The sequence below is a fragment of the Alicyclobacillus sendaiensis NBRC 100866 genome, from assembly GCF_001552675.1.
Lineage (GTDB): Bacteria > Bacillota > Bacilli > Alicyclobacillales > Alicyclobacillaceae > Alicyclobacillus > Alicyclobacillus sendaiensis.
In genome coordinates this window covers 1-50,776 of record NZ_BCRQ01000012.1, presented here as the reverse complement: position 1 = coordinate 50,776, position 50,776 = coordinate 1, and the positions used below count along the sequence as shown (strand labels likewise).

Here is a 50,776-nt window from a genome sequence, read left to right as displayed (position 1 = left end):
GACACGGACCCGCGGGAGCGCATCCCTGGCGCGGGCATCTACGCGTATGGTATCATATCCAACTGTTATTGAAGGCGCGGACAACGTGACGAAATTGGGTGAGAAGCTTGGCCTGGCTCTCTCGGCTCATGCCGGACGAGTACGTGGCGTCCATCTACGAGATTGATCTCGACGCCCTGTGGCGGCGCGGGATCCGACTCATCCTGACCGATCTCGACAACACGCTGGTGCCGTGGAACCATCCCGACGTGCCGGCCGAGCTTACCGCATGGCTGCGCGGCGTGCACGAGCGCGGCTTTCACGTGTGCATCCTCTCGAACAACGGCGAGGAGCGCGTCGGATCGTTCGCTAAGCTGTGCGGCGTGCCGGCCGTCTCGGCGGCAGGAAAGCCGAAGTCGCGCGGATTTATGGAGGCGCTTCATCGCTTCCAGATGCCGCCCGAGGCCACGGCCATGGTGGGCGATCAGCTGTTCACGGACATCCAGGGCGCGAAGCGGCTGGGGCTCTATGCCATTCTGGTGCTCCCCCAGAACCCCGTCGAGTGGTGGGGCACGAAGATCTCGCGCATGGCCGAGCGCTTCGTCTTAAAGCGCCTCGAAGCCCGAGGCCTCAGGCGCCCCAAGCGTGTTGCGGACAGGAGGCGTATCGATGACTGAAACTCGAGTGTGCGTGGGATGTGGGGCACCGCTCCAGTCGACCGACGAGCGCATGCCCGGCTACGTGCCGGCGAGCCACCTGGAGCGGGAAGATGTGCTCTGTCGGCGGTGTTTTCGCATTCGCCATTACGGCGATTTCACGCCCGTCGTCGTAGACGAGCAGACGTACCAGCGCGAGGTCGCGACCATCTTCGATCGCCCCGGGCTCGTGCTGTACGTCGTCGACGTGTTCGATCTCGCCGGCAGCCTCATCCCAAGCGCCAGGCGGTTCGTGGCGTCGAGCGACGTTCTGGTGGTGGTCAACAAGGTGGATCTCCTGCCGGCCGACGTGGGCTATGAGGCGCTCGCGGATTGGATCCGGGGCGAGGTGCGCGCCACGGGCTTCGAGCCGCTCGACGTGGTGTTCATCAGCGCCGAGCGGCGGCACGGCATCGACAAGCTCGTGGATCGGGTGGCGCGGGAGACGAACCGGCCGGTCTACGTCATGGGCATGGCGAACGTGGGCAAGTCGACGCTTCTCAACGCGATGGTGGAACGGCTGTCCGAGCGGAAGCAGCCGTTCACCGTGTCGCGCAGGCCGGGCACGACGCTCGCCATGTCGCGGTTCGAGATCGACGGCCCGTACGGCCGCGTGGAGTTGTTTGACACGCCGGGGCTCATGTACACGTCGCGCGTCATCGAGCGGCTGTGCGGCGACTGTCTCAAGTGGGTGGTGCCCAGGACGAGGGTGCGCCCGCGCGTGTACCAGCTGAATCCGGGGCAGGCGTTGTTTCTCGGCGGCCTGGTGCGCCTGGAGACGTTGGGTGGGGAACGCCAGGGCGTCGTGCTTTACGTCTCGAATGATCTCCCGGTTCACCGAACCAAGCGGGAGCGCGCGGATTCGTTTTTTGCCGATCACCGCTTCGACATCCTGAAGGTTCCGTGCGAGCGCTGCGCGGAATCATTCGACGACCGGCGCTCGTGGCTCGTGGCCGCGCCGCCGCGGCGCGACGCGGACTTCTCCTTGGGCAAGCGGGGCGGCGACATCGTCCTGCCTGGGCTCGGCTGGATTGCGTGGACGGGCCAGCGGACGCTGGCGCGGATTGAGGCGCCGACGTGGCTCGCCCTCTCCATGCGGCCGCGGCTCGTCGGCGTGCTCGCGCATCGCGTGCAACACCCGCGGAGCGGAGGGGATGCGCGGTGAAACTGTTTGGCGTGATCGGCAAACCTGTCATGCACTCCTTGTCACCTGTCATGATGAACGCCGCGTTCCGGGCGCAGGGCGTGGACGCGGTGTACCTGCCATTTCAGGTGGAGCCGGGCGATCTCGTCGATGCGCTCCAAGGGCTTCGCGCCATCGGCGCGGTCGGGATCAACGTCACCATTCCCCATAAGCTCGGCGTCTACCAGTGGGTGAGCGCGCGCACGGAGGAGGCTCGGCGGGCCGGAGCGGTCAACGTCGTGCGCTTCACGCCGACGGGCGCGGTGGGACACAACACAGATGTCGGGGGATGGTGGGCGTCTGTCGCGCCGTTTTTGGGCGAGGGCTCGCTGAGGGCGGCGATTCTTGGCGCGGGCGGCAGCGTGCAGGCCATCTTGACCGCGCTCGCAGGGGAGCGGCCGGGCAGCGAAGTGTTGGTCTGCTGCCGCAGGCCCGAACAGGCGGAGGCGCTCGCGGCGCGGTACGGCGAGTGGCTTTCCGTTCGTCACGTGCACTGGCCTGATCGGCACGAGGCCATCGCGCGGGCGGATCTGGTGGTCCAGTGCACGCCCATCGGCATGTGGCCGCACGGCGACGAGTCGCCCGTCGAGGCGCCGGACTGTTTTCAGGCGCATCAGGTGGTGCAGGACATCGTCTACCGGCCGCTTCACACGGTCTTCCTTCGTCAGGCCGAGGCGCGCGGGGCGAAGGTGGTGGATGGCGCCTCGATGCTCATCTGGCAGGGCGTGAAGGCCTACGAGTGGTGGCTCGAGCGGGAAGCACCCGTCGAGGTCATGCAGCGCGCGGTCTACGAGGCTCTCGAGCGGGAAGAGGCGAGCGGCCATGCGTGACGAGGCCGTGTGGTATACTGAAGCAAACGACGAACGGACATCCGAAGCGGCGCCGAGGCGGATTCTGTTGTTTGGCGGCACGTTCGATCCCCCGCATGTCGGCCACCTGACGATGGCTCAGATTGCTTACGAGCAGGTGGGCGCCGACGAGGTTTGGTGGATGCCGGCCGCGAAGCCGCCGCACAAGGCCGAGATCGACACAGACACGTTCGCGTGGCGGTTTCGAATGGTGGAGGCGCTCATTGGCTCGAGGCGCCACATGCGCGTCACCGACGTGGAGAACCGCCTGCCGAAGCCGTCGTACACCGTCGACACCCTGCGCGCGCTCATCGCCCGGTATCCGTGCGTTGAGTTTCTCTTCTTGCTCGGCGCCGACAGCCTGCAGCACCTCCCGGAGTGGCACGGCGCGGAGGAGTTGTGCGAGATGGTGCGCTTTGTGGTGGCGCGTCGACCTGGCTACGACTTCGACACGGCCGCGGCCCGCGCCCGCGCGCGGCTTCCGCACATCCGAATGGACGTGATCGACATGCCCATGCTCGACGTGTCGTCCACGTGGGTGCGGGATCGGCTGGATCGACAGCTCGACGTATGTGGCCTGGTGCCGGACCCGGTGCTGGCCATCTGGCGCCAAGGCCCGGAAGGAGGGCGAGGATGGAGCGGGGGAACGTCATCCATGATCTTCGGCAGCGCCTCGCCAAGTCATTGACCCCGATGCGCTACCAGCATGTGCTCGGCGTGGTGGAGACGGCCGTGGCGCTGGCGCGCCGGTTCGGGGCGCCCGTGCTCGGCGCGGAGCTCGCCGCGTGGCTGCACGATCTCGCGCGGGAATGGCCGCGTGATCGGCTTCTCGCGTACGTGCGCGATCGCGGGCTTGACGTGCCTGCGGCGTGGCTCCAGACCCCCATCTTGTTGCACGGGCCGGTTGCCGCGGACGTCGCGCGCGTAGAATACGGTGTGGAGGATGCCGACGTGCTGAACGCGGTGTACTACCATACCACCGGCAGGCCGGGCATGTGCGCGCTCGAGATGGTGCTGTTTGTGGCGGATGCCATCGAACCGTCGCGGGACTACCCCGGCGTGGAGGACATCCGCTCGCTGGCCGAAACGGACCTTGCGGCGGCCGCCTTGGCGAGTCTCGAATCCACGCTCCGCTATGCGCTCGATGCCGGCTTCGCCATCGATCTCACGACGGTGAACGCGAGAAACGAGCTCTTGAATCACGTGCGCCAAAAGGTGTGACATTCGCTTGATGCGAGGGAGGCATGTGCATGAATCCAAACGTCGAGCACATCGCTCGCCGAGCTGCGACGGCCTGCTTGGACAAGAAGGCCACTGACGTCGTGGTGATGAACGTCCAGGAACTGACGCCCGTGGCGGATTACTTCGTGATTTGTTCCGCGAGCTCGCGCCCGCAGGTGGAGGCCGTGGCCCGCGCGGTGCGGGACGATCTCGCCGAACTCGGTGTCACCTGCCGCGGCATCGAGGGGCTGGACGAGGCGCGCTGGGTCTTGCTCGACTTTGGCGACGTCGTGGTGCACGTGTTTCGTCCGGAAGAACGGGAATTTTATCACCTCGAGCGCCTGTGGGGCGACGCCAAGTGGGTTCCCATCGAGGTCAACTGACGATGGCGTACGAGGAGCTCGCTCCGTTTTACGACGAGCTGATGGGCGATGCGCTGTACGGCGCCTGGCAACAGGCGCTCGCGCCTCACCTGTCCGGCGTGCGCGTCGCGGTCGATCTCGGCTGCGGCACGGGCAGGATGGCTGCGTGGCTCGCGGAGCGCGTCGACCGCGTGTACGCCGTGGATCAATCGCCCGAGATGTTGGCGGTCGCGTACGACCGCTTTGGCCACCTGCCGAACGTGCGGTGGCTGGAGTCGGATCTGCGCCATCTCGCCCTCCCTGAGCCCGCCGACTTGGCGCTCGCGTCGACGGACGTGTTGAACTACATCCTGACGCGCGCTGCGATGGAGCGCGTGCTCCAGCGCGTCCTGGCGTCGGTGCGCCCGGGAGGAAAGTGGGTGCTCGACACACTCGGCCCGCGCCGCTACAAAGAGCTTCGCGAGGGCGCGTGGCACGACGTGCGCGATCATCTCGTCATCGTGCACCACACGGAGGTGCAAGGCGAGACCATCGTCCACCGCGTGTGCGGATTTGTCGCGATTGAAGAAAATGGGGAGATCTATCGCCGCTTTGACGAGGAGCACGTGCAGCGGTACTGGGATCCCGCCGCGCTCGCCGATCTCTTCGACCGGACAGGGTGGGCCGTCGTCGAGGTTCAGGGCGACTTCGGGAAGTGTCCGGTGGACCAGGCGGACCGCATCGTGTGGGTGCTCGAGAAACGGTGATAGGCCGCCATCACCCGCACGCTCAGGGCGACGGCTGCTCGCTCGGCCGCTCTCGGTAAGCGAGAAAGGACGACAACACATCGGGGTGGGACTGCAGAAACAGGACGAGCGACTGCAGCGCCTCGAGCGTGGCGGGGCTCACGTGGTGCTCAATCCCTTCCACGTCCTTCTGCAGAGTGTCTTCCTGGACGCCGAGCATGCGGAGAAAGTCCGCCAACATGGCGTGCCGCTCTTTCATCAGCCGCCCCATCTTGTGCCCTCGCGCGGTGAGCACGATGCCGCGGTACTTTTCATAACTCACGTACTCATTTTCGTCGAGCTTCTGGAGCATCTTCGTGACAGAGCTTGGCTGCACGGCCAGGGAGTTGGCGATGTCCGAAACGCGCGCATACCCCTTCTCATGAATGAGTTCGTAGATCTTCTCCAGATAGTCTTCCATGCTGGGTGTCAGCAACGCGTTCAACCTCCCCATACCGATGCCTCGATTGTACACGACCTCAGAAAGGCTCGGCAACGCCCCTTCTCAGGCAACATATTCATCGTTCGCCGCAAATTCCACTGTCCTCTCCAAAATCGAAAGGAACTGATTGCTCTGCAAACAGGTGTTCGCCATAGGTGCATCGAATCTCAGGAGCATGGTTGTCCGTGGAGGTGGATGCACGGTGGTGAATTCTTTGCGCGGAGCGGGAGGCGCACAAGGCGTTGAAGATCGCGTACAACCGGGGCCAAAGGTGCTTGCATCCGACGAGGACGCGGAATGGGACGAGGTTGCATGGGCAGAAGGGCCGCCCGGGTCGTCGGGCGGACAGCTGGATGCCGAGCCCATGGGACATGGCGAGGGGCACAAGCGGTTCGTCGGCCGGCTCCGCGCCTGGGCGAGGTACCTCCGCATCGCGTTGCTGATTGGCGTGGCCGCGGGGGCGGCGTGGTTCGCATCTCGGCAGGTGGCGACGAGTTCCGAAGCGCATTCCACCTCGGCCGCTTCGGGCACGGCGCGCTCTGCGGTGCAGACGACGGACGTGAGCGGCGCAGACGCCACCACGTTGCAGGTGGACGTGCACGGCGACGTGCGTCACCCGGGCCTTGTCACCCTCCAGGAGGGCGCGCGGGTCCGCGACGCCATACGCGCCGCCGGTGGCTTTTTGCATGACGCGGACGCCGCGAACGTGAATCAGGCGGCGCTCGTCTGGGACGGCGAGGAGATTGACGTTCCCGGGCCCAGCGCCGAGGCGCTGTCTCAGGCACAGCCAGGGGTCGAGGATGCGGGCCAGGCCCCCGCGGCGAGCTCTGCTGCGCACGGGGAGGGCGGAGCGGCCCAAGGCGGTGCGGGAGATCGCGCGCGCAAGCACGCGCTCGCGGCGGGCGAGAAGATCAACATCAATACCGCCGACCTGGAGACGCTCGAGACGCTGCCCGGCGTGGGACCCAAGCGCGCAGCGGCCATCCTCGCGTATCGCCAAGCGCATGGACCTTTCCCTGATTTGGAGAGCCTGCGGCACGTGAAGGGGATCGGCGAGAAAACCCTGGCCAAGTGGAAGGACCTCATCACATTTGGGGCACCTGGTGGCTCATCGGGCGCGGGCCGTCCATCGCCGTGACCCGCGTTCGCCTGCACGCGCTCGCCATCGTCTCGTTTCTGGCCGGCGAGTGGTCTCGGTACGTCTGGGGGTGGCGCGCAGCGGGCCTCGTTGCGGCGTCGTTGGCTGTGCCTGTGCTCGCGTGGTCTGCGTGGCGCCGCGCGCTGCGCCCGATGTTCGTGATGGCCGCGAGCCTTGCCTCGGGGATCCTCGTAGGGGCCGCCTGGGCAGCGTGGCAGCCCGCGCGCCCATCTGCGCCGCCCGGTGCGCGCGACGTGATCGCGGGGCAAGTCCAGAGCGTCAAGGTGATCCATCGCCGAAGCGAGATCGTCCTTGCCGTGCGCCGCGAGGGAGAAGACGCGCATCCGTGTCACTACCAGGCGCTCGTCTTCGTCGAGCGCGGCGCGCGGATCGATGCGGGTGAATGGGTCGAAGCGGACGGCACGTTCGTCGCGTCGGATCGTGCGCCGACCGCTATGGATATCCTGTCGCCGTTGTACCTCTTCGATGGGCGCGTGCGGGTACTGGATCGTCCGCAAAGATTTGGTCAACGCGTCACCGCCTACATGGCAGCGCGCATGGAGGATGTCGCGCCTGCCGGGGAGCGCGAGGCCATTCTTGTCGCGCTGTCCATGGTCTTTGGCAATACGCCGGGCAGCCTGCCGCAGGGCGTGTCCTCCGACTTCCTGGCAGCCGGCGTGACGCATTTGCTCGTCGCGAGCGGATCCAACGTCGGCTTCGCGCTCGATCTCGCCGCCATTCCTTGGCAGACCCTGTTTGGACGGGCGTGCACCCGCAGACGGCGCCTCGTCTACGGCGTCTATGCCCTCTGCGCGGTATGGGGGTTTGCGCTCTTGTGCGGCTTTCAACTCGCGATCTTTCGCGCCGCGTGCGGAGCCACATACTCCATCGCGGCAGGGATGTGCGGCAGGCGGGTGCACGGTTACACGGTGTTGTGGTCGTCCGCGTGGATGGCAGGCGTGCTCGATCCGGCAGATCTTTTGGCGCCGAGCATGCTCATGTCCTTGTATGCGTCCTTCGCAGTGTGTGAAGCGCACGCACTGTGGCATCGAATCGGCTTCGGGCGTTGGGTGGGGCGCGAGAAGGCGCGCACCTCCCCATTCGAGCGTGCGCGGCGAATGGCGGCTTCCCTCGCACGCGCGTTCATCGCCGCGGCCATCATCGACGCCTACATGGTGCCCGTCCTATGGTGGCTGTTTCGACAATGGACTCCGTACGGTGCCTTGTCCACCGCCGTCCTCGAGCCGGCCGTCGAGGTGCTGATGCCGCTCATCGTGCTGTGGAGCTTCATGGCGAGTCTCGTCCACGCCTGGCCGTGGCCCCCCATCGCGTGGTGCGCTGAAGCGATGAGCCGAGTGGGCGGCGCGGCAATGTCTGCCGTTTTGGATTTTGTTCACTTTGTCGCATCCTGGCATGGCAGCTTGCGATCGCTTGCGCCTTTGTCGTTTGCGGGCGCGTGCGCGCTTGTGCTCGTCCTCGTCGCTGTTGCACACGTCCGCGTCCCGCAGAGGCGCGGATGAGTGGACTTCGACCATGGTTGTGCTATGATTGTGCGATGGAAGTGTTCGGTCCGGCATGGCGCGATCGGACATGAAAAGAAAGACGACGCAAACTGGGAACTGGAGAGGACGCACATGAGCAAAATTGTGATTGCTGGCGCGGGCTATGCAGGCATGATGGCGGCGGCGTATCTGGACAGGCAGGGGATCCCGTTCACGCTCGTCAACAACCACGATTACCATTATCTAACCATTCTGTTGCACGAGGTGGCCGGCGGGCGGGACGTCGGTGACAAATACAAGATCCCCATCAAGGAAGTGCTGAGAAACGACTCGTCCGAGCTCGTGGTGGCGACCGTCACCGGGATTGACCGGGAACGGCGCGTCCTGAAGACGAGCGAGGGGGAAATTGGCTACGACTACCTCATCTACGCGCTGGGGTGGGTCTCGGAGTACTTTGGGATCAAGGGGCTGAAGGAGTACAGCCTGAGCATCACCAACCTCGATTCGGCAGTGGAGATCCGTCGCCACATCGACGAGCAGTTCCGCCTATACAAGCAGGATGGCGACGAGCGGCATTTGCGGATTGCGCTCGGCGGCGCAGGGCTGACGGGCATCGAGCTGATGGGTGAGCTGTTGGAGTATCTCCCGAAGCTGTGCAGGGAATTGGATATCCCCTGGGAGAAGGTCGATGTTCAGTGCATTGAGGCGATGCCGACCATCCTCCCGATGGTCGCGGAGCACCTGCGGCCGTATGTCGTCGAGACCATCACGAAGCGCGGGGGCAAGCTCCGCACGAACGCCAAGATCAACGAGGTCACGGAGGGCGTCATCCACCTCGACGGCGGCGAAAAGGTCGAAGCTGGGACAATTGTCTGGACCGGCGGCGTGCGCGCGAATCCCATTCTGAGCGAGGCCGGGTTCACGGTGGACCGCCGCGGCCGCGCCAAGGTCAACGCGTACCTGCAGTCGGTGGATGACGAGCAGATCTTCGTTGCAGGGGACAGCGCTTGGGCGGAAGATGAAAACGGCAGACCTTATCCGCCGACCGCGCAGAACGCGGAGCAGATGGGGCCGCTCGCGGCGAAGAACATCCTGTTGAGGGAGCGGCGCCGCGAGATGCAGCCCTTCAAACCGCGGGATTGGGGCACGTTGTGCTCGCTCGGGTCGGAGGTGGGTGTCGGCAGCTTCCTCGGCGTGCCCATCAAGGGCGTCATGGGTGCGCTGGCGAAGGAAGGGAGCAAGGCCAAATACCTTTGGGAGCTCGGCGGCCTGCGCCTTGCCGGCAATCACGCGAAGGAAGTCGTGCGCATCTGAATTCCGGTGCCCTGTCGCGCCTCCCGGATCGGGTATACTCAATCCGGGAGGCGCATTTCGTTTGGACATCTTTGATGCGGTGGATCACGCGACGCGGACAGGCCCGGCGTCGGTATACCTTTTGCACGGGAGCGAAATCGGACTGTTTGATTGGTTTTGCGATGAGTTGGTCCGAAACCATCGGGCTTCCTCCGTTCTCCGCTTCGACTACCAGGAGGACGGCTTTGAGCCTGCCGAGCTGGAGCTTTGCTCCTATTCGCTGTTTGGGGAAAGGCCTCTCGTGTACGTGCGCAACGTCGCTGCGTTTGTGCCCGAGGGCCGGTCCGGCCCGGACGCGGACCGCTTGGCCGCCTATCTGGAGCGGCCCGTTCCCGAGCGAACCCTTGTGCTCTCGGTCCCATCCGATAAGCTGGACGAGCGGCGCCGCGTGACCAAACTCGCGAAGCGCCACGCGGTCGTGGCGTGCCCCGTTCCCACTCGCGATCGCGACGCGATGGCGAAGCTCGAGCGCCTGGCGAGATCGAAGTCGGTCGCAATTGATCCGGAGGCCTTGGCAGAACTGTGGCGCCGCACGGGGTCGCTGACGCTCGCCATGAACGAGTTCGACAAGCTGTGCGCGTACGCCGACGGACACCCCATTGCGCGCGATCACGTCCGAGAACTGGTGCCGATGCAGGCCGAGGACAGCGTGTTCACGTGGATCGACGAGGTCGTTCAGGGGAAGGTTGCGGCCGTGTTTGAGGCGTTGGACGGCCTTTTCCGCCAGGGATATGACGCGTTCTCGCTCATCGCGCTCTTGGCTCGTCAGATTCGGCTGATGGCCTTCGCCAAAGGCGCCGCGGACCTGGAGCGGCGAGCGAAGGAACTCGGCGTGCATCCGTACGCTCTGCGGACGGCCGCTCGGCATGCCGCTCGCTTTCCGGAGCGGCAGCTGGAGAGGCTCGTGCGCGTGCTGGCGGACGCCGAGTGGGACGTGAAGCGCGGGCGCTTGGCACCCGAGGTGGCCTTACATCTGGCGCTGATGGAGCTCGCGCACGCGAGTACATTGGAGCGGAAGCGGGCACAGTAGCGGAAAAGGGCCTAAATGAGGCCAGGGAGGCGAGCCCGTTGGACGACCGACGTGTGCTCACGGTCAACGTCATCGGCGCGGATGGAAAGCTCCGTCAGGTGCCCTGGACCGCGCCTGAAAAGCCATCCGCCGCCAAGCTCGTGGCGGATCGGCTCGGGGTGGCCTACACCGACGGAGGGCAAAACGGCGCCATCACGGCGAAGGAGGCCGGGGAAATCGGAGGCCATCTCGGCGGTCCCATGGTGGCCAAACTCGTGGCGCTGGCGAAGCGCGATCTCGCGCACGGCCACGTGGAGCGGTTGATGCAAAAACAAAAAGCGACTCCCGAGAGTCGCCTTTGAGGTTGGCGCGCAGTTACGCCTGCTGCGCCTGCTTTTCGTTCAGCAGCGCGTTGAATCGCTTCGCGAGGCGGGACTTTTTGCGCGCCGCGGTGTTGCGGTGGATCACGCCCTTGGTCACCGCTTTGTCCAGAGCGCGGAGCGCGGTGCGAAGCCGGGCCTGTGCTTCTTCCACGTCTTGAGCCGCAAACGCCGCTTCGAACTTGCGGATGTGCGTGCGCAACGCCGACTTGATGGAGCGGTTGCGCAACGTGTTGCGCTTCGTGATCAACACCCGCTTCTTCGCGGACTTAATATTGGCCATGATGTCACCTCGCTTCTCACAACTCGCCGACGCATCGGCATGGAAACCGGGCCGGGCGGCAATCTACAGACGACAGAGAGTGTAACACACCCTGGGGGACGACCGCAACACATGGGGAGGGCGACCAATGGTCATTTCATGGAACGCGGCGCGGAGAGTGCGCCTCAAGCCGTGCCACTTGCCGGTATCGAGATCTTCCCCTCGCACGGATCTCGCCGTGGAAGCGCGAGAACTCGCGCTTCGAGAAGGCCGCATTCGGGGCGTGGACGAGGAGCGGGAAGAACACGAGGGCGTCGTGATTAGGCGGGTGCGCGTCTCGACGCAGGTCGCCGCGAGGCGCCTCGGCAAGCGAAAAGGCACGTACATCACCATCGAGGCGCCTGGCTTGCGCCGCCGCGACTTCGACTTGGAGGACAGGCTGACCCGCATCGTGGCGGAGGAACTGAAGCGGCTCCTGCCGGAGCGGGCGGAGACGGCGCTCGTCATCGGCCTCGGGAACGAACACGTGACGGCCGACGCCCTCGGCCCGATGGTCGTGAACCGGCTGTTTGTCACGCGCCACCTGTTCAGTTACATGCCCGAGGTGCTCGGCGGCGGTGAAGGCTACCGATCCATCGCGGCGCTTGCGCCGGGCGTGCTCGGGCTGACCGGCATTGAGACGAGCGAGATCGTCCTCGGCGTGGTGGAACGCCTGAAGCCCGACGTGGTGCTGGCCGTGGACGCCCTCGCGGCGAGATCGCTCGAGCGCCTGCACAGGACCATCCAGCTCTCCGATGCGGGGATTCAACCGGGCGCTGGCGTGGGCAACCATCGAAAGGCCATCGACCAAGAGACGCTGGGCGTGCCTGTCCTGGCCATCGGTGTGCCGACGGTCGTGGACGCCGCCACCATCGCGAGCGACGCCATCGAACTGGTGTTTCGCGAGCTCGGGCGTCAAGTGCCGGGCAATGCGGCGAATCGCCTGTTGGATCAGTTGACAAGCCAAGAGAAATGGCAGTTGGTGCGAGAGGTTTTGGAACCCATCGATCAGAACCTCGTCGTCGCGCCCAAGGAGGTCGACGAGTTCATGGAGAACGTCGCGTATCTCCTCGCCAAGAGCATGAATGTCGCGCTTCATCCCGCGATGACGTTCGAAGACGCCGACCTGGTGACGCACTGACGCGCTCACAGGCCGGCACGCGCGAGAACGTTGCGGACGTAGGCCTCGGTCTCGGGATACGGAGGCACGCCGCCGTATGCGTCCACCACGCCCGGTCCCGCGTTGTACGCGGCGAGGGCCAGCGCGACGTTCCCGCCATACCGCGCCAAGAGGTCGGCGAGGTAATGGGCACCCGCGTCAACATTCTCGCGGGGATCATAGGGCTCCGTGGCTCCGTACGCCGCCGCTGTGGCGGGCATCAGTTGCATCAGCCCCATGGCGCCCGCGGGCGACGTGGCGTTCGGGTTGCCCCCCGACTCCTGCTCGATCACGGCCTGGAGCAACGCCGCCGGCAAGCCGTACCGATTGGCCGCTTGCCGGATGAGCGCCTCGAGCGAGGCGTTTTTCGCGGGTTCGGCGGGCGCTGGCGAAAGGGTCATCGCAAAGCTCGGCCACGCCTCGCCGCCCGGTGCCGCGTTGGTCGCGGCGGGCGCCGCTGGCCGAGCAGCCTGCGCGGTCACCCCGTTCGGCGATCCGGCCTCGAGCGCCTCGGCGGAGAGCGCCAGGGCCTCGGCAAACGATTGCTCCGCATCGGGTGGGCTGCTTGGCCCCGGACTGGGCGTGGACGCGAAGGCGACGCCGCTTGCGGACATGGGCCAAACGACCAAATCTCCGCTCAAGGACAACCGCCCCTCCTCATCCTCATGTCGTGCATCGGGCATGTGCGCTCCATGTCGCACGCACCAAACGATTCGCGATGCGAGCCGCTCGTTCCTGCCTCTCCCGTCTCTACCGGAGTCATAAGTTTAGCCAAATGGGCGTAGGCTGTTAGAGGACAGAAACCTACGCGAAGGAAGGAAGCGCAGATGAAGACCACATGGCAGCACGCGCGTCGGCGGCTCAAGCAGGGACTGGCCGTCGCCATCTTCCTGACCCTACTTCTGGGTGCAAGTGGCACCGTATTTAGCGTCGTGTCCTCGCTCATGAGCCATCTCAATGCGGGTGCGGGCTCAGCCGTCCAGGCGCCGGGCGGATTGGCGGCATCGGCCGGAACGGCCGGGATGGGCACGGCGTTCGACTCGGGCGCGTCGGCACCGCTATTCGCGGGTTCGTCCGAGGCCCCCGTGCTTGAGTACTCGAATCCCGTTCCTGCTTCTGTGGCTTCGGGCAACGGCCCGTCGCCCGATCCGGAAGACGCCGCGAACAGCGCGCTTGCAGCCGCCATGGACACGGGCGGCGTGTACGTCGGAGAAAAGGTCAGCCACGTGTTCGGCGCGGTGCTGAAGAGCGTGCTCAATGCCCTGTTTCTCAATACGAATTGACCGGAGGTCGCGATGCAATCTCTGCGCGAAAAGCGCCTGCGCGGCGCGTTCGAACTGGAGCTCTTCTCCGTGGGCTGGATTACGTGCGAAGCCGTGTTTTCCGCCGTCGCGGCCTACCGCGCGGGCAGCTTGGCCTTGTCCGCGTTCAGTGTCGACAGCGCCATCGAATTGGTGAGCTCCATGCTGCTCGTGGTCCGGCTGTACGTGGAGATCCACACGGGCGCGAGTGTGGATCGGCGGCACCCGGTGGAGCGGTGGACAAGCGGGTTTGTCGCGATGTGCCTGTTCGCGCTCGCGGCGTATGTGGCCGTGAAATCGGGCCAGGCCATTCGCTTGCAGGAAGGCCCTTCGGTGACCTGGCTTGGGCTTGCGGTGGCCCTCGCCTCGAGCGTCATCACGCCCTGGCTCGCGGTCGAGAAACTCCGCTACGGCCAGTTGCTCGACAGCCCGGCGCTCTGCGGCGACGCGATGTGCTCGTTCACCTGCGGCTACATGTCGTGGACCTTGCTGGCCGGGGTCGTGATGAACGACCTCTTTCACTGGTGGTGGGTCGATCCGCTGGCGGCCTGTGGCATTCTGTATTTCGTCGTCAAGGAAGGATGGGAGTCCGTCGGCGCATTTGTCGCCGGCGATGGACACACGCACTCGCACTCGCATTGAGCCTTTTGCGACAGGGACGGGCGTGGCGACTCGGCGCAGCCCGTGATATACTGATCCATATGACATCGGCAGGCCGCGCAACGGGCGCGGTTTCTTTTGTGCACGGCGGCCTGCATCGTGCGGACGGGCGCGCGGTGCACCGAGGAGGATGAACGTGGCAAAGGGCGAACGCCAAGAGCATATTCGGAACTTTTCTATCATCGCGCATATCGATCACGGCAAATCCACGCTGGCGGATCGCATTCTGGAGTTCACGGGCGCGGTGAGCCCGCGCGAGATGCAGGATCAGCTGCTCGACCAACTGGATCTCGAGCGCGAGCGGGGCATTACCATCAAGCTCCAGGCCGTGAGGCTCAACTATCGGGCGAAGGACGGGCAGGACTACATCCTGAACCTGATCGACACGCCGGGCCACGTCGACTTCACGTACGAGGTCTCTCGCTCGCTCGCGGCATGCGAGGGGGCGTTGCTCGTCGTGGACGCGTCCCAGGGCGTGGAGGCGCAGACGCTCGCGAACGTGTACCTCGCCATTGATAACAACCTGGAGATCATACCGGTCATCAACAAGATCGATTTGCCGAGCGCGGATCCGGAGCGGGTGAAGCAGCAGATCGAGGAGGTCATCGGCCTCGACGCATCGGACGCGGTCTTGGCTTCGGCAAAGGCGGGCATCGGGATCGAAGAGGTGCTCGAGCGAGTCGTCGCTCGCATCCCACCCCCTTCGGGCGATCCCGACGCGCCGCTGAAGGCGCTCATCTTCGACTCCCATTACGACTCGTACCGCGGCGTGATCGTGTATATCCGGGTGTTCGACGGCGTCATCCAGAAGGGCATGCGGATTAAGATGATGTCGACGGACAAGGAGTTCGGGGTCGACGAGGTGGGCGTGTTCCGCCCGAAGATGACGCCCGTCGAACGGCTTGAGGCGGGAGAGGTCGGGTACTTTGCCGCGAGCATCAAGAACGTGCGCGACACGCGCGTCGGCGACACGGTCACCGATGCCCTTCGCCCGGCGGCCGAACCGCTGCCCGGCTACCGAAAAGTGAACCCGATGGTGTTCTGTGGCCTGTATCCCGTGGATTCGGCGGATTACGAGGATCTGCGCGAAGCGCTCGAGAAGCTCGAGCTGAACGATGCGGCGCTGACGTACGAGCCGGAGACGTCGAGCGCGCTTGGCTTCGGTTTCCGCTGTGGTTTTCTCGGGATGTTGCACATGGAGATTGTGCAGGAGCGCCTGGAGCGAGAGTACGGGCTCACGCTCATCACGACGGCGCCGAGCGTGGTGTATCGAGTGTATCGGACGGACGGGACCATGGAAGAGATCGATAATCCGAGCAAGATGCCAAGCCCGGATCGAATCGACCGCATCGAGGAGCCGTTCGTGCGCGCCACCATCTTCGCGCCGAAGGAATACGTCGGCAACATCATGGAACTGTGCCAGGAGAAGCGCGGCCAGTTCCAGGACATGCAGTACCTCGACGACACGCGCACGACCATCGTGTACGATTTGCCGCTCGCCGAGATTGTGTACGACTTTTTCGATCGGCTGAAATCGTCCACAAAGGGGTATGCGTCGCTCGATTACGAGTTCATTGGGTACCGGCCGTCCAATCTGGTGAAGCTCGACATTTTGTTGAACGGGGAAGTGGTCGACGCCCTGTCGTTCATCGTGCACAAGGACAAGGCGTACGAGCGCGGCCGGTTGGTCTGCGAGAAACTGAAGGAAATCATTCCGCGCCAACTGTTTGAGGTGCCCATTCAGGCGGCCATCGGGAGCCGCGTCATTGCGCGCGAAACCATCCGCGCCATGCGGAAGAACGTGCTCGCCAAGTGTTACGGCGGCGACATCACGCGTAAGAGAAAGCTTTTGGAAAAGCAGAAAGAGGGTAAGAAACGGATGAAGCAGGTCGGGCGCGTTGAGGTGCCTCAGGAGGCGTTCATGGCCGTGCTGAAGATGGAGTGATGGATGTGGAGGACAGAGAGGAACATCGCGCGCCTGAATCCCTGTATGTGCACATTCCCTTTTGTAAGAGCCGGTGTTTCTACTGCGACTTCACGACCTTCGTGAAGTCGCCCGCCGCGATGGAGGCTTACGTCGATGCGCTTGTGGCGGAATGGGACATGATGGAGCCCCTGGAGGCCCCGCTCGCAACAGCCTACTTTGGCGGCGGCACCCCGACCTTGCTCTCCGCTTCCCTCCTCGATCGGCTGTTGGGCGCCATGCGCGAGCGCTTCGCGTTTCGCAGAGACGCCGAGATCACGTTTGAATCCAATCCGGACTCCATCACCCGGGAAAAGCTCCGCGTGCTTCGCCATCACGGCGTCAATCGCATCTCGTTTGGCGCGCAGGCCTTCCAGGACCACCTGCTGCAGGCCATCGGCCGCGCGCATCTGCGCGACGCGATCGAACAAGCCGTGTGGGCCGCGCGCGATCTCGGCTTTGCCCACGTGAATGTCGATCTGATGTTTGGGCTGCCGGATCAGACGCTGCGGGACGTGGAAGAAAGTGTGGCCGCGGTCCTTCGCCTTCCGGTCGATCACGTCTCCGCGTACTGGCTCAAGATCGAGCCCGGGACGCCGTTCGCCAAGTGGCACGACATGGGGCTCTTGAATCTGCCGGGCGAAGACGCGGAGGCGGACATGTACCAGCTCGTGCGGGACGCGCTGATCGAGGCTGGCTTCGTCCACTACGAGATCTCCAACTTTGCGCGTCCGGGCGGCGAGGCTCGGCACAACCTCACCTACTGGAGGAACGAGCCGTATCTGGCGAGTGGGATCGGCGCGCACGGCTACGCCCGCGGCGAGCGGTACGCGATGGAGCGCCGGTTTGCCGCCTACTTGACGGCCGTGCGCGAGGGGCGGAGGCCTGTGTCCGAGCGGCGGTGGATCCCTGTCGAGGAGCGCGCGGAGGATCAGGTGATCCTCGGATTGCGTTTGGCGGAAGGCGTGGACGGCCATCGCTTCGCGGAGCGGTTTGGCCGGCCCATCGAGGCGGTGTTTCCGGGCGTGGCCGAACGACTTTTGGCAGAAGGCTTGCTGGAGCGGCGGGGCACGGCTTATCGCATCCCGGACGCCTATTGGCCTGTGGCGAACGCCATCTTCGAGCGGTGGATGGGCGCGGCCGACATCCATTGACAAGGCGCAACCAGATTGATATTGTCAAGGAGAACGGTTTAGCACTCGAGCGCCTGGAGTGCTAACAAGGAGGCGAGACCATGTTGACGCCCCGGCAACAGCTGATTTTGTCCGCGATCATCGAGGACTACGTCCGGATGGCGGAACCCATTGGTTCGCGGGCGCTCGCCAAACATGAGGAGATTCAGTATAGCCCGGCCACCATCCGGAATGAGATGGCGGATCTGGAGGAAATGGGCTACTTAACTCAGCCACACACCTCGGCCGGACGCGTTCCATCGCAGAAGGGCTACCGGTTCTATGTCGACAACCTGTTGCGCCTGGGACAGATGGATCGCGAAACGGGCGAGTTCTTGAAATCCGTGTTCACCAAGCGCATCGACGAAGTGGAGCAGGTCGCCCGCGAAGTGGCGAACGTGCTCTCCATGTTGACCAAGCAGACGGTGATTGTGCTCGGGCCGAAGACGGACACCGAGAAACTGCGCAAGATCGAACTGATTCCGCTCGGCGGCGGCCGTGCGATTGCCATCCTGGTCACCAACTCTGGGCACGTCGAGACGGTGCACGTGCGGTTTTCGTCCGAGATGGAGGCGGACGACGTGGAGACGCTCGTCCGCGTGCTCAACGACAAGGTGGTCGGCGTGCCCATCTCCGAGCTTCGCCGCACGCTGTACGCGGAGTTGGCTAGCGAATTGCGCCGTACCGTTGAGCGGTTCGAGGACGCCATTGCCGTGTTGAACGAGGTGTGCCAAGTGCCCGAGCGCGAGGAGACCGTCTTTATCGGCGGCGCCTCGAACATGCTGGCGCAGCCGGAATTTCACGACGTCGGCAAGGCGCAGCCGATTCTCAGCCTGCTGGAACAGAATGAGTCCATCTCGAACTGGTTCCCGAAGGCGGAAGACGGCATCGAGGTGCGCATAGGCGCCGAAAACGCAGTCGTGGAGCTCAAGGATTGCACGGTCATTGCCACCACGTACCGTTTGGGTGGCGTGCCGGTGGGCCATATTGGAGTGTTGGGCCCCACGCGCATGGACTACAATCGCGTCATGCAGATTCTCTCCTTCACCTCGCAGGCGCTGACGGAGTTTTTGACGCGGTTTGCGTCAAGCGGGTGATGGAGTGGAAGAAAGGATGTTGCTCGTGGCGGACGATGTCGTGAAAGATCCGAACGAAGGAGAAGCGGCGGAATCGAAGTCGGCGGACGCGAAGGCCGAAGCCGATGCTCGGCCTTCGGATGAGGTCGATCCGGCCGAGATGGCCGAGGAGGATCTCGCGTACGAGCCAGGCGATGCGGCCGAGGACGAGGCCCCTGGCGCCTCGGAGCCCGATCCGCGCGACGCGCAGATCGAAGAGTTGACACAGCAGCTCCTGAGGACGCGGGCGGATTTCGACAATTTTCGCCGCCGCACCCGCCAGGAGCGCGAGGAACTCGTTCAGTTCGCGACCAAGAAGCTGCTCGCCGACTTGCTGCCCGTCCTCGACAATTTTGACCGCGCGATCCAGGCGCTCGAGGGCGTGAATGAGCCGCAGATGAAACAGGGGATCGAGATGGTGCACCGCCAGCTCATCCAGGTCATGCACCAGTACGGCGTGACCGAGATGGATGCGGTCGGCGCACCGTTCGATCCGGCGCAACATGAAGCGGTGATGCAGGAACAGGTCGAAGGCCAGGAACCCGGGCGCGTGATCGAGGTGCTGCAGAAGGGGTATTTGCTGCACGGCAGGGTGCTGCGCCCGGCCATGGTGAAGGTCAGCGTCTGAACGCGAGAAACCAAGAAGCCAAGGTGTCAATACCGTCCATGATCTGGGGAGGGACGCGAAGTGGGGAAAGTCATCGGCATTGACCTCGGTACCACTAACTCTTGTGTCGCGGTGTTGGAAGGCGGTGAGCCCGTCGTCATTCCAAACGCTGAAGGCAACCGGACGACGCCGTCCGTCGTGGCTTTCACCAAAGACGGCGAGCGCCTCGTCGGCGACGTCGCGAAGCGCCAGGCCATCACGAATCCGGACAGGACCATCATCTCGATCAAGCGCCATATGGGCACCGACTACAAGGTGACCATCGACGGCAAGTCGTACACGCCGCCTGAAATCTCCGCGATGATCCTGCAAAAGCTGAAGGCGGACGCGGAGGCCTTCCTCGGCGAGCCGGTCACCCAGGCCGTCATCACCGTCCCGGCGTATTTCAGCGACAGCCAGCGCCAGGCGACGCGCGACGCGGGCCGTATCGCCGGCCTTGAAGTGCTCCGCATCATCAACGAGCCGACGGCGGCCGCGCTCGCATACGGTTTGGACAAGGAGGAAGACCAGACCATCCTGGTGTTCGACCTCGGCGGTGGCACGTTCGACGTGTCCATCCTGGAACTCGGCGATGGCGTGTTCGAAGTCAAGGCGACGAGCGGCAACAACCACCTCGGCGGCGACGACTTCGACAACCGCATCATCCAGTATCTGATTGAACTCTTCAAAAAGGACACCGGCATTGACCTGTCCCACGACCGCATGGCCATGCAGCGCCTGAAGGATGCGGCGGAAAAGGCGAAGAAGGAGCTCTCGTCCACGCTGACAACCACCATCTCGCTGCCGTTCATCTCGGCGGACGCGACCGGCCCGAAGCACCTCGAGGTCAACCTCACGCGGGCGAAGTTCGAGGAATTGACAGCGGATCTCGTCGAGGCGACGATGGGGCCGACCCGCCAGGCGCTGCAGGACGCGGGACTCACGCCAGCCGACATCGACAAGGTGATCTTGGTCGGCGGTTCGACGCGCATCCCGGCTGTGCAGGAGGCGGTCAAGCGCCTCATCGGCAAGGAGCCATCGAAGGGCGTGAACCCGGACGAGGTCGTCGCCATCGGCGCCGCGATTCAGGCGGGCGTGCTGACGGGCGAAGTCAAGGACATCGTGCTGCTCGACGTCACGCCGCTCTCCCTGGGCATTGAGACGATGGGCGGCGTGTTCACGCGCATCATCCCGCGGAACACGACCATTCCGACGTCGAAGAGCCAGATCTTCACCACGGCGGCCGACAACCAGACGGCGGTGGAAATCCACGTGCTGCAGGGCGAGCGCGAGATGGCGGCAGACAACAAAACGCTCGGCCGTTTCACGCTGAACGACATTCCGCCCGCGCCGCGCGGCGTGCCGCAAATTGAGGTCACCTTCGACATCGACGCGAACGGCATCGTGCACGTCTCGGCAAAAGATCTTGCCACCGGCAAGTCGCAGCGCATCACCATCACCGCTTCGAGCGGCCTGTCGAAGGAAGAGGTCGAGCGGATGATGAAGGAGGCGCAGATGTACGCCGAGGAGGACAAAAAGCGGCGCGAGCAGGTAGAAGTTCGCAACCAGGCGGACCAACTCCTGTACCAGACCGACAAGCTGCTGCGCGATCTCGGCGACAAAGTCGACGCTTCCCTGAAGAGTGAGGCCGAGTCGAAGCAGAAAGATCTCCGCGATGCGATGGCCGGCTCTGACATCGAGGCCATCAAGGCCAAGTCGCAGGCGCTGCAGGAGACGCTGCACAAGTTGTCGACGAAGCTTTACGAACAGGCGGCCCAGTCGGCGAGCGCAACGCAGCAAGCGGGTGCTTCGAGCGCAACCGGCACGACGGGCCAGGCTTCGGATACCGTGGTGGACGCGGACTTCCGGGAAGTGGACCCGGACAAGAAGTGATGGAAGCGCATAGGCTGCGGTAGACGCGATAGCGGATGGATCAGGCAGGGTGATGCGCGTGACGTCGCCCTGCCCTCGTTGTAAGATGGTGTGGAGCGACGGTGGTCGTTTGGAGGGATACCGGTGAGCAAGCGAGATTACTACGAGGTTCTCGGTGTCAGCCGGTCCGCCACACAGGAAGAAATCAAAAAGGCGTATCGAAAGCTCGCGCGCCAGTACCACCCGGACGTCAACAAGAACGACCCGAATGCGCAGCAGAAGTTCGCCGAGATCGCCGAGGCGTACGCCGTGCTCTCGGATCCGGAGAAACGAGCGCGCTATGATCAGTTTGGCCACGAAGATCCCGCGCAGGGGTTTGGCGGGTTTCAGGGCCAGGCCGGGGGCCCGGGAGCTGGATTTGCCGATTTCGACCTGGGCGGCTTTGGCGATATCTTCGATATGTTTTTTGGCGGCGGCACGCGGCGCGGACCCGTGCGCGGGCATGATCTGGAATACGAGATGGAGATCTCGTTCGAGGAGGCGGTGTTTGGTACGACCCGCGAGATCCAGGTGCCCCGGACGGAGACGTGTTCCACCTGCGGGGGATCTGGGGCGAAGCCGGGCACGAAGCCGCGCGTCTGCCAAGCGTGTCATGGCACCGGGGAGCAGCAGACCGTCACTAACACGCCGTTTGGCCGCATGATCAACCGGCGCCCTTGTCCCGTGTGCCACGGGCGAGGGCAGGTCATCGAACAGCCGTGCCCGGACTGCCGCGGTCAGGGCAGGCGGCGGGTGCGGCGCAGCGTGGACGTCAAGGTGCCGCCCGGCGTGGACACCGGGACGCGACTTCGCATGGCGGGCTACGGCGAGCCGAGCCCGAACGGCGGCCCGCCGGGCGATCTCTTCGTCGTGATCCGTGTCCATCCGCACGAAGTGTTTGAGCGAGACGGCACGAACATCTATGTCGACGTGCCGATTTCATTCGTTCAGGCGGCACTGGGCGACGAAATTGAGGTGCCCACGCTCGAGGGCAAGGTGAAGCTTCGCATTCCGGAGGGAACCCAGACGGGCACGACGTTCCGCCTGCGCGGCAAGGGGATTCCGAAGCTCGGATCGCCGCTCGTGCGCGGCGATGAGCACATCCGCGTGCATGTGGTCACGCCGACCAATCTGACGGAGCGGCAAAAGGAGTTGTTCCGCCAGCTTGCCAAGGAGCTCGGCGAGCAGACGCACGAGCAGCAGCGGACGTTCATGGAGCGCGTGAAGGACGCGTTTCTCGGCTGACGGCCCGAGGGTCAGACGAAGTCGTGAGGAGGCATCGCATTGCGTTGGTGGCACGTGCGCGTGCGCGTGACGCACGAGGCGGCGGACGCGCTGTCCGCCGTGCTTCAGAGCTATCCAGATGTGCAGGGCGTGCAGATGGAGGGCGTTTCGCCGGGCGAGGTGAGGCCGCCGCGGTTTGGGGAGTGGTTTGACGAGCAGTTGACGCCGACGCCAGACGTGGAGGTCTCGGTGTATGTTCCGGAGACGCATGATCGCGGCGAGATCGAGCAGCGCGTCCGAGACGCGGTGCGCCGCGTCCGGGAAGCGGGGCTCGATCCGGGCCCACAGGCGTCGGACGTTCGAGTCGAGCGGGTGGACGAGTCCGAGTGGAAGGACGCGTGGCGGGAGCAGTATCATCCCATTCCGATTGGGCGTTCGCTCGTCATTGCGCCCGTCTGGGCCGATCCGGCTGATCTCGAGCCGTATCGCGGGCGCCGCGTCATTGCCATCGAGCCAGGCATGGCCTTTGGCACGGGCCATCACCAGACGACGCAGATGTGCGCCGAGATCCTGGCGGACGTGGTCCGACCCGGGATGCGCGTGGTGGACGTCGGGACGGGCACGGGCGTCCTCGCCATCGCCGCGGCGCTCGCCGGCGCAGAGCGCGTCGTGGCCATCGATCTCGATCCCGTCGCCGTATCGGCCGCGATCGACAACGTGCAGAAGAACGGGCTCGCGGATCGCATCGATGTGCGGCAAGGTGACCTGCTGAACGCGCTTCGCCCGGACGAGACGTTCCATCTCGCGGTGGCCAACATTCTGCGCGACGTCGTGATCGCGCTCGTGCCACAGGTGCGCCCGCGCTTGGTGGACGGGGGTATGCTGTTGACCTCGGGTTATATCGAGTCCCAGCGTGAGCAGGTGGAGCAAGCGCTTCGGCACCACGGGTTTTCGGTGGTGCGCAGATCGCACCAGGACGACTGGGTGAGCGTGTTGGCGGTGAAGCGCTGATGCTGCCGCGCCTGTTTTTGGACGTTCGCGTGGAAGAAGGGGCTTTCGTGTGGGTGGGCGGCGAAGATGGGCATCACTTTTCTCGCGTGCTCCGCGCCAGGCCCGGCGAGGCCCTCGTGGTGTGTGCCGCCAACGGTCCGTTCCGAGCCGAAATTTCGGCGGTGCGGCCTGGCGAGATCTGCGTGCACTTGCGCGAGCGCGCGCCGTCGAGCGAACCCAGGCGACGTCTGATCTTGGTCCAGGGACTGGCCAAAGGCGACAAGATGGACGCCATTCTGCAGAAGTGCACCGAGATTGGCGCCTGGGGCTTTGTGGTGTTTGAGGCCGAGCGATCCGTGGTCAAGCTCTCGGGCGCCGCCAAGGTGGAGCAGAAGCTCGCGCGCTGGCGCAAGGTCGTGCGCGAGGCGGCGATGCAGGCGCAGCGGGACGTGGTTCCGTTTGTCGCGTGGGCGCAGAGCTTCTCCGCGTCGCTCGCCGCCCTCGGAGCACACGAGGTCGATCACGTCCTCGTGCTCGACGAGGAGGAGCGCGATCGCGGGATTCGTTCGGCAATTCGCGGTGGCGCGGAGAACGCCCGAATCGCCGTGGTGGTCGGGCCGGAGGGCGGACTCGCGCGCGGCGAACGGCAGATGGCGAAGGAGGATGCGCGCTGCCTGACGGTGACGCTCGGCCCGCGCATCCTGCGCACGGAGACGGCGGGCGCGGTGGCGATTGCGATAGCGCTCGCGGAATCGGGCGACATGGGAGGTTGAAAGCGTGCCGACGGTGGCGTTTCACACCTTGGGCTGCAAGGTGAACTTCTATGACACCGAGGGGATATGGCAGACGTTCAAGCGGCGCGGTTACACGCAGGTCCCGTTTGACAGCGTGGCGGACGTGTACGTCGTGAACACGTGCACGGTCACTCACACGGGCGATCGCAAGAGCCGCCAGATGATCCGCCGCGCCGTGCGCACCAATCCCGACGCGGTGGTGGTGGTCACAGGCTGTTATGCGCAGATTGCGCCCGACGAGATCGCGCGCATTCAGGGCGTGGATCTCGTCGTCGGAAACGACCAGAAGTCGAAGATTGTCGATCACGTCGAGGCGGTGCTCGCGGAGCGGAAGCCGTATCTGGCCGTGGGCAACATCATGAAGGCGACCGAGTTCGACGAGCTCGACGTGCCGTACTTCGAGGAGCGATCCCGCGCGAACCTCAAGATCCAAGATGGCTGCAACAACTTCTGCACGTTTTGCATCATTCCGCGCGCGAGAGGGCTCATCCGCAGCCGCAAGCCGGAGAACGTCGTGTTGCAGGCCACGAAACTCGCGCGCGCGGGCTATCGCGAAATTGTGCTCACGGGCATCCATACCGGCGGCTATGGCGAGGACTTTGACAACTACCGCCTGGCGGATCTGCTGATCGATCTCGAGCGCATCGACCTGCCGTTTCGCATCCGGATCAGCTCGATTGAGGCGAGCGAGATCGACGATCGCCTGATGGACGTGCTCGCAGCGTCGAAAAAGGTGGTGCCGCACTTGCACATCCCGCTGCAGGCGGGCTCCGATGCAGTACTTCGCCGCATGCACCGCCACTACACGGCGGCCGAGTACGCGGAAAAGCTGCGGGCGCTGCGCCGCCGCTTGCCCGATCTCGCCGTGACGACGGACGTGATCGTCGGCTTTCCGGGCGAGACGGACGAGCAGTTCGAGGAGACGTACGCGTTTGTGCGGGATCAGCGGTACGCGCAGTTGCACGTGTTTCCGTATTCGCCGCGGCGCGGTACCGCGGCCTACAAGTTCAAGGATCAGGTGCCGGAGGACGTGAAGCGGGCGCGGGTTGAGCGAATGATTGCGCTCGGCGAGGCGTTGCGGCGGTCGTACGCCGCCTCCTTCGTGGGCAGGGAGCTCGAGGTCATTGCGGAGTCGCCGCTTTCGTCCGCGGACGACGAGGCGCGCCGGGCCTACAGCCACCTTCCGGAGGCGTCGCGCATGCTCGTGGGCTACGACGGGCACTACCTGCGCGTGGCGTTCGACGTCCCGCCGGGCGTGCCACTCGAGTCGATGGTCGGCGAAGTCATTCGCGTGCGGATGACCGCCGTCGGCCCGGGCGTGCATCGCGCCGAGTTTCTTGAGCAGGTGACGTTCCCGGACGAAGAGCAGGCGATGGAATGGGGGCGGATGACGTCGTGACGATGCGCGTGGAGCGGGCAGCCGGAGGCGTCGTGGTGCGGGAGCGAAACGGCTCGCGCGAGGTGCTGTTGATCGACGATCAGTACGGCCAGGTGTCGTTTCCCAAGGGGCATCTCGAGCCCGGCGAGTCGTGGGAGCAGGCGGCGCTGCGCGAGGTGCAGGAGGAGACGGGCGTCATCGCGCGCATCGCGGGCGACATCGGCCGGGTGGAGTACCTCATCGAGCGCGGCGGTGAGCGTGTGCGCAAGCAGGTGCGGCTTTTTCTCATGGTGGCCGAAGACGGCTCGGAGCCGGTGCACCAGGCGGAGGAAGTGAACGGGGCGTACTTTCTGCCGTGGGACGAGGCCAAGCGCCGTCACGATGAGCGCGGCTACGAGAACTGGCGGTTCGCGTTTTCCAAGGCGGACGCGCTTCTCGCGTGGCGCGATGGGCGGTTCGAGGAGGCGTGGCGGGCGCTCGGCCCGGATGCGCCGTGGGAGCAGGTGATGGGCGCGTGGCGCGACGCGGAAGCGGTGACGCGCAAACTCGTGGACGCGTGCCGCGAGGAGTTGGCCGTGACCTGTCCCGAACTGCGCCTGCCCGACGCTAAGAGCCTCGTGCTGCCCCGCGAGGTCGCCGAGGATGCGGTGCGGTCCGCCATGGAATCGACGCTTCTCAAGCCCGAGGCGAGCGAGATCGACGTTCAGAATCTCTGCCTCGAGGCGGTCCACCATAATCTGCCGATGGTGTGCGTGTCTCCGCGCCACGTGGCCGTCGCCAAGCGCGCGGTCGCCGGAAGCGGTGTTCGGGTGTGCACGGTGATTGGGTTTCCGCACGGGACGCAGACGGCCAACGCCATGCGCCAGGAGGCGCTGGAGGCCATCGCCGCAGGCGCAGACGAGATCGACATGGTGGGGCCCATCGGCGCGCTCGTTGAGGGCGACGTGTGGGCGTACGCGCAGGCGGTGCGCGCCGTGGTGGAGGCGGCTCGACTCCGGTTTCCGCCCGTGCCGGTGAAGGTGATTCTGGAGACGAGCGCGCTTCAGCCGGATGCCGTGGTGAAGGGCGCCTTGGTCTCGGTGGCGGCGGGTGCCGACTTCGTCAAAACGTCGACCGGGTATCACCGGGCGGGCGCGCGCCCAGCGGACGTCGCGCTCATGGCCATCGCGGTCGCCGGCAGCGCGGGTGTGAAGGCGAGCGGCGGCATTCGCACGAGGGCGGCGGCGCGCAACCTGCTCCGGTTTGGCGCGGACCGGCTCGGCACGTCGTCCGCGCTCAAGTTGCTGGACGAGGCCTGATGCCATCAGGCCGTGCGCGGATCCGGCAGCATCCACGTGAGGAGCCGCGCGAAGGGGCGCGTGAACGGCCAGACCGCGAGCGTGCAGATGGCGTTGAACGCGGTGTTGGCGTTGGCCACCGCCTGGGCGGGCGACGTCGACGCGAGGGCCACCGCGCTCGTGAAGGGGTGCAGAATGGGGAGAAACGCCGCGACGCCCAGGGCGTTCAAAAGCACGTGGGCGAGCGCGATGCGTTGCGCGGCGCGTGGCGTGCCGATGGCTGCCAGGACGGACGTGAGGCACGTTCCGACGTTCGCGCCGAGCGCGATGGCGATCCCGCCTTCGAGCGGGATCATGTGTCCTCCGGCGAGTGCCATGGCGATGAGCGTGGTGGCGGTGGACGACTGAACGAGCGCGCTGAGGGCGCAGCCGGCGAGCGCTGCAACCACCACCTGGCGCCCGGCGGCGGCCAGTGCCTCGCGAAAAAACGGGGCCGCTGCGAGCGGGTGGAGCGCGGCGGCGAGCGCCTGCAGGGCGATGAAGAGGCAAGCAAACCCAACCAGTCCCTCGCCGAGCGGCCGGTGCTTCTGGCTGGGGGCTAGGGAGAGGATGAGGCCCGCGGCGAGTGCCGGAAGCGCGATGCCCCAGAGATTCAGGTGGAGCAATTGCGGCGTGACGGTGGTGCCCACGTTTGCGCCGAGGACCAGTCCCAGGCCGCTCGCGAAGTCGAGGCTTCCGGCGGCCACCAGCCCGACCGTGATCGCGGTCACCGCCCCGGAGGACTGAAGCAGCGCCGTGCTGACGGCCCCGGTGACGATGGCGCGCGTGGGCGTCGCGGCTGCCCTCCGCAGGAGGCGTGCCAGGCGTCCTTCGGCCGTGCGCTCGAAGCCGGATCGCATGAGTCGGAGGCCGCCGAGGAAGGCGACGAGGGCGAGGGCTGTCGCGAGGGCGTGGGTGATCATGCGCCTCCCTCCCGTTCTAGGACAACCTATGCGGTCAACCGAAGGCGCATGCGTGTTTGACGAGCATTTCCTGCTGTACTATAATGGCCACAACTGATGTGTCCGGGGGGAGGGAATCTCATGTCGGAAGTCCGTCTGCGCAAGAATGAATCCATCGACAGCGCGCTGCGACGCTTCAAGAAGCAGATGGCCCGCGACGGCGTGTTGGCGGAGGTTCGCAAGCGCGAGCATTACGAGAAGCCGAGCGTCGCGCGCAAGAAGAAGGCCCAGGCAGCTCAGCGCAAGCGCCGCCGCAGTTACTGAGGCAAGTCGGGAGGAACCACAATGGCCATCCTTGATCAGCTGAATGAGGACCTGAAACAGGCGATGCGAGACAAGGACAAGGTCCGGCTCTCGGTCATCCGGATGGTGAAATCGGCGGCCAAGAATCGAGAGATTGAATTGGGCCGAGCGCTGACGGATGAAGACGTGTTGGGCGTCATTCAGAAGGAGATCAAGCAGCGCCGAGATTCCCTCCAGGCGTTTCAGGATGCAAAGCGGTCGGATCTGATCGAACAAGCCGAGCAGGAGATCGCCGTGCTGGAATCGTATCTTCCGGCGCAGCTCGGCGATGACGAGATCGAACAATTGGCCCGGGACGTGATGGCGCGGGTTGGCGCTGCCGGAAAGGCCGACATGGGCAAGGTGATGCGCGAGCTGATGCCGGCGGTGCGCGGGCGCGCGGACGGCCGCCGCGTCCAGCAAATCGTCGAGCGCCTGCTCGCATGACGCACAAGCACAAGCACGAGAAGATCCGAATCGATGAGGAGCCGTTCCCGAAGGACGGCTCCTCCGTCCGTTTCTTCGGCCCATTCCGCTCGGTGTTATCGCGAGCCTGTCTCGCATAGTCATCCAGGGGGAGGAATGGGCCATGCCGGGATGGACGTCTTCAATCAAGCGGCGCGCGGGAGAGATGCTCCATCTTCCGCCTGACGCCGTCGGATCCGTGGCGCGTGTGACCATCGTGGGCGACGATGTGACCATCGAGGGCGCCAAGGCGCTGCTCGAGGTTTCTGCAGATCGCATTGCGTGCGATCTCGGCGATCGCGTCGTCGAGATCGAGGGCGAGTCGTTTGTCATCAAGCTCGTGACAGAGCGGGAGATTCACGCCGCGGGACGCGTTCGCCACCTCAGCTTCGGAGGTGGCCGGCCATGAGTGACTCGCGGTGGGAGTGGTTCTTGAGGGGATCGGTGACGCTTTGGGTCACGGGGCCGGGCACAAGGGAACTTCTCGCAAGGCTCCAGCGGGAGGGCGTCGTGATGCGCGACGTCCACTTCACCGGGGACGGCGTGTTGCTGCGGACGAGCGTCGACGGGCTGCGCCACCTGATGGCGTCGCGACGCGCCTACGGCGTGAGATTTCGCGTCGTCGATCGCCACGGCGCGCCATTCTTGGGCCAGCGTCTCCTGAGGCGGAAGGCGTTTGCCGCTGGGGCGGTGGCGTTTGTGGCGATTCTCTACACACTCTCCTCCATCGTGTGGCGCGTCGAGGTTTTAGGCGCGGAGGGCGAAGATCAGGAGGCGGAGTTGAGGCTGGCCGCGGCCGAGGCTGGGCTCCAGGTGGGCCAGTGGAAATCGCGCCTCGCGCCGCCGGTGGAGTTGGCCGAGCGCATGGTGGCGCGCGCGCCCAACTTCGTGTGGGTGGGCGTCGAAGTCAAAGGCTCGGTGGCCGTCGTAAGGGGGATCCCGAAGATCCCGGGCGTGCCTCAGGCGAGCCAACAGCCGTGTAACATCGTCGCCACGCGCCCGGGTGTGATTCTCGACGTGCAGGCGTCCCGCGGGCGCGTCATGGTCAAGCCTCACCAACTGGTGCAGCCGGGACAGGTACTCATCTCGGGCCTTCTGACGGACCGGGGGCCCAGCGTGCCGGCGAGCGGGCACGTGTTTGCGGAGGTGTGGTACACCTCCGAGGTGTCCATCCCGCTCCGCGTGTCGAGCCAAGGGTTGACGGGCACCTCGGTGTCCCGTGACTATCTCGCCGTGGGAGGCGCGCGCCTGCGCGTGTGGGGGTTTCAAGAGGCCCCCCCGACGGTCTACGAGCGCGACCGCGAGACGGAGTGGCACGTGGGAGCATGGCGGCTGCCCGTGCAGTGGGTGCACGCCACGCTCTACGAGGTGAAGCCCGCCGTTTGGCAGGTGGATGTGGCCCAGGCGCGGGACGAAGCGCTCATCATGGCCGCCGCCGACGTCCGATCGCTCGCCGGCGGCGACATGGTCATCTTGGGCCAGTCGATTTTACAGGAGCGTCTCGACCGTGGTACTCTATACGCGACCATACTTACGCGCGTCCAGCAGGACATCGGCGCCAAAGCCCCCATTCCGGATGTCGGGAGTTCGCCCACGTCCCAAGGCGCGGCGCAATCGTAAGGACGGGGATGGTGCATCGTTGGCTGAGCAGACGGCGATGAAGAAGTGGGTGTTTCCGACGAACGAGGAAGCGGTGCAAGCACTCGGGCCGAACGATTTGCTTTTGCACCTGCTCAGTCAGTCGTTTTCCGCCAAGGTGATTGTGCGTGGCACGGAGATTCAATTTGTAGGCGACGAAGATGAGGTCTCGCGCCTGCAGCACCTGTTGAGCGTGGTCACGACCCTGGTTCGCCGCGGCATGCAACTCGGCGAATCGGATTACCGATACATGATCGAAATGGCCCACGCGGGCGATCTCGACGGCGTGATCGACGTCTACACAACGGAAATTGGGACGACCTACAAGGGGAAGGCCATCCGCGTCAAGACCCTGGGGCAGCGGCGGTACGTCGACGCCATCCGCCGCAACGATATCGTATTTGGCGTCGGACCGGCGGGGACAGGAAAGACCTATCTCGCAGTGGCGATGGCTGTGATGGCGCTGAAGCGCGGAGAAGTGAAGCGAATTGTGCTGACGCGCCCGGCCGTCGAAGCCGGGGAGAAACTCGGCTTTCTCCCGGGGGATCTCCAGGAAAAGGTGGATCCCTATCTGCGCCCGCTGTACGACGCGCTGCACGACATTTACGGCCAGGAGCAGGTCATCCGCGCGCTCGAGCGCGGCAACATCGAGATTGCGCCGCTCGCGTACATGCGCGGCCGGACGCTCGAGGACAGCTACGTCATTCTCGACGAGGCGCAGAACACGACGATTGAACAGATGAAGATGTTTCTGACTCGCCTCGGGTTCCATTCGAAGATGGTCATCACGGGCGATGTGACCCAGATTGACCTGCCCACGGGCAGGTTATCCGGTTTAGTGCACGCGCAGCGTGTGTTGCGCGGCATTCCTGGCATCGCGTTTCACACGTTCAGTCCTTCAGACGTGGTGAGACACCATCTGGTTCAAAAGATCATCGACGCATATGCACAAGATCAGGCGAGGCAGGGCTGAGGCCCTGCCTCGAGCGCAAGGAGCATACTGGTCATGAAGTGGACGGGATGGGGAAACGCCATTCGCCGCTTTTTGGACGACGACGCTTTTCGCCACAGCCGGCGCATTCGCGCATTCATGTACGTGGCCCTTGGCGTTCTCTTGTTCGCGATTCTCGCGTCGAGCATGATGCCTCCCCGGTACCATTTCGCGGTCGGCGAGGTGAGTCCCACCACGGTGGTGGCGCCGGTGACGGCCGTCGATACGGCCGCGACGGCGGCCAAGCGAAGGGCGGCTGAGGCAAAGGTCCCGAAGCAGTACGCGCAGTCGCCGCAGGTGTTGACGGACGCGCTCCAGGAACTGGACGTGCTGTTTGCGGCGGCGAAGTCGGCCGCTGCGAAACCCAACCTGACGCCTCCCGAGCGCCTGGCAGCCGTTCGGCGAGTGGCACCTCAGGGGCTGTCCAGTTCGACGATAGAGCGGATGCTCAGCGAGCCTCCTGCACGCCTGGACGCGCTGGAGAAAGACAGCGCGAGGGTCGTGCAGGCCATCTTGAGCCAGCCGTTTTATCCGGACTCGATGCAGCAGTCGATGCTGCTCGTGGACCGACAGATCGTCAACCTCAATTTGGGGCTGGATCGCGACGAGGCCCTCATCGTACAGAATACCGCGGTGAGCGTGCTCCGGCCCAACATGGTGTACCAAGCGCAGGCGACGAAGGAGGCGCGCGAGCAGGCCGCGGAGAGCGTGCAGCCCGTTCTCATCCACCAGGGCGACGTGATCGTCGCGAAAAACCAGGTGGTCACGCAGGACGTCATCAGCAAGCTCAAGGACGTGGGTCTGTATTCGGCTTATCCGAGCGTGCGGGTCGGCGTCGGCTTCGCCGTGTTCGTCGCGCTGTCCGTCGCGATGCTCGCGGCCTACGTCGAGCGACGGGCGCCCAGGCGGCGGCTGGACAACCTGATGCTCGGGATCCTGGGACTGGTCTTCATCCTCATGGCTATCCTGATTGCCGTGACGAAGTGGATTGTGGTGGCGGGCGGGCCCGCGTCCACGCCGTATCTCCTGCCCATCTCGCTTGGCGCGATGCTCATCACGGTCATGATGGACTCGTCCCTCGCGGTGGTGGCCGCCTTTTTCTTCTCGTTTCTGCTCGGGGCGGCGTTCGACATGAATTACGACTTCGTGTTCTATGGCTTCGTGGGTTCGCTCGTGGGCGCGTACAGCGTTGCCCGCGTCACGAGCCGCGCGACCTTCATGCGCGCGGGGTTCATCGTGTCGGCGGTGAATATGGGCACCGTCATCGCACTCTATCTCTTGGAGCAAAGCCGCGGATCGGATCTTCACGCCCTGTCGCTGCACGTGGGTCTGGCGGCGCTGAATGGCATTTTCGCGGCCATTCTGACGATGGGCATCCTGCCCTTTTTCGAGTCGGCGTTCGGCCTCCTGACGCCCATCCGGCTTCTCGAGCTTTCGAATCCAAATCATCCGCTCCTGCGGAAGGTGTTGCTGGAGGCACCTGGAACCTACCACCACAGCCTGATCGTCGGCAATCTCGCGGAGGCCGCGGCGGAGTTGGTGGGCGCGGATCCGCTTCTATGCCGCGTCGGGGCGTATTACCACGATGTCGGGAAGACGAAGCGGCCCATGTTCTTTGTGGAGAATCAGATGACGAAGGAAAACCCGCATGACAAGGTGGCGCCGAGTCTCAGCCACCTCATCATCACGTCGCACGTCTCGGACGGGCTCGAGATGCTCCGCAAGGCGGGGATTCCGAAGCCGATTCAGGACATCTGCGCGACGCACCACGGCACGACCATTCTGTGGTACTTTTATCACAAGGCCAAGGAGCAAGATAAAAACGGAACCGTGCGGGTGGACGACTTTCGCTATCCCGGTCCGAAACCCAAGACGCGCGAGTGCGCCATCATCATGATCTGCGACGCGGTCGAGGCTGCCGTGCGCAGCATGTCGCGGCCGACGCCCAACCGCGTGGAGGGCGTCATTCGAAAAATCATCCGGGATCGCCTCCAGGACGGTCAGCTGGACGAGTGTGACCTGACGCTTCAGGACCTCGACGCCATGGTCGGCGCGTTTATGAAGACGCTCAAAGGGATTTATCACGCGCGCATTGAATACCCGGATATTGACAAGCTGAAGAAGGAAGTGGCGAAGTGAGCCGTTTGTCGATTGATGTGACGTGCGAGGTCGAATGGCCCCTCGTTCCACCCCATGCCGACGCCCAGGCGTTTGTCGAACGCGTCCTCGAAGCCGCGGCCGAGCGAATCGGCGCACAGGGCGAGGTGTCCGTGGTGTTTGTCGACGACGACGCCATCCATGAGCTCAACCGGACGTATCGGGGTGTGGACAGGCCCACGGATGTGCTCTCCTTTCCCATGAACGAGGGGGAGTCGCTCGCCGATCCCGACGACGTAGATCCGATGCTGGGGGACATCGTGGTAAGCGTCGACCGGGCCCGAGAACAGGCGGAGGCGTACGGCCATTCCCTGGAACGGGAGGTGGCCTTCCTGTTGGTGCACGGGTTTTTGCACCTGAACGGCTATGATCACGAGGACGAGGCGGGCGAGCGCGAGATGTTCGGGCTGCAGGAAGAGATTTTGCAAGGCATCGGGCTGGCCCGATCGTAGGCGGCGAGGCGGTGAACCATGAGGGACGCGGGGCATCGCGGGCGGATGGCGGCGGATCCGAAGTCCCAGCCGTTCGTCCGGGCGGTGGCGTACAGCCTGCGGGGCGCGGTGTACGCCTTTCACACCGAAAAGAATTTGAAGCGGGACGTGTGGCTCTTCACCTGCCTCGCCATCGCGGAGTGGTGCCTGCGGCCGAACCTGTGGCAGGCGGCCATCACGGTGTTTGTCTCGATGTGCGTGTTCGCCGCCGAGATGTTCAACACGGCGATCGAATTGGCCGTGGACGTGGCCTCCGGTTGGACGCAACATCCGGTCGCGGGCATGGCGAAGGACGTGGCGAGCGGGGCCGTGACCTTTGTCGCCTTCGGCGCGCTCGCCATCGCGGCGTGGCTGGTCGCGTCCAATTGGCCTGTCCATTTTTGGCTCTGGAGCCGCCACAACCTGGGCGCGGTGGCGCTCGTCACGGTGTGGCTGGCGGCGGTCTGGGCGGTGAGGCTGTGGCCTTACCGCGCGGACGTCGAGATTAAACGGCCTCGAAAGGAGGGGGGAACGACGTGACGTACAAGTCCGGATTTGTGGCACTCGTCGGCCGGCCGAACGTCGGCAAGTCGACGCTGCTCAACGCGCTGGTCGGCCAGAAGGTGGCCATTATGTCGAATCGGCCGCAGACCACGCGCAACCGCATCCGCGGCGTCCGCACGACAGAGACGTCGCAGATGATCTTCATCGACACGCCGGGCATTCACAAACCGAAGCACCGCCTTGGCGAGTACATGGTGGACACCGCCCTCAAGACGCTGAACGAGGTGGACGTGATCGTCCTCGTGGTGGATGCCTCGTCGCCCGTCCATCCCACGGAGCAGGAGATTGCGAAGCAGCTCGAGCGCGTGCGCACGCCCGTGATCCTCGCGCTCAACAAGGTGGATGCGCTCGAGGATCGCGCGATGGTGTTGAAGCGCATCGAGGAGTATCAGGCGCTGCGGCCGTTTGACGAATACGTGCCGATCTCGGCGCTTCGAGGCGAGCAGGTGGACCTTTTGGCCGAGGTCATTGAACAGCGGCTGCCCGAAGGGCCGAAGTATTACCCGGACGACATGATCACCGATCAGCCGGAGTCGTTCATCATCAGCGAGATTGTGCGGGAAAAGGTGCTCTTGTTGACGCGCGACGAAGTCCCGCACTCGGTGATGGTGGCCGTCGAGCACATGGAGCGGCGGTCGTCCGATACGCTGTACGTGAGCGCGGTGATTTACACCGAGCGGGAGAGCCAAAAGGCCATCCTCATTGGGAAACAGGGTCAGATGTTAAAGCGTGTGGGTGAAATGGCGCGGCACGAATTGGAGGCCCTGTTTGGCAACCGCATCTATCTCGAGTTGTGGGTCAAGGTGAAGCGAGACTGGCGAAACAAGCCCGCGCTCCTGCACCAATTTGGCTTTGACCGCGAGCGCTGAGCCGCCCAGGGGATTTTGGGTATACGGGCGGCGCGAAACGCCAGACTACACTCATGGAAATGCAGTCCGCGGAGCGGAAGGGAGACGATGCCGATGCGTGATGTCACGTGGAAGGTATTCGAGCTCACCGGTGATGTGTACGCGTACCTCCTGTATCGCGCCTGTCAACAGGCTGAACACGTCGCGGACGATGAGCAGCCGACGGAGGAAGACGAGCTCCACGAGGATTCGCATTTCCAGGCGTCGCTTAGGGGCTGAATGTCACGGTGATATGGACGACAGAGGCCGTCGTGGTGCGCGTCGTGCGCTATGGCGAGCGCGACGCCATCCTGACGCTCTTGACGGAAACCGGGATCGTGACGGCCATGGCGAGAGGCGGCGCGCGGCCGGCCGGGCGGTTGTCTGCGGCTGCGCGCCTGTGTGCGCAAGGGACGTACGTGCTGTATCAGGGGCGGGGGATGGGTGACGTGCGGCAAGCCGAGATCGCCCGCCAGCGCCGGGCCTTGCACGAGGACGTGGTCAAGGCGGCCTACGCCGCGTATCTCTGCGATCTCGCCAGCCGCGCTGTTCCGGAGCGGCCCGACGCGCCCCCGGCGGCATATCGGCAGTTTGTGGCGGTGTTGGACGGCTTGGAGGCGGACCGGGTGCCGGCCGACGTGCTCGCGCGCGCCTTTGAGCTCAAGGTGTGCGCGTGGCTCGGGGTGGGGCCGGATTGGCGCGCGTGCATCCGGTGCGGCGCGTCGCTTGCCGAGACCGGCGAAGCGCCTCGATACGATCCGCGGGAGGGCGGGCTCATCTGCGCCCGATGCGCGAGCCTTTTCACCTCCGCGGCCGCATCGAGCTGGCCGGTGCCGCGCAAGATTTCGACCGTTCTCCACCTGTTGGAACGTGCGGATATCGCGAAGCTTCATCGAGTCGATCTTTCTGGCGCCATGCGGGATGCGCTGTCGCGCATTCTCGCACATCAACTTCGGGAATTCGCAGGCGTGGGAGGGCGTGCGCGCCAAGTGCTCGACGACATGGTGGCGTCCCTCACGGATCCCCCGGGCGAAGATGGCGGCTGTCTCGACACATAAGCGGCATGCAGAAGCCATAAACTGATTCGGGGATGGAGAAGAGGATAAATTTGACTTGGGGCGTCGATACTAGGCATGTCTCAAAGCTCGCTTCCGGGGACGCCGCAAGCTTCGAGAGAAGCCTGTTTGTCGATTCGTGTCGAGAAAGAGACAAGTTTTTGCGGATAGGAGGAAAGTGTCCTACTTTGTAGAATACGTGAATAGGCACCGGCGGACCACCAGAAGACCCGTGGATGGGGCGACGCCGGATAGGGGGTGCAGTGATGAACGTTCCAGAGACGTTCATAGACACGCTGCGCCAGAAGGTCGACATCGTCGAAGTCATCAGCGAGTACGTGCCCCTGCGCAAATCGGGGCGCTCGTACGTCGGTCTTTGCCCATTCCACAATGAGCGCACGCCTTCGTTCTCCGTGTCGCCCGAACGCCAAGTGTATCATTGTTTCGGATGCGGAGCCGGCGGCACCGTGTTCCGCTTTCTCATGGACATCGAGGGCATCTCGTTTGCGGAGACCGTGACGCTTCTGGCCGAGCGCTGCGGCATCCCCCTGCCCGATTCGCTTCACGCGTCCGCTCCGCGCTCGCCAAAGCTCGAGCGGTATCGGCAGGTGCACGATCTGGCCGCAAAAGCGTTCAACCACATTCTAATGAATACAGATGCTGGAGTGCAAGCCCTTCATTATCTTCTTTCGCGCGGAATTTCACGCACGACCATGGCCAACTTTCAATTGGGCTACGCTCCCCCGTCCGGCCGCGCCATGATGTCGTTCCTCCAGCAGAAGGGGTTCTCCGCCGAAGATCTCATCGCGTGCGGGCTCGCGGTCGATCTCGGCGGCGAATTGGTGGATCGGTTTCGCGGCCGCGTGATCATCCCCATCGCGGACCGGCGAGGGCACATCGTCGCATTCGGGGCGCGGGCGCTCGATGACGACGCCAAACCCAAATACCTGAATTCGCCTGAGTATGAACTGTTTCACAAGGGCAGGATGCTCTTCAACATCCATCGCGCCCGAAAGGCCATTCGCCGGGAGCGCAGGGCCCTGTTGCTGGAAGGCTACATGGATGTCCTGGCGGTTGCGCAGGCGGGCATCGAGAGCGCGGTTGCGACGCTCGGCACGAGTTTGACGGAAGAACAGGCCCAGTTGCTCAAGGCCGACTGCGACAAGGTCGTGATCGCCTACGACGGGGACGAGGCCGGGCGCAAGGCTACGGTTCGCGCCATCGACGTCCTCGAGCAGGCCGGGCTTACACCTGTGGTGCTGCGGTTGCCGGACGGCATGGATCCGGACGAATACATCCGGGCGCACGGCGCGCGGGCGTTTGAGCGCATGTTGTCCGAATCGACGTGGACCGCGGTCCAGTTCCTCATCGAGGATATGCGCGCTCGAGCGGAGTGGGTGAGTCCCGCCGGGCGGACGGAGTTCCTGCGGCAGGTGCTCCGGCTGCTTGCGGAGCGAGCGAGCCCAGTGGAGCAGGAATATCAGTTGCGAAATTTGTCACAGGAATTTAACCTCTCTGTCGAAACGTTGAAGGAGGAGATGCGCGCTTTCGCGAAACCATTAAGGCGTCGTTCTCCTTCGAGAGAAGAGGTCGCACCTTGGGCCAACTCGCCGCGCGCCGCCAAAGGAAAGGATCAGGTGAGCCTGCGCATCCTCCAGGCTGCGCTGTTCAGCCAGGAGGCGGCGGAGTATCTGATGGAGAAGGGCGTGACCGAACTCGCTCATCCGCTGCACACGGCGCTTTTATCGCACGTGTACTCGTGGCGGCTCGAACAGCCGGGACAACCGCCCTCCGCGTTCCTCGACCGCCTCGAGGACGAGGAGTTGGTTCGCCTGGCCTCTTCGCTCCTGTTTGACGAACCTCCCGAGATCTCGGTGGAGCTTGTGGAGGATTACCTGAGGGCGCTGGAGCTCTTCAGGTTGGAACAGGAGTTGAAGGAGAAGGTGCGCGCGTGGAACGAGGCCGAGGCGGCGGGCGACGTAGAGAAGAGTAGAGAGATGAAGCTGCAAGTGGAGTGGATTCAGAGCCAGATGGCAACCATGAAGCAGCCCCGCGCGCTCCACGCCGAATGACGGGTTGCGCCGAATGGGGTAAAGGAGGCGGGGAACATGGCGAAGACGAATAACGAAATCCGCGACGAGGATCAGGGTATCACCCTTCAGGAAGCGAAGCAGCAGTTGATTGAGCTGGGCAAAAAGCAAGGCTCGTTGACATATGAGGAGATCTCGGATCGTCTCAGCTCGTTCGACATGGACGCCGACGCCATGGACGATTTCTTTGAGCAGCTGGCGGAACTCGGCATTGATGTCGTGAATGAGCGGGACGAGGACGGTGGACGCGAGGACGACGATTACGATCTCGACGATCTATCCGTCCCGCCCGGCGTGAAAATTTCTGATCCGGTCCGGATGTACCTGAAGGAAATTGGGCGCGTGCCGCTCTTGTCGGCGCAGGAGGAGATTGAGCTCGCGAAGCGCATCGAGCAGGGAGACGAAGAGGCGAAGCAGCGCTTGGCGGAGGCCAACCTGCGCCTTGTCGTCAGCATCGCGAAGCGGTACGTCGGGCGCGGCATGCTGTTTCTCGACCTGATCCAGGAGGGCAACCTGGGGTTGCTCAAGGCGGTCGAGAAGTTTGACTACCGAAAGGGATACAAGTTCAGCACGTACGCCACGTGGTGGATCCGGCAGGCCATCACGCGGGCCATCGCGGATCAGGCGCGCACCATCCGCATTCCGGTGCACATGGTCGAGACCATCAACAAGCTGATCCGCGTCTCCCGCCAGCTCCTTCAGGAGTTGGGGCGTGAACCCACGCCGGAGGAAATTGCCGCCGAGATGGATTTGACACCGGAAAAGGTGCGCGAGATCCAGAAGATCGCGCAGGAACCGGTATCGCTGGAGACGCCCATTGGCGAGGAGGACGACTCGCACCTCGGCGACTTCATCCCGGACGACGAGGCGCCTGCTCCGGCTGATGCCGCGGCTTACGAGCTCCTGAAGGAGCAGTTGGAGGACGTGCTGGATACCCTCACGGAGCGCGAGGAAAACGTGCTGCGGCTGCGCTTCGGGCTGGATGACGGCCGCACGCGCACCCTCGAAGAAGTCGGGAAAGTGTTCGGGGTGACGCGCGAGCGGATCCGCCAGATTGAGGCCAAGGCGCTGCGCAAGCTGCGCCATCCGAGCCGAAGCAAGCGGCTCAAGGACTTCCTCGAGTGAGGATGGTGTTACCTCGCGCACGGTACAGGCTGCTCGTCTCGTCAGGGGCGTGGCGGCCTGATTTCGTTTCCGGGGAATGCGAGTGGTACCCTCCACGTGGACGCTCCTCGCCGCCGGTCTATCGCTCTCCGCACGCGCGTATCGTGGAACAGGAGACGGCGATGGGCGGGTGGGGACGACGTGGCCTGGTTCTGGATGTGCCTGTTGGCCTGTGGGGTGGCAGCCCTGGGGTCGCTCGTGTTTCTCGTTCGGTTCGCCGAGCGGCTCAAGCACGAAGGGAGGTCTCAGCGTCCCGCGCGAAGCGACGTCGGCGTGGTGCTCGGCGCGTATACGGACGGCTTTGAGCCGAGTCCTCCGCTTGCGGCCAGGCTTCGGGTGGCCATCGCGCTCTACCGACAGGGCTACATCCGCGCCATTATCGTGAGCGGCGGTCAGGGGAAAAACGAGACCGTCCCCGAGGCGCGGAGCATGAAGCGCTTCCTCGTGATGAACGGCATTCCCGCGGAGGTCGTGCACGAAGAGCGGATGTCGACCAACACATGGGAAAATCTGTACCACACGAGCGCCATCATGCGCGACCGGGGGTATCACACGGCGGTCATCATCACCTCGGATTACCACCTGCCGCGGGCCCTCGCCGTCGCTCGCATGCTCGGCATGGAGGCGACCGGCTGCGGCGCAGCGTCCACCCGAGGGGAGTTTCGCGCTGCCGTGCGCGAGGTGTTTGCGCACATCGAGTACTTGTTGCGGGGACGGCAGGCCCCGTTTTGGCAAGCGTGAGTTCAGTCAAACGTAAGTTTTTTCAGGATGGAGAGGGACGATGGCCATGGATTTGGGCCCGCGCCTCAGGGCCGTGGCGCAACTTGCGCTCCCGTGTGAAACCCTAGCCGACATCGGCACGGACCACGCCTATTTGCCGCTTTTTGCGCTGGAGGAAGGCATGGTCCGCCGCGCCATCGCGACCGACGTGCGCGAGGGGCCGCTGTCCCGCGCCCGCGCGCACCTGGCGGCCCGTGGCCTTCTCCCGCGCGTGTCTCTCCGCCTCGGGGACGGTCTCGAGCCCCTTCAGGTCGGTGAGGCGGACGTGATTGTGTCCGCGGGGCTCGGGGGGCGCGCACAGGCGGACATGGTGGCTCGCCGCGAGGAGGTCGCTCGTTCGGCGCGCCGGCTCGTGTTCCAACCCATGGGCGGCGGCCACGTCTTGCGTCAGACGCTGTATCGCCTCGGGTTTCATCTCGCCGCGGAGGTGGCGGTCTGCGAGGCGGACAAGCCGTACGAGATCGTCGCCGCGGAATACCGGGGCGGCCCGGATCCCGCGTACCGGGCGGCGCTTCCGGCCTTGTGCGATCGCGGCCTCAGGCCAGACGAAGCCTGGGAGGCACTTTGGATGGTGGGGCCGCTTTTGTGTCAAACGAATGACCCTTGCCTTCGCCGCCGGATTGAGGGCGAGACCAGGCGCACCGAGCGAGCCATGGCCCGCGTCGAGCGCGCCGGGGACCCCACTTCGCACGCGGCGAAGCTGGAGGTGCTCGCCAGGCGGCAGAAGATCTGGACTGCGCTTTTGGGCATGTGGGAGGAGGAGGGCACATGAAGGTGACGGTTGCCGACGTCGTGCGGGCGATGGACGCTATCGCGCCGCCGCACATGGCAATGGAGGGAGACCGCATTGGGCTTCAGCTGGGCGATCCCGGCCGTCCCGTCGAAAAGCTCGTCGTGACGCTCGAGGTCACGCCATCGGTGGCGGATCGCGCCGTCGCATGGGGTGCAGACATGATTGTTGCGCATCACGCGCTCCTCTTTCGCCCGCTGGCCGAACTTCGCTGGGACAAGCCGCGCCAGGCCATGATCGCGAAGCTCGTCGCACAACGCGTCGCGTTCTTCGCGGCGCACACAAATCTCGATTGCGCCCCAGGCGGGGTGAACGACGTGATTGCGGAACGCCTCGGCCTCGTCCGTCCAGAACTGCTCGACGTCACGGGGCGCGATCGGCTGGTCAAGCTTGTGGTCTTTGTCCCGACGTCGCACGTGGATGTGGTCCGCCAGGCGCTTGGCGACGCAGGCGCGGGCCACATCGGCGCGTATTCCCACTGCACCTTTGCGGCACCGGGAACGGGCTCCTTCAAGCCAGGGCCAGGCACCCATCCGTACATTGGCCAGGAAGGGAAGCTGGAGCTCGTGGATGAGGTGCGGCTCGAGACCATCGCCTACGAGCGCGATCTCGATCGCATCGTCGCGAGCATGCTTGCGGCGCATCCGTACGAGGAGGTGGCGTACGACGTCTACCCGCTCGCGGTGCCGGGCCGCGCGTTCGGCATCGGACGAGTCGGTGTGCTGCCAGAGCCCATGGAACTCGAGGCGTTTGTGGATCTGGTCCGCCTAGCGTTCCACCTGCCGCATCTCCGCTACGCCGGCCACCCGCGGTCGCGCGTGCAGAAGGTGGCGCTGCTTGGGGGCTCGGGAAGCGGGTGGATTCCCCACGCGTTGGCCCAAGGCGCCGACGTGTTCGTGACGGCAGACGTGAGTCACCATCAGGCGGCGGACGCCGTGCACGACGGGCTCGCCATTGTCGACGTGCCCCACGCGGCCCTCGAGGCGCCGGTCTGCGAAGGGGTCGCCCGGCGCCTGAGCGATGCGCTGGGCCCGTCGGTGGAGGTCCGCGTCGACGTCGAAGGCGTCGATCCGTGGCGCTTCGTGTGAGACATCAGCCGGATCGCAGGGCGCGGAGAATGGCGCGGTTGGCCGCTTCGTTCTTCCGGATCTCGCTAAGGGATCGGGCGGTCACCGCGCCGACGGGCGAGATCGGCCATTCGCCGCACAGGTCGACGCCCACGATGCGCCGATGGCGCCGAAGGGCGACGAGCGCGTACAGAAGCGTGCGAAGGCGCATGCTGCCCCCGTCCCAGTCGGTCGCCGCGTCGGCCGGGTCCAGGACGTCTTTGTCGACGCTGATGTACACGGGATACCGGCCTGCGGCTTCCAAGATGCGATGCGCGAGTCTGCGCGGGGATGACCATCGCTTGAGATCCTCTTCGCCGATGACAATGACGTCACTCTGCCGTCGGCCGAGATCGCTCAACTCGCTCGCGTCGCGGGCGCCGACGATCACGACGCGGCGCAGACGTTGAATTCGGGAGAGCGCGCGCCTGACCCAGTTCCCGCAGGATAACAGGGGCGGTTCGACGGCGCAGTCGGTGTGGTGGTCGAACAGGACGAGCGAGAACGGCTCCTGGCATTCGCGGAGAAGGAAGTACGTCACATAGTGGTACGTGCCGCTGCCGATGAGCGTGACGCCGCGATAGGCTCTTTGCGCGAGGCGCCGCTCGATGGCGCGTGCCGCGAACGGATCGCACATGCCGTGGGTGCCTGGAATGTCGTCCAGGTGAACGATTTCGTGCGCCGGGGGCAGGGGAAGCGATTGGACGGACAAGCTTTCGTCCAAGTGAAGGACGGTGACGCCAGAACTTTGCGGCAACAAGATGATCCACTCCTTTCAAGCGCCTTGATCTTGAAACGGTGTCTCATCCGGAGCGCAGAGCTGGACTCCTCTTTACCATAGCAAAGAAGGGGCCGCCGTGCACAGAAGCAGGGCGGTCAATGGGCGCATGCGTGCGGTCCAGATCGACAGCGTATTTGCTGTGAGTTGTCGTGCGCTCGATGTCGTCCGAACCCATCCTATCAATTTGCCCTGATCTTATCCTGCTATATCGCGTGGATTTCGGGAACCACAGTTGGTTGCTTGACTGGCCGTGCAATTCCTAATTCGGTTTCTGGTATCCTGCAGTTTTCGCTTCCTGCGCTGTCATCGCGCTCTTGTTTCTGAATTACAGAAAATGGACATCCCTGCTTGCTGCCGCATGCGGCGCTGCTTTGGCCATTCTTTTTCAATATCTGGAGCTCAAGAGTTTGGGGATCATCGTCGGCGCCATGGTCGGCTCAGCGATAGGGACGCTGTGTTCGAAGTGGAGAACTTCACCTTCAGAATAAGGAGCATTGGTGGGATGGGTTAGGGTCTCATAGATGCACGCACATCGGTGGGGTCTCCATGAATCCATAAGTCGACACGGTGGCAAGTGTGTCCTTCGGGTTCGCACGACCTTGCGCGACCACATGGCGCAATGAGGTTCCCTACGACAACTTGACACGGACGCACCGAAATCCTCCATTGCACCGCGGGCCAATTCCGAGTATACTCTCCATGCTGATGCGAAGAAGTAAGCCGGGCAATCGCCGGTGCGAGCCGCGAGGCTGCACGGGAGGAAAGTCCGAGCTCCACAGGGCAGGGTGCCGGATAACGTCCGGCGAGAGCGATCTCAGGGAAAGTGCCACAGAAATGCAGACCGCCGATGGCTCGTTCGAGCACAGGCAAGGGTGCAACGGTGCGGTAAGAGCGCACCAGCAGTCCGGAGACGGGCTGGCTAGGTAAACCCCACCCGGAGCAAGACCAAGTAGGGGCGCAGATGCGGTGGCCCGCCGCGCGCCCGGGTTGGTCGCTGGAGCCGGCTGGCAACAGTCGGCCTAGATAGATGATTGCCACTCCAGACGTGCGAGGCGTCATGCCGCTTGCAGCACAGGAGGACAGAACTCGGCTTACAGGCTTGCTTCTTCGCGTACATATCGTCGAGGAGCCGACATCACCCAGGTTGGGTGATGTTTTCGTATGACGCTTGGATAGGGCGCCCGACAGGCGCACAGGAGGCATGCATGGAAACGGAATGGGTGGTTTCTCGCCTCGGTGAGGCGGAGCGCGCCGCGTGGCAGCACGTGGTGGAATCAGTGGGATGGCGGTTTGTGGCGGTGGAGGTCGACCTCTTGTTCGCGGCCGGCGAGGCGTGGGGCGCGTACGTGGATGGCCAACTCGCGGGCGTCGCCAGCGTCTATCGGTACGGTCAGAGCCTCGCGTGGCTTGGGAACATGGCCGTCTTGCCGGAGTTGCAGCGCAAGGGCATTGGCAGCAAACTGATCGATCACGTCCTTCGCCAGCTTGAGCGCCAGGCGGGGCCCATCCCGGTGGGGCTCGTGGCCCGCAGGGAACTTGCGCCGCTCTACGCTCGGTTCGGCTTCCGCTCGGTGGGCGAGGTGGTGCGACTTGGGGCAGAGCGGGTGCTCGTGCCTCACTTGCCCCAAGAGCCGCTCGGCGTGGAAAGTCGAGACGCCGCGTGGCAGAGCGACTTCAGCCGCCTGGACCAGCGCGCTTTCGGGGCGGATCGCTCGGAACTTCTCCAGCGCGTAGTGCGCTTGGCGGACAAGGCCATCGCGGTGCGAGATGACGCTGGCGAAGCTCAAGGCATGGGCGTAGCGCTCGCGTCGGAGCGCGCCATGAGGTTGGGGCCCATCGTGGCGCAAAACGACATCATGGCGCTCAATCTGCTGCACCTGTTGGCGGAAGATGCGGAGGGGCCGGTCGTGATCGATGTGCCATCCGAACGAGCCTCCTTCCTGCATCGGTTGCGGAAGCTCGGATTTGAGGAGCAGATGTCCTCGGTCATCATGCTGCGCGGTGCGCCGAGGCCTCCTGGCCATCGAGAGCACCTCTATGCGCTGCTGCGGCCTGCGTTCGGATGAGCGCGGGCCGTTTTCCGTTGGGAGGAATTTGCCGCGATGTACCGAATACCATCTTCCCATAGTCGTCTTTGTCGCGCGATTCCGAAAATGTGCAATGGGAGGAAACACACCATGTCCATTCGCGCGCTCGCCTGGATTCCGATTCTCTGTATCTTCGTCGGCGTGGTCTTCGCAAATCGCACGTATCCCATCGTTCTCGGCATGCCGTTTTTGTTTTTCTACATAGTGGCATGTATCATTCTCTCCTCGCTTGTGATGGCCATCGTGTACGCGCTCGATCCGGCGAACCGGAAGGGGGAGTAAGCCATGACGAGCGCACCTCTCGTCATCATCGCCGTCACCATCGCAATCGCGTTTGTCCTCGCGCTGTTGTCCCGGGCCAAGAAACGCATGGATCTCGAGCAGTGGGCCGTTGCCGGGCGAGGATTTGGGGCTTTGTTTGTCTTCCTGCTGTTGGCGGGAGAGATTTACACGACGTTCACCTTCCTCGGCGGAAGTGGGTGGGCCTATGGCACGGGTGGGCCAGCTACGTACATTTTGGCGTATGGGGCCGTGGCCTATGTCCTCTCGTATTTTCTGCTGCCGCCCATCTGGCGCTATGCGAAGGAACGACAACTCCTCTCCCAGCCCGACTTCTTCACGGCGCAGTTCGGCAGCCGCGTTCTCGGCGCGTTGGTCGCTCTAGTCGGCGTGATTGCCCTTGTGCCTTATCTGCAGTCGCAGATGACCGGGCTTGGACTCATTGTGCAGATGGCATCCTACGGCCGCCTGCCAGAAACCTGGGCCATTGCCATCGCGATGCTGGTGCTCGCCACGTACGTGACGTTGAGCGGCGTCCACGGGACGGCGTGGACAGCCGTGTTGAAGGATCTGGCCATTCTCGCAGTCGTCGTGGCCGTGGGCGTCATCTTGCCTGCCCGAGTGGGCGGTTTACACGCGATGTTCACGAGCATCGCACACCTGCGCCCGGGATTTTTGCAATTGGGCGCCAAAGGGATGGGCGTGCCGTGGTTCATCTCGACGGTGGCACTCACTGGGCTTGGCTTCTACATGTGGCCTCACGCCTTTGGGGCGGTGTACACGGCCAAGCATGAGCGGGTGTTTCGGCGCAATGCCACGTTTCTTCCGCTTTATCAGTTGATCCTCCTGTTCGTGTTCTTTGCCGGGTTCGCCGCGATTCTGATTGTGCCCGGTCTGAAGAATAGCAACTTGGCCCTTCTGGCCGCTGTGCAGCACGTGTTTCCAACGTGGGCGGTGGGCGTGATCGGTGGTGCCGGAGTTCTGACGGCTATGGTCCCGGGATCCCTCATGCTGATGACCGCGGGGACCCTCGTCGCCGAGAACCTTTACCGACCCTTCCGGCCCAGCGCGACGCATTCGGAAATTCAGGTGGTGGCCCGAGTCGTGGTTTGGGTCGTCGCTGCGGTCACGTTCTTGTTCTCCATCCACTCAAACGCAGCTATCGTGGCGCTTCTTCTGATGGGCTATAACTTTGTGACCCAGTTCTTTCCGACCGTCGTCTTGTGCGTATGGCGGCGCTCGTGGGTCACCTTGCCGGGCGCCGTCTGCGGGATTTTGGCAGGCGTGCTGCTGGTGGCCTATTTTGCGCTCACCGACCACACCATCGTGGCCGGACTCAACAGCGGATTCCTGGCTCTCATCGCGAACTTCGTCGTGACGCTCGTGGTGTCCGCCGTCACTCGCTCGTGGGAGGCGCGCCGCATGGGCCAAGGAAACGCACCTGCGCAAGTCCAAGCGGCGAGTGGATTCGAGACCTGATGCGTCTCAGTTTAGGCCGTGCCGAGAACCAAGACGGGCCGGGGCAAAGGTTCAGGCCTTGACCCCGAGCCCGTAGTGGTACACCATGGTGCCACCGAGGTGGCCCGCCAACGTGACGAAGACGCACGCAACCAGGGCGGCGCCCGCGGCGAGCCATGACACGCGGGCGCGCCTCGTTCCGAACGCGAACTGAAGCGCCACGGCCACCACCTGGAAGATCCCTGTCCACAACCCGTCCTCCTTGTGCGTGTGCAGCAAGGGAGCGACCGGTTCGGGAATCCTCGCCAGGTACGATTCGCTCACGACGCCGGCGATCGCCGCCGACGCGGTGGCGACAATGCCGAGCAGCAGGAGATACAAAAACGCGCGAGACCAAAACGGCGTCTGGCGGAAGACGCCCACGAGCCCCGCGGCTCCGGCGAGATACGCGATAGCGATGGTGAAGTGCACCACCATGGGATGGATGGTGCTCGGAAGCAGATGTTCAAGCCCAGTCAACCTACGCCCCTCCGTTTCATGTCCAGCTCATCATCATGCCGGACCCACTTCAAAATGGGATTGGAACGGCGCGATTCCAAGCGGATTTCAAGCTACGCCGCGTATCGTCATGAGGGACGTTTGGGTCTGCGGTATGGGTTGGAGGAACGTATGCGCATTCTTCTCGTCGAAGACGACCGCGGTTTGAGCCAGGCACTCGCAGAACTTCTGCGCGAGGAGTCGTTTCAAGTCGATGTGGCGTACGACGGCGAGGAGGGGTTGTACCTCGCTGAGACCGGCGTGTACGACGCCCTCGTCGTCGACGTCATGTTGCCGGGATTGTCCGGCTACGATCTCGTCCGATCCCTGCGGGACAAGCGCCTGCACGTCCCCGTGTTGTTTCTCACGGCGCTCGGCGATGTCGATCACCGCGTACAGGGACTCAACGCCGGTGGCGACGACTACCTGCCGAAGCCGTTTGCCACGGAGGAGTTTCTGGCGAGGCTCCGCGCCCTGTTGCGCCGCAACCGCGAACTGGGGACGGACATGACGCTTCGCTCGGGCCCCCTGGTCCTGGACCCGCTCGCGCGCCGCGTTACGTATGGGGACGAGCCCGTCAAGCTCAGCGACAAGGAGTTCGATCTGCTCGAATACCTGCTCAGCCATCGCGGGCAGATTCTCACGCGCGAGCGCATTTTCAACCGCGTGTGGGGTATCGATTCGGACGTCATGGATACGACCGTGGATCTGTACGTCCACTACCTGCGCAAGAAACTTCAGCCGTTCGGCTACGATGCGGCGATTCGCACCATCCGCAACGTCGGGTACATGTGGAGTGACCCTTGAGTGTTTCGAAAGACTGCCTTGCGCCTCGTGCTTCTGTACACCGCCGTCTTCGCCAGCATCCTCCTTCTGTTTAGTGTCGTGGTCTATGCATTTACCGATCATCGCGTGCGCGCGGACGAGATCGCCACGATGAACAACGCCGCGGCCAACCTGCGCGCGTGCCGCGACGAACAGATCCTGCCGGGCGATCACGGCGGGGGCGAGGCTCCCCTCCTTCACCGAGGCCATGCGCCTGATCCAGGTCCCGACGGCGATCGATTGCTCGCGGAGGTGGACGAGACCCGCGAACAACACCTCGTCTACCTGTTGCTCGCGGGGACGCGGGTCGTATCCCAGACGCCAATCGGTAGCTTCACGGCGGCTGAAGCTTCCGCGCTGGCCAAGGAGGGACTCGGCGCTTACCCCCGCGAGGTCAACGTTGCGGGTGTGCCGTATCTGGGGATGAGCGTGGCGCTGCCTCGGCCAGTTCGAGTGGGGGACGCGAACGTCGACGAGGTCCTCCTGCTCTACAATCGGGCCCAGGATGTCGCCTTCTTGCGCGAGCTCTTGACCATCCTCAGCGTTTCCGCCGGATTGTTCGCCGTGGCGTCCGCTGGCGCTGGCTTTGTGCTGGCTTCGCGCGCGCTTCGCCCGATTCGGCGAAGCTTCGAAGATGAGCGGCGGTTCGTCGCCAATGCGTCCCACGAACTTCGGACGCCGCTCGCCGTCATGCGGCTGCAGATCGACCGCATGTTTCGCCATCCGGGGGAGACCATCTTGGATATGAGCGAGGTGGTCGCCTCGCTGGATCGGGAGACGGCCCGCCTGCAGAGATTGGTGAATGACCTGCTCGCGCTCGCCAAGGCCGACGAAGGCGAGGCGGTGCTGCGGCTGAAGCCGGTCGATCTCGCCGCGCTCGCACGGGAGTCCGCGCGCAGGTTCGCGCCCTTCGCCGAGGAAAAGGGGGTCGAGCTTCGCGTCCTCGCGAACGAAGCGCAGGCCGTCGCCGATCCGGACCGGATCTTGGAGCTTTTCAGCATCTTGGTGGACAACGCCATCGCCTTCACGCCGGCCGGTGGCTCGGTGGAGATCGACAGCCACACGTCTGGGGGAGACGCGGTCCTCGCCGTTCGGGACACGGGCCGGGGTATTCCTCCCGAACACTTGCCTCGCGTGTTTGATCGGTTCTATCAGGTCGATCCGTCCCGCACCACGCGCGGCGCGGGTCTCGGGCTGTCCATCGCCAAGTGGATTGCCGAGGCCCACGGCGGGCAGATCCGCATCTTCAGCCCTGGCTCGCACGGCACAGGGACGGAGGTCGAAGTGCGCCTGCCCAAACGCGGCCCCAGAGACCTCAAGAAGGGCCGTTTTGCCCGCCTGCTCGCCATGTGCTATAAAAAGAATAGTTCTTAACCAAGGAAAAGCGGGTGGGCTCTCCGGAGCCTCCGCGAACTGCCGAAGGGAGCAGGCTACATGGCTCATTTGTTCACGCCGTATTCCATCCGGAACCTCGAACTCAAGAACCGCATTGTGATGGCGCCCATGTGCCAGTACTCCGTGACGGCCAAGGACGGCAAGCCAAACGACTGGCATTTCACGCACTACACGAGCCGAGCCGTGGGTGGCGCCGGGCTCATCATCGTGGAGATGACCGACGTCGAGCCGGACGGGCGAATCACGGATTACGATCTCGGCCTGTGGTCGGACGATCACATTCCGCCATTTCAGCGCATCGTCGACGCATGCCACGCGCACGGAGCGAAGATCGGCATCCAGATTGCGCATGCCGGCAGGAAGGCGGAGGACGCGCCTGTGCCCGTGGCACCGTCTCCTATCCGCTTCGACGGGCCGCAGTACAAGACGCCGCGAGAACTGTCGACCGACGAAGTGAAGCAGATGGTAGAGAAGTTTGCCGCGGCCGCGCGCAGGGCAGTCAAGGCTGGATTTGACGTCATTGAGCTGCACGGTGCGCACGGCTACCTCATCCACCAGTTCCACTCGCCGCTCACCAATCGGCGCAAGGACGCCTACGGCGAGGACCTGGCGCTGTTCGGCGTGGAGGTCATTCAAGCGGTGAAGGCTGAACTGCCTTCCGGGATGCCGCTTTTTGTGCGCGTCTCGGCCGTCGAATACGCGGACGGGGGCTACGACCTCGATCACGCGATCGAGATCTGCAGGCGATACCGGGACGCGGGAGCGGATGTCATCCACGTGTCGAGCGGCGGCGAGGGCCATCCCGGCGCGCGCCGACCCGGGAATTTTCCGGGCTTCCAGGTGCCCTACGCGCGACGCATCAAAGACGCGCTGCAGGTTCCCGTCATCGCCGTGGGCATGCTCGATCATCCTGCACTTGCCGAATCGATCGTCGCGAATGGAGACGCGGATTTGGTCGCGATCGCACGCGGGTTCCTGCGCGATCCGTACTGGCCCATTCACGCCGCCGTGGCCCTCGGAGAGAAACCGCAGGTTCCGGTTCAATACCAGCGCGCTTTTTGAGCGAAAAGCTGCACACGCGCCGCGCGAGGGGCGGCCCCGAACCGCCAGCCTGTCGGCTGGACCGCAAAGGGGCCAGCCCCCGCTTCTGTATCGGAGGCGATTCGGATGGGCAGGCCGGCGTGCCTCTGGTCGTGTGTGGAAATTG

General features: G+C 64.4%; 53 protein-coding genes and 1 other RNA gene. 48 read left to right on the top strand and 6 right to left on the bottom strand.

What is annotated here, in order from left to right; all coding sequences use genetic code 11:
* The first annotated feature begins 98 nt into the window (after window positions 1-98).
* From AS26_RS04080 to AS26_RS04050, 7 genes are read left to right on the top strand one after another with little or no spacing between them, the layout of a single operon-like run.
* Window positions 99-656, top strand: a complete 558-nt coding sequence (locus tag AS26_RS04080; protein ID WP_245629600.1) for a YqeG family HAD IIIA-type phosphatase — start codon at window positions 99-101, stop codon at window positions 654-656.
* Window positions 649-1,839: a ribosome biogenesis GTPase YqeH gene (yqeH, locus tag AS26_RS04075; protein ID WP_062306331.1), complete on the top strand. Its 1,191-nt coding sequence runs from the start codon at window positions 649-651 to the stop codon at window positions 1,837-1,839. Before AS26_RS04080 ends, yqeH begins: the two co-directional genes overlap by 8 nt.
* The gene (gene aroE, locus AS26_RS04070) at window positions 1,836-2,687 is read left to right on the top strand and encodes a shikimate dehydrogenase (protein ID WP_062306329.1); all 852 of its coding nucleotides are present in this window, start codon (window positions 1,836-1,838) and stop codon (window positions 2,685-2,687) included. Before yqeH ends, aroE begins: the two co-directional genes overlap by 4 nt.
* Complete coding sequence (gene nadD / locus AS26_RS04065; RefSeq protein WP_062306325.1) at window positions 2,680-3,393, top strand: nicotinate (nicotinamide) nucleotide adenylyltransferase; 714 nt, start codon at window positions 2,680-2,682, stop codon at window positions 3,391-3,393. Before aroE ends, nadD begins: the two co-directional genes overlap by 8 nt.
* Window positions 3,339-3,926, top strand: a complete 588-nt coding sequence (gene yqeK, locus AS26_RS04060) for a bis(5'-nucleosyl)-tetraphosphatase (symmetrical) YqeK (RefSeq protein WP_062306323.1) — start codon at window positions 3,339-3,341, stop codon at window positions 3,924-3,926. Before nadD ends, yqeK begins: the two co-directional genes overlap by 55 nt.
* A gap of 29 nt (window positions 3,927-3,955) precedes the next feature.
* Complete coding sequence (gene rsfS / locus AS26_RS04055; protein ID WP_062306322.1) at window positions 3,956-4,309, top strand: ribosome silencing factor; 354 nt, start codon at window positions 3,956-3,958, stop codon at window positions 4,307-4,309.
* A 2-nt stretch (window positions 4,310-4,311) separates the two neighbouring features.
* Complete coding sequence (locus AS26_RS04050) at window positions 4,312-5,034, top strand: class I SAM-dependent DNA methyltransferase (protein WP_062306321.1); 723 nt, start codon at window positions 4,312-4,314, stop codon at window positions 5,032-5,034.
* Between the two features lie 22 nt (window positions 5,035-5,056).
* On the opposite strand, the gene mntR is transcribed toward AS26_RS04050, so the two are convergent.
* Complete coding sequence (gene mntR / locus AS26_RS04045; protein ID WP_062306337.1) at window positions 5,057-5,473, bottom strand: transcriptional regulator MntR; 417 nt, start codon at window positions 5,471-5,473, stop codon at window positions 5,057-5,059.
* Between the two features lie 223 nt (window positions 5,474-5,696).
* On the opposite strand from mntR, the gene AS26_RS04040 reads away from it, so the two are divergent.
* The 5 genes from AS26_RS04040 to AS26_RS04020 all read left to right on the top strand — a co-directional run bounded on the left by AS26_RS04040 (window position 5,697) and on the right by AS26_RS04020 (window position 10,858).
* A complete protein-coding gene (locus AS26_RS04040; RefSeq protein WP_062306319.1) occupies window positions 5,697-6,632 on the top strand; it encodes a ComEA family DNA-binding protein in 936 nt (311 codons plus the stop codon).
* Window positions 6,566-8,152, top strand: coding sequence for a ComEC/Rec2 family competence protein (locus AS26_RS04035; protein WP_245629599.1), 1,587 nt, complete (start codon window positions 6,566-6,568; stop codon window positions 8,150-8,152). The genes AS26_RS04040 and AS26_RS04035 overlap by 67 nt, the downstream gene beginning before the upstream one ends.
* Window positions 8,153-8,266: 114 nt before the next feature.
* Complete coding sequence (locus AS26_RS04030) at window positions 8,267-9,448, top strand: NAD(P)/FAD-dependent oxidoreductase (protein WP_245629598.1); 1,182 nt, start codon at window positions 8,267-8,269, stop codon at window positions 9,446-9,448.
* Between the two features lie 61 nt (window positions 9,449-9,509).
* On the top strand, window positions 9,510-10,517 hold the full coding sequence (gene holA, locus AS26_RS04025; RefSeq protein WP_062306317.1) for a DNA polymerase III subunit delta: 1,008 nt from the start codon (window positions 9,510-9,512) through the stop codon (window positions 10,515-10,517).
* A 38-nt stretch (window positions 10,518-10,555) separates the two neighbouring features.
* A complete protein-coding gene (locus AS26_RS04020) occupies window positions 10,556-10,858 on the top strand; it encodes a small, acid-soluble spore protein, alpha/beta type (protein ID WP_062306315.1) in 303 nt (100 codons plus the stop codon).
* Window positions 10,859-10,871: 13 nt separating this feature from the next.
* Here the strand turns inward: AS26_RS04020 and rpsT are convergent, their stop codons facing one another.
* The gene (rpsT, locus tag AS26_RS04015) at window positions 10,872-11,159 is read right to left on the bottom strand and encodes a 30S ribosomal protein S20 (protein ID WP_008337166.1); all 288 of its coding nucleotides are present in this window, start codon (window positions 11,157-11,159) and stop codon (window positions 10,872-10,874) included.
* 127 nt (window positions 11,160-11,286) lie between these two features.
* Between rpsT and gpr the strand changes: the two genes are divergently transcribed.
* Entirely contained in the window at window positions 11,287-12,318 is a 1,032-nt protein-coding gene (gene gpr, locus AS26_RS04010) for a GPR endopeptidase (protein WP_062306314.1), read from the top strand.
* Window positions 12,319-12,323: 5 nt separating this feature from the next.
* Here the strand turns inward: gpr and AS26_RS04005 are convergent, their stop codons facing one another.
* A complete protein-coding gene (locus AS26_RS04005; RefSeq protein WP_062306335.1) occupies window positions 12,324-12,977 on the bottom strand; it encodes a lytic transglycosylase domain-containing protein in 654 nt (217 codons plus the stop codon).
* Between the two features lie 186 nt (window positions 12,978-13,163).
* Between AS26_RS04005 and AS26_RS04000 the strand changes: the two genes are divergently transcribed.
* The 12 genes from AS26_RS04000 to deoC all read left to right on the top strand — a co-directional run bounded on the left by AS26_RS04000 (window position 13,164) and on the right by deoC (window position 26,788).
* Entirely contained in the window at window positions 13,164-13,619 is a 456-nt protein-coding gene (locus tag AS26_RS04000; protein WP_062306313.1) for a hypothetical protein, read from the top strand.
* A 12-nt stretch (window positions 13,620-13,631) separates the two neighbouring features.
* Window positions 13,632-14,279 (top strand): cation efflux transmembrane domain-containing protein, encoded by a 648-nt coding sequence (locus AS26_RS03995; protein WP_062306311.1) that lies wholly within the window; start codon window positions 13,632-13,634, stop codon window positions 14,277-14,279.
* A gap of 148 nt (window positions 14,280-14,427) precedes the next feature.
* Complete coding sequence (lepA, locus tag AS26_RS03990; RefSeq protein WP_062306309.1) at window positions 14,428-16,242, top strand: translation elongation factor 4; 1,815 nt, start codon at window positions 14,428-14,430, stop codon at window positions 16,240-16,242.
* On the top strand, window positions 16,242-17,414 hold the full coding sequence (hemW, locus tag AS26_RS03985) for a radical SAM family heme chaperone HemW (RefSeq protein WP_245629597.1): 1,173 nt from the start codon (window positions 16,242-16,244) through the stop codon (window positions 17,412-17,414). The genes lepA and hemW overlap by 1 nt, the downstream gene beginning before the upstream one ends.
* 80 nt (window positions 17,415-17,494) lie before the next feature.
* Window positions 17,495-18,529 (top strand): heat-inducible transcriptional repressor HrcA, encoded by a 1,035-nt coding sequence (gene hrcA, locus AS26_RS03980; RefSeq protein WP_062306308.1) that lies wholly within the window; start codon window positions 17,495-17,497, stop codon window positions 18,527-18,529.
* Between the two features lie 16 nt (window positions 18,530-18,545).
* The gene (gene grpE / locus AS26_RS03975; RefSeq protein ID WP_062306307.1) at window positions 18,546-19,175 is read left to right on the top strand and encodes a nucleotide exchange factor GrpE; all 630 of its coding nucleotides are present in this window, start codon (window positions 18,546-18,548) and stop codon (window positions 19,173-19,175) included.
* Between the two features lie 60 nt (window positions 19,176-19,235).
* Window positions 19,236-21,086, top strand: a complete 1,851-nt coding sequence (gene dnaK / locus AS26_RS03970; protein ID WP_062306305.1) for a molecular chaperone DnaK — start codon at window positions 19,236-19,238, stop codon at window positions 21,084-21,086.
* 123 nt (window positions 21,087-21,209) lie between these two features.
* A complete protein-coding gene (gene dnaJ / locus AS26_RS03965; protein ID WP_062306304.1) occupies window positions 21,210-22,349 on the top strand; it encodes a molecular chaperone DnaJ in 1,140 nt (379 codons plus the stop codon).
* Between the two features lie 39 nt (window positions 22,350-22,388).
* Window positions 22,389-23,339, top strand: a complete 951-nt coding sequence (prmA, locus tag AS26_RS03960) for a 50S ribosomal protein L11 methyltransferase (RefSeq protein ID WP_062306302.1) — start codon at window positions 22,389-22,391, stop codon at window positions 23,337-23,339.
* Window positions 23,339-24,091: an RsmE family RNA methyltransferase gene (locus AS26_RS03955; RefSeq protein ID WP_062306301.1), complete on the top strand. Its 753-nt coding sequence runs from the start codon at window positions 23,339-23,341 to the stop codon at window positions 24,089-24,091. Before prmA ends, AS26_RS03955 begins: the two co-directional genes overlap by 1 nt.
* A gap of 4 nt (window positions 24,092-24,095) precedes the next feature.
* Window positions 24,096-25,511 carry a tRNA (N(6)-L-threonylcarbamoyladenosine(37)-C(2))-methylthiotransferase MtaB gene (gene mtaB / locus AS26_RS03950; RefSeq protein WP_062306299.1) on the top strand — a complete coding sequence of 472 codons (1,416 nt, stop codon included), beginning with the start codon at window positions 24,096-24,098 and terminating at the stop codon, window positions 25,509-25,511.
* Window positions 25,490-26,788: a deoxyribose-phosphate aldolase gene (deoC, locus tag AS26_RS03945; RefSeq protein ID WP_062306298.1), complete on the top strand. Its 1,299-nt coding sequence runs from the start codon at window positions 25,490-25,492 to the stop codon at window positions 26,786-26,788. Before mtaB ends, deoC begins: the two co-directional genes overlap by 22 nt.
* Before the next feature lie 5 nt (window positions 26,789-26,793).
* On the opposite strand, the gene AS26_RS03940 is transcribed toward deoC, so the two are convergent.
* Window positions 26,794-27,729 (bottom strand): Na/Pi cotransporter family protein, encoded by a 936-nt coding sequence (locus AS26_RS03940; protein WP_062306297.1) that lies wholly within the window; start codon window positions 27,727-27,729, stop codon window positions 26,794-26,796.
* A 120-nt stretch (window positions 27,730-27,849) separates the two neighbouring features.
* On the opposite strand from AS26_RS03940, the gene rpsU reads away from it, so the two are divergent.
* The 16 genes from rpsU to AS26_RS03865 all read left to right on the top strand — a co-directional run bounded on the left by rpsU (window position 27,850) and on the right by AS26_RS03865 (window position 42,189).
* The gene (gene rpsU, locus AS26_RS03935; protein WP_008337132.1) at window positions 27,850-28,032 is read left to right on the top strand and encodes a 30S ribosomal protein S21; all 183 of its coding nucleotides are present in this window, start codon (window positions 27,850-27,852) and stop codon (window positions 28,030-28,032) included.
* 21 nt (window positions 28,033-28,053) lie between these two features.
* Window positions 28,054-28,497 carry a GatB/YqeY domain-containing protein gene (locus tag AS26_RS03930; protein WP_062306295.1) on the top strand — a complete coding sequence of 148 codons (444 nt, stop codon included), beginning with the start codon at window positions 28,054-28,056 and terminating at the stop codon, window positions 28,495-28,497.
* Window positions 28,498-28,639: 142 nt separating this feature from the next.
* A complete protein-coding gene (locus AS26_RS03925) occupies window positions 28,640-28,924 on the top strand; it encodes a YabP/YqfC family sporulation protein (RefSeq protein ID WP_062306294.1) in 285 nt (94 codons plus the stop codon).
* Window positions 28,921-30,135, top strand: a complete 1,215-nt coding sequence (locus AS26_RS03920; RefSeq protein WP_062306292.1) for a sporulation protein YqfD — start codon at window positions 28,921-28,923, stop codon at window positions 30,133-30,135. Before AS26_RS03925 ends, AS26_RS03920 begins: the two co-directional genes overlap by 4 nt.
* A gap of 19 nt (window positions 30,136-30,154) precedes the next feature.
* Window positions 30,155-31,126, top strand: coding sequence for a PhoH family protein (locus AS26_RS03915; protein ID WP_062306291.1), 972 nt, complete (start codon window positions 30,155-30,157; stop codon window positions 31,124-31,126).
* Between the two features lie 33 nt (window positions 31,127-31,159).
* Window positions 31,160-33,283, top strand: coding sequence for an HD family phosphohydrolase (locus AS26_RS03910; protein ID WP_062306289.1), 2,124 nt, complete (start codon window positions 31,160-31,162; stop codon window positions 33,281-33,283).
* On the top strand, window positions 33,280-33,753 hold the full coding sequence (ybeY, locus tag AS26_RS03905; protein ID WP_062306288.1) for an rRNA maturation RNase YbeY: 474 nt from the start codon (window positions 33,280-33,282) through the stop codon (window positions 33,751-33,753). Before AS26_RS03910 ends, ybeY begins: the two co-directional genes overlap by 4 nt.
* 18 nt (window positions 33,754-33,771) lie before the next feature.
* Window positions 33,772-34,311, top strand: coding sequence for a diacylglycerol kinase (locus tag AS26_RS03900; protein WP_062306287.1), 540 nt, complete (start codon window positions 33,772-33,774; stop codon window positions 34,309-34,311).
* Window positions 34,308-35,204 carry a GTPase Era gene (gene era / locus AS26_RS03895; RefSeq protein WP_062306285.1) on the top strand — a complete coding sequence of 299 codons (897 nt, stop codon included), beginning with the start codon at window positions 34,308-34,310 and terminating at the stop codon, window positions 35,202-35,204. The genes AS26_RS03900 and era overlap by 4 nt, the downstream gene beginning before the upstream one ends.
* Before the next feature lie 93 nt (window positions 35,205-35,297).
* Entirely contained in the window at window positions 35,298-35,462 is a 165-nt protein-coding gene (locus tag AS26_RS13750; protein WP_083515974.1) for a YqzL family protein, read from the top strand.
* 8 nt (window positions 35,463-35,470) lie between these two features.
* On the top strand, window positions 35,471-36,280 hold the full coding sequence (recO, locus tag AS26_RS03890) for a DNA repair protein RecO (RefSeq protein ID WP_245629596.1): 810 nt from the start codon (window positions 35,471-35,473) through the stop codon (window positions 36,278-36,280).
* A 263-nt stretch (window positions 36,281-36,543) separates the two neighbouring features.
* A complete protein-coding gene (gene dnaG / locus AS26_RS03885; protein ID WP_083515973.1) occupies window positions 36,544-38,349 on the top strand; it encodes a DNA primase in 1,806 nt (601 codons plus the stop codon).
* A 36-nt stretch (window positions 38,350-38,385) separates the two neighbouring features.
* On the top strand, window positions 38,386-39,492 hold the full coding sequence (gene rpoD, locus AS26_RS03880; protein ID WP_062306282.1) for an RNA polymerase sigma factor RpoD: 1,107 nt from the start codon (window positions 38,386-38,388) through the stop codon (window positions 39,490-39,492).
* A 180-nt stretch (window positions 39,493-39,672) separates the two neighbouring features.
* Window positions 39,673-40,272, top strand: a complete 600-nt coding sequence (locus tag AS26_RS03875) for a YdcF family protein (protein WP_062306281.1) — start codon at window positions 39,673-39,675, stop codon at window positions 40,270-40,272.
* A 40-nt stretch (window positions 40,273-40,312) separates the two neighbouring features.
* Window positions 40,313-41,083 carry a tRNA (adenine(22)-N(1))-methyltransferase gene (locus AS26_RS03870; RefSeq protein ID WP_062306279.1) on the top strand — a complete coding sequence of 257 codons (771 nt, stop codon included), beginning with the start codon at window positions 40,313-40,315 and terminating at the stop codon, window positions 41,081-41,083.
* Window positions 41,080-42,189 carry a Nif3-like dinuclear metal center hexameric protein gene (locus AS26_RS03865; RefSeq protein ID WP_062306278.1) on the top strand — a complete coding sequence of 370 codons (1,110 nt, stop codon included), beginning with the start codon at window positions 41,080-41,082 and terminating at the stop codon, window positions 42,187-42,189. Before AS26_RS03870 ends, AS26_RS03865 begins: the two co-directional genes overlap by 4 nt.
* Window positions 42,190-42,193: 4 nt before the next feature.
* Here AS26_RS03865 and AS26_RS03860 read toward each other — a convergent pair whose 3' ends face one another.
* A complete protein-coding gene (locus tag AS26_RS03860) occupies window positions 42,194-42,967 on the bottom strand; it encodes an arginase family protein (RefSeq protein WP_062306277.1) in 774 nt (257 codons plus the stop codon).
* A gap of 733 nt (window positions 42,968-43,700) precedes the next feature.
* On the opposite strand from AS26_RS03860, the gene rnpB reads away from it, so the two are divergent.
* The 4 genes from rnpB to AS26_RS03840 all read left to right on the top strand — a co-directional run bounded on the left by rnpB (window position 43,701) and on the right by AS26_RS03840 (window position 46,833).
* An RNA gene (gene rnpB, locus AS26_RS03855) (RNase P RNA component class A) lies at window positions 43,701-44,098 on the top strand.
* A 95-nt stretch (window positions 44,099-44,193) separates the two neighbouring features.
* On the top strand, window positions 44,194-45,054 hold the full coding sequence (locus tag AS26_RS03850) for a GNAT family N-acetyltransferase (RefSeq protein ID WP_062306275.1): 861 nt from the start codon (window positions 44,194-44,196) through the stop codon (window positions 45,052-45,054).
* Between the two features lie 111 nt (window positions 45,055-45,165).
* The gene (locus AS26_RS03845) at window positions 45,166-45,357 is read left to right on the top strand and encodes a DUF3311 domain-containing protein (RefSeq protein ID WP_062306274.1); all 192 of its coding nucleotides are present in this window, start codon (window positions 45,166-45,168) and stop codon (window positions 45,355-45,357) included.
* Window positions 45,358-45,360: 3 nt separating this feature from the next.
* The gene (locus AS26_RS03840) at window positions 45,361-46,833 is read left to right on the top strand and encodes a sodium:solute symporter family protein (protein WP_062306272.1); all 1,473 of its coding nucleotides are present in this window, start codon (window positions 45,361-45,363) and stop codon (window positions 46,831-46,833) included.
* A 51-nt stretch (window positions 46,834-46,884) separates the two neighbouring features.
* Here the strand turns inward: AS26_RS03840 and AS26_RS03835 are convergent, their stop codons facing one another.
* Complete coding sequence (locus tag AS26_RS03835; RefSeq protein WP_062306271.1) at window positions 46,885-47,331, bottom strand: DUF2231 domain-containing protein; 447 nt, start codon at window positions 47,329-47,331, stop codon at window positions 46,885-46,887.
* A 150-nt stretch (window positions 47,332-47,481) separates the two neighbouring features.
* On the opposite strand from AS26_RS03835, the gene AS26_RS03830 reads away from it, so the two are divergent.
* The 3 genes from AS26_RS03830 to AS26_RS03820 are packed head-to-tail and all read left to right on the top strand — an operon-like array spanning window position 47,482 to window position 50,631.
* The gene (locus tag AS26_RS03830; protein ID WP_062306269.1) at window positions 47,482-48,156 is read left to right on the top strand and encodes a response regulator transcription factor; all 675 of its coding nucleotides are present in this window, start codon (window positions 47,482-47,484) and stop codon (window positions 48,154-48,156) included.
* Window positions 48,157-49,548 carry a sensor histidine kinase gene (locus tag AS26_RS03825; RefSeq protein WP_062306268.1) on the top strand — a complete coding sequence of 464 codons (1,392 nt, stop codon included), beginning with the start codon at window positions 48,157-48,159 and terminating at the stop codon, window positions 49,546-49,548.
* Between the two features lie 60 nt (window positions 49,549-49,608).
* Entirely contained in the window at window positions 49,609-50,631 is a 1,023-nt protein-coding gene (locus AS26_RS03820) for an NADH:flavin oxidoreductase/NADH oxidase (RefSeq protein ID WP_062306266.1), read from the top strand.
* Window positions 50,632-50,776: the final 145 nt, after the last annotated feature.

What these genes read in the sequence shown, in the direction of transcription:
- AS26_RS03930 (WP_062306295.1), top strand. Translation starts at nt 28,054, where the DNA reads ATGGCCATCCTTGATCAGCTGAATGAGGACCTGAAACAGGCGATGCGA.
- rpsT (WP_008337166.1), bottom strand. Translation starts at nt 11,159, where the DNA reads ATGGCCAATATTAAGTCCGCGAAGAAGCGGGTGTTGATCACGAAGCGC.
- lepA (WP_062306309.1), top strand. Translation starts at nt 14,428, where the DNA reads ATGAACGTGGCAAAGGGCGAACGCCAAGAGCATATTCGGAACTTTTCT.
- yqeH (WP_062306331.1), top strand. Translation starts at nt 649, where the DNA reads ATGACTGAAACTCGAGTGTGCGTGGGATGTGGGGCACCGCTCCAGTCG.
- AS26_RS13750 (WP_083515974.1), top strand. Translation starts at nt 35,298, where the DNA reads ATGCGTGATGTCACGTGGAAGGTATTCGAGCTCACCGGTGATGTGTAC.
- deoC (WP_062306298.1), top strand. Translation starts at nt 25,490, where the DNA reads ATGGGGGCGGATGACGTCGTGACGATGCGCGTGGAGCGGGCAGCCGGA.
- mntR (WP_062306337.1), bottom strand. Translation starts at nt 5,473, where the DNA reads ATGGAAGACTATCTGGAGAAGATCTACGAACTCATTCATGAGAAGGGG.
- yqeK (WP_062306323.1), top strand. Translation starts at nt 3,339, where the DNA reads ATGGAGCGGGGGAACGTCATCCATGATCTTCGGCAGCGCCTCGCCAAG.
- AS26_RS04050 (WP_062306321.1), top strand. Translation starts at nt 4,312, where the DNA reads ATGGCGTACGAGGAGCTCGCTCCGTTTTACGACGAGCTGATGGGCGAT.
- AS26_RS03910 (WP_062306289.1), top strand. Translation starts at nt 31,160, where the DNA reads ATGAAGTGGACGGGATGGGGAAACGCCATTCGCCGCTTTTTGGACGAC.
- AS26_RS04000 (WP_062306313.1), top strand. Translation starts at nt 13,164, where the DNA reads ATGAAGACCACATGGCAGCACGCGCGTCGGCGGCTCAAGCAGGGACTG.
- grpE (WP_062306307.1), top strand. Translation starts at nt 18,546, where the DNA reads ATGTTGCTCGTGGCGGACGATGTCGTGAAAGATCCGAACGAAGGAGAA.
- nadD (WP_062306325.1), top strand. Translation starts at nt 2,680, where the DNA reads ATGCGTGACGAGGCCGTGTGGTATACTGAAGCAAACGACGAACGGACA.
- rsfS (WP_062306322.1), top strand. Translation starts at nt 3,956, where the DNA reads ATGAATCCAAACGTCGAGCACATCGCTCGCCGAGCTGCGACGGCCTGC.
- AS26_RS03820 (WP_062306266.1), top strand. Translation starts at nt 49,609, where the DNA reads ATGGCTCATTTGTTCACGCCGTATTCCATCCGGAACCTCGAACTCAAG.
- AS26_RS03955 (WP_062306301.1), top strand. Translation starts at nt 23,339, where the DNA reads ATGCTGCCGCGCCTGTTTTTGGACGTTCGCGTGGAAGAAGGGGCTTTC.
- hrcA (WP_062306308.1), top strand. Translation starts at nt 17,495, where the DNA reads ATGTTGACGCCCCGGCAACAGCTGATTTTGTCCGCGATCATCGAGGAC.
- AS26_RS03995 (WP_062306311.1), top strand. Translation starts at nt 13,632, where the DNA reads ATGCAATCTCTGCGCGAAAAGCGCCTGCGCGGCGCGTTCGAACTGGAG.
- rpoD (WP_062306282.1), top strand. Translation starts at nt 38,386, where the DNA reads ATGGCGAAGACGAATAACGAAATCCGCGACGAGGATCAGGGTATCACC.
- hemW (WP_245629597.1), top strand. Translation starts at nt 16,242, where the DNA reads ATGGATGTGGAGGACAGAGAGGAACATCGCGCGCCTGAATCCCTGTAT.
- AS26_RS03865 (WP_062306278.1), top strand. Translation starts at nt 41,080, where the DNA reads ATGAAGGTGACGGTTGCCGACGTCGTGCGGGCGATGGACGCTATCGCG.
- AS26_RS03900 (WP_062306287.1), top strand. Translation starts at nt 33,772, where the DNA reads ATGAGGGACGCGGGGCATCGCGGGCGGATGGCGGCGGATCCGAAGTCC.
- gpr (WP_062306314.1), top strand. Translation starts at nt 11,287, where the DNA reads ATGGTCATTTCATGGAACGCGGCGCGGAGAGTGCGCCTCAAGCCGTGC.
- AS26_RS03920 (WP_062306292.1), top strand. Translation starts at nt 28,921, where the DNA reads ATGAGTGACTCGCGGTGGGAGTGGTTCTTGAGGGGATCGGTGACGCTT.
- AS26_RS03850 (WP_062306275.1), top strand. Translation starts at nt 44,194, where the DNA reads ATGGAAACGGAATGGGTGGTTTCTCGCCTCGGTGAGGCGGAGCGCGCC.
- AS26_RS03940 (WP_062306297.1), bottom strand. Translation starts at nt 27,729, where the DNA reads ATGATCACCCACGCCCTCGCGACAGCCCTCGCCCTCGTCGCCTTCCTC.
- AS26_RS04030 (WP_245629598.1), top strand. Translation starts at nt 8,267, where the DNA reads ATGAGCAAAATTGTGATTGCTGGCGCGGGCTATGCAGGCATGATGGCG.
- AS26_RS03830 (WP_062306269.1), top strand. Translation starts at nt 47,482, where the DNA reads ATGCGCATTCTTCTCGTCGAAGACGACCGCGGTTTGAGCCAGGCACTC.
- dnaG (WP_083515973.1), top strand. Translation starts at nt 36,544, where the DNA reads ATGAACGTTCCAGAGACGTTCATAGACACGCTGCGCCAGAAGGTCGAC.
- AS26_RS03845 (WP_062306274.1), top strand. Translation starts at nt 45,166, where the DNA reads ATGTCCATTCGCGCGCTCGCCTGGATTCCGATTCTCTGTATCTTCGTC.
- rpsU (WP_008337132.1), top strand. Translation starts at nt 27,850, where the DNA reads ATGTCGGAAGTCCGTCTGCGCAAGAATGAATCCATCGACAGCGCGCTG.
- AS26_RS03925 (WP_062306294.1), top strand. Translation starts at nt 28,640, where the DNA reads ATGCCGGGATGGACGTCTTCAATCAAGCGGCGCGCGGGAGAGATGCTC.
- AS26_RS03870 (WP_062306279.1), top strand. Translation starts at nt 40,313, where the DNA reads ATGGCCATGGATTTGGGCCCGCGCCTCAGGGCCGTGGCGCAACTTGCG.
- AS26_RS03840 (WP_062306272.1), top strand. Translation starts at nt 45,361, where the DNA reads ATGACGAGCGCACCTCTCGTCATCATCGCCGTCACCATCGCAATCGCG.